Source organism: Aeromicrobium sp. REDSEA-S38_B2 (assembly GCF_001628525.1).
GTDB classification, from domain to species: Bacteria; Actinomycetota; Actinomycetes; order Propionibacteriales; family Nocardioidaceae; genus Aeromicrobium; species Aeromicrobium erythreum.
The window spans coordinates 1-54,520 of sequence record NZ_LUNH01000019.1; the positions used below are offsets into that span (position 1 = coordinate 1).

The following is a 54,520-nucleotide window of genomic DNA, read 5'->3' on the forward strand; positions in this document are numbered from 1 at the left end:
GCCCCAACCCCACCCGACCGCCCACCCGACCGCCCACCCGACCCCGGAGCCGACCGCCACCTCCCTGACGCGGACTCCGACGGCGCGGCGACGCCTGCTCGTGCTCGCCGTCGTCGCGCTCCTGCTGTCGTCGTGCGGGCTCCGGCCGGGCGGGCACGACGACGCAGGCGACGACGTCGCGACGCCCCCGCTCGGCGAGGCGACGGTGCTCGACGACCCGCGCTCGTGGGAGGGGGCGGTGCACGCGGCACTGCCCGACGAGCCGGTCGACCCGGTGGCGGACTCCCCCACCCAGACCCTGCCGGTCACCCTCACCGACGCCCAGGGCACGCGCGTCACGGTCACCGACACGAGCCGCGTGCTCGCCCTCGACATCTACGGCACGCTCTCCCGCACGGTCTACGAGCTCGGCCTGGGCGACTCGCTCGTCGGACGCGACATCTCCACCCAGTTCGACGAGGCCGAGGACCTGCCGCTCGTCACCAGCAACGGGCACGACCTCAACGCCGAGGCGATCCTGGAGCTCGACCCGACGCTGATCATCACCGACACCTCGCTCGGACCGTGGGACGTCGTGCTGCAGATGCGTGACGCGGGGATCCCCGTGGTCGTCGTCGACAGCACCCGAAGCGTCGACAACGTCGGGAGCCTCACCCAGGAGGTGGCGCGGGCGCTCGGCGTCCCCGACGTCGGGCGCCGGCTGGCGGACCGCCTGGAGGAGCAGACCCGCTCGACCTTGGCCGAGATCGCCGCCGTGGCGCCGAAGCGGGTGCAGGACAAGCCCCGCATGGTCTTCCTCTACGTGCGCGGCCAGGCCGGCGTCTACTACATGTTCGGCGAGGGCTCGGGCGCCGACACCCTCATCACGGCGCTCGGCGGCTACGACGTGGCCGGCGAGATCGGCTGGAACGGCATGAAGCCCGTCACCGACGAGGGCATCATCGACGCGCAGCCCGACGTCGTCCTCATGATGACCAAGGGCCTGGAGTCCGTCGACGGCGTCGACGGACTCCTCGAGCGCCTGCCCGCGCTCGCGCAGACGCCGGCCGGCCAGAAGCGTCGGATCGTCGACATGTCCGACGCCCAGATCCTCGGCTACGGGCCGCGGACTGCCGCCGTGCTGGAGGCGCTCGCGGTGGCCGTCTACGCACCCGGCTCCGCCGCACCCTCGGCCGGGGAGCGCCGATGACCGCCGTCGCCGGGCGGCACCGGCTCCCCGACGTCGGGCCGGCCGACGAGGTGCCCGCGCCGTCGCTGCCCCCGGTGCGCCGCGGCCGTGCCGGGCTGCTGCTCGGCGCGCTCGGCGTGGGTGTCGTCGTGTCGACGCTGGTCTCCGCCGGGCAGGGACAGCTCGACGTCCCGGCCGACCAGGTGCTCGGGTCGGTGCTGCACCGCGTGGGCCTCGACGTCCTGCCCCTGCCGACGCACCCCCAGGGCGACAACACCCTCTGGCAGGTCCGCTTCCCGCGGGTCGCGCTGGCGCTGCTCGTGGGCGCGGCGCTGGCGACCGCCGGGGCACTGATGCAGGGCGTCTTCGGCAACCCGCTCGCGGAGCCCGGCGTGGTCGGCGTGTCCGTGGGTGCCGCCCTCGCCGCCGCGTTCGTCATCGTCTTCCAGGTGACCCTGCTCGGCGCGTGGACCGTGCCGGCGTTCGCGTTCGTGGGCGGCCTGGTCACCACCCTCACGGTCTACGCACTGTCACGGGCCGACGGACGCACCGAGGTGGTCACGCTCGTGCTCACGGGCATCGCCGTCAACGCGGTGTGCAGCGCGGGCCTGGCGCTCATGCTGTTCCTCGGCGACACGTCGGCGCGCGAGGAGATCGTGTTCTGGCAGCTCGGCAGCCTCAACGGCACCCGCTGGGCGCACGTGGCCGTGGTGGCCCCCTGCGTCGGGATCGGCCTGGTGGGCGCGCTGGCGCTCTCGCGGCGCCTCGACGTGCTGGCCCTCGGCGACCGCGCCGCCCGCCACGTCGGCGTCGACGTCGAGCGCGTGCGCGTGGCGGCGATCGTGCTGGTCGCCCTGCTCACCGCGGCCGCCGTCTCCTTCGCCGGCATCATCGCCTTCGTCGGCCTGGTCGTGCCCCACCTGGTCCGGATGGTCGTCGGTCCCGGCCACCGGGTGCTCGTGCCTGCCAGCGCGCTCGGCGGGGCGCTCCTGCTGCTCTGGGCCGATCTCTTCGCCCGTACCGCCGTCGCCTACGCCGACCTGCCGATCGGCATGCTGACCTCGCTGGTCGGCGGGCCGTTCTTCTTCTGGCTGCTGCGCCGCACGCGCCGGACCGCGGGAGGCTGGGCGTGAACGCCCCCCTGGTCGCCTCCGGCATCGGCGTGGAGCTGGGTGGCACGCCGGTCCTGCACGACGTCGACCTCGAGGTGCGCCTGGGCGAGCTGCTCGTGCTCGTCGGACCCAACGGTGCCGGCAAGTCCACGCTCCTCGGCGTCCTCTCCGGCGACCAGGTCCCCCAGCGGGGCACGGTGACGCTCGACGGCCGCCGCGACGGCGACGGCGGGCACCGACAGCACGGTGGTGGCGAAGACGGCGTCGCGCGCCAGCACCGTGGAGCGGTCGTAGCGCACGGCGATGACGAAGATGTTCTGCGCGGCGGGCAGCGCCGCGAGCACGGTGACGGCGAGCAGCGGGGCTCCCTCCATGCCGAGCGCGAAGCGGCCGACCGTGTACGCCACGACGGGCTGGACCACGAGCTTCAGCGTCACGATCAGTGCGAGCACCGGTGCGCTGCCACCGCTGCCCGGGCGGGGTCCGAGCCGCAGCGAGACGCCGTAGGCGATCAGCATGGCGGGCACCGCCATGGCCCCGACGAGGCCGAGCGGCTCGTCGACGAGCCGCGGGCGACGTCGAGCACCGCGAGGGCGATCGGCTGCAGCACCAGCATCTGCAGCAGCAGGGTCGGCGCGACGAGCGCGGCGTCGCCGAGCACGTAGGCCGCGATCGGCAGGCCGAGGTTGCCGGCGTTGACGTACGCCGAGCAGAGCGCACCGACGACCGTGTCGGCGAGATCCTGGCGCAGCACCAGCCGCGCCACTACGACGTAGAGCAGGACCACCGTGACCACGGCGCAGCCGGTGGCGACGAGGTTGCGCGACAGCACCGCCGAGACGTCGGCGTCCTGCAGCACCGTGATCATCAGGGCCGGGCTCGCGACGTAGAACGCGAGCCGCGACAGCACGACCTGGGCGCTGAGGTCGAAGACCCGCAGGTGCGCCAGCAGGGCACCGAGCGCGATCAGGGCGCCGATGGTGGTGAACCCCTCCAGGACGCCGCTCATCGCGCTCATCGTCGCAGAGCGCCACCACGCCCTCCCCCGCGCCCTCCTCCCGCGTTCTGTGGACTTCGTGACGGTCTCTGCGCGGAGAACCGTCGCCATCTCCACAGAACGCGGGGTGGCGCGTCCCGGGACGACGAGGGGCCCCGTCCAGGCGGACGGGGCCCCTCGCGACGCGTGGCGTCTACCTCTGGGTCAGCATCTGCAGCCGGTGGGCGTCCTGCACCGCCTGCATCTCGCGGCGCTGTCGGACGGTCTCCAGCAGGACCTGACGGTCGGTGTCGGACATCTCGTCCCAGGCGCGCTTGCGGCGGGCACGGGAGCGTTCGGGCTTCCTGGCCATCGCGTTCACCCCCTCTCCGGATGTCAAGGTGACGTCGTGTCCGTCTCGGTCGCCCCGGGTCCGGGTCGTGGCGATCTGGGTGGTCGTCGGGGTGTCTGCGGGCAAGGTGTCGATGTCGTCGTGCTGGTTCATTGCGCGCCTCCTCTCTGTGAGTCGGGTGGGTGGGATCGAGGACAGGGTGGGATCGAAGGGACGGGAGTCGTGGGCGGACACGAGAAGAGCCGCTCAGGACACGGGGTCCGGAGCGGCTCGGGGGCCGGGCAGCTGGTGCCGGCTAACGAGGGACTGCTCCGAGGACGTGGGGGCCGAAGGACGCGACGGCGGACGCGCGATCGAAGGCGATCGGGGTCGTGGTCTGGGTCATGCGGCTCACCTCCTCGGGCGGTCGGGTGAGAGCAACGTAGCGCACCGCGACGCCGGGGCGCCACCCCCGCGTCGGCGCGTCGAGGAGACCGGCACGGACGACCGGCTCACGGACCGACGTCGAGCGCCTCGTCGATCTCGTCGCGGGTGGCGCCGCAGACGTACAGCAGGTCGGCGGCGATCGAGCGGACCTGGGCGGTGATGGCGGCCGTGTTGAGGGTCATCGTGGCGGGCAGGGCCTCGACCGCGATGCGGACCGCGGCGACGAGCCGCTCGCGCGCACCGGCGAAGTCGTCGAGCGTCGAGAGGTCGTCGGCGACGAGGTCGACCGCCTCGGCGAGCTCCTCGACCGACAGCCAGAGCGCGTCGGGGCCCGTCTCGCCGTGGCGCAGCATGGCGCTGGCGCGGCGGGCCAGCACGCGGGCGTCCCGGATGGCGTTGTCGAAGTCGCGCACCGCCCCGACGTAGAGGGCCAGGTGGTCGCGCTGGCGCCACCGCAGCGGCGACATGCGCGCGATCTCGCTGACGTTGGCGGCGGTCGCGTCGAGCGACTCGATGCTGCTCTGCAGGCCGCGCGCCCGCGTGAGCGCGTCGTCGGCGACCGTCGAGTCCGCCTCACGCAGCGCCCGGCCGGTGCCGCGGAGGACCGACGCGAGCTGCCGCAGGAGCCGCTGCACCTCGGCGTCGATGTCGCGCACGGGGTTGCGCGGGATCAGCAGCACCATGGCCATGCCGCACAGGCCTCCGACGAGCGCGTCGAGGAACCGGGTCAGGGCGGGGTTGCCCGCACCCGGCACGGGCACGACGGCGGCCAGCAGGACGGCCGAGCTGGCCGCCTGGGTGAGCGCGAGCCCGCGGATGCCGGTGAGGGTGGCCGCGGCGACGGTCAGGAGCACGACGAGGGCCATCTGCGCCGGACCGCGTCCGATGGTGAGGATGATCAGCTCGCCCACCAGCACGCCCAGCGCGACACCGACGACGACCTCGAAGAGCGTGCGTCCCCGCAGTCCACCGCCAGCGGTGATGACGACGACCGCGGCGATGGGCGCGAAGAACGCCTGCTGGTGGCCGAACACCTGGGTGGCCACCAGGAAGGCGAGCGACGACGCAGCCCCGAGGCGCAGCATGAGCCGCCAGCGACGACGCAGCAGACGCAGGCGGTCGGCGAACGTCTCCTCGCTGCGCAGCAGCCGGATGCGGCGCAACGGCACCTCACGTCCGGTCCCGCTCATCCGTCCTCCGCTCCCTGGGCGCGGCCCGTGGCCGCCACCGTCCACCGCACCCTCACAGGTACAGGCCGGTCTGGCCCTCCTCGATGCGCTCGGAGGCGACGGCGTGCAGGTCGCGCTCGCGCAGCAGCACGAAGCTCTCGCCGCGCACCTCCACCTCGGCGCGCTCCTCGGGGTCGAAGAGGACGCGGTCGCCGACCTCGACCGCGCGCACGTGCGCACCCGTCGCCTCGACCTTGGCCCACGAGAGGCGCTTGCCCATGGCGGCGGTCGCCGGGATCAGGATGCCTCCGCCGGAGCGCCGCTCCCCCGCCTCGTCGTCGAGGGAGACGAGCAGCCGGTCGTGCAGCATCCGGATCGCGAGCTTGCCGCGCTCGGCCATGGTCAGCCCAGCACCTTGCGCAGGACGACGACGGCGGCCACCGTGCCCACGACGCCGAGGACGACCGGCACGACGTTCTCGTAGCGCAGGCTGCCGTCGGGCGCGACGAAGCGGCCCTTCACGTCCTCGAGGGTCCGGCGGGCGATGTTCTTGGGGTTCGTCCGGTCGACCAGGGCGTCGACGGTGTGGGCCAGGCGCTCGCGGATCTGCTCGATCTCGTCGACCAGCTCGTCGCTCTGTGACGTCACAAGGTGCCTCTCGTCGGGTCGGACTGACCTTGCAAGGATAGGACCCATGACGACGCGACTGCAGCCCGGTGACACCGCACCCGACTTCACCCTCCCGGACGACACCGGCGCGGAGGTGACGCTCTCGGACCTGCGCGGCCAGAAGGTGATCGTGTACTTCTACCCCGCGGCCATGACGCCCGGCTGCACGAAGCAGGCGTGCGACTTCTCCGACTCGATCGACCGGCTGCAGGCCGAGGGCTACACGGTGCTCGGCATCAGCCCGGACAAGCCGGAGAAGCTGCAGAAGTTCCGTGAGCGCGACGGCCTCACCATCACGCTGCTCTCCGACGCCGACAAGGCGGTCATGACGGCGTGGGGCGCGTTCGGGGAGAAGAAGCTGTACGGCAAGGTCGTCGAGGGCGTCATCCGCTCGACGGTCGTCGTCGGCGAGGACGGCACGGTCGAGCTGGCGCAGTACAACGTGAAGGCGACGGGGCACGTGGCGAAGCTGCGCCGCGACCTGGGCCTCGACGCCGCCTGACCCGCACCCGCCCGCCCGCCACACCGCCGAGCTGCTGATTCCCATCAGTCCATGGGAGTCAGCAGCTCACCACGGTTGTGCCCCGCTCACCTGCGGAAGCATCCGCAGGTGAGCGACGGGCAACCATGGTGAGTGCGGGACGCGCCGCCCACTAGACTCGGGCCGCACCCGCCGGTGTGGTGGAACTGGTAGACACGCAGGATTTAGGTTCCTGTGCCCCTGGGCGTGCAGGTTCGAGTCCTGTCACCGGCACCGGGGCACTCACGTGGGCGACACACCCGGCCGGAGCGCGTCGTGCGGCGAGCCACCGGACCGGCACACTGTGCGCATGGTCCTCGTCATCGGTGAGTCCCTCGTCGACATCGTCGAACGGTCCGACGGCTCCCGGTCCGAGCACCCCGGCGGCAGTCCCGCGAACGTCGCGGTCGGGCTCGGTCGGCTGGGCGTCACCCCGGTGCTGGCCACGAGCCTGGCCACCGACGACCTCGGCGCGCTGGTGCGGATGCACCTCGCCGAGTCCGGCGTGCGCCTCATGCCAGGCCTCAAGCAGCTCGAGCGCACCTCCACGGCCGTGGCGACGCTCGCCGACGACGGCAGCGCGACCTACGAGTTCGACATCGTCTGGGACCCGGGTCGGATCTGGGCCGAGGAGGTGCCCGACATCATCCACACGGGGTCGATCGCCGCCTTCCTCGACCCGGGCGCCGACGAGGTGGAGGACGCCCTGCGCCGCCTCGCCCCGATGTGCACGGTGACCTTCGACCCCAACGTGCGGCCGAGCCTGCTGCCCAGCCGGGCGGAGGCGCTCGACCGGATGGAGTCGCTGCTGCCGCTGTGCGACGTCGTGAAGGTCAGCGACGAGGACCTCGCCTGGCTCGAGCCGCACAGCGACCCGGCCGACACGGCGCGCAGCTGGCTGGCCGCCGGACCCGCCGCCGTCGTGATGACGATGGGCCCGCGAGGCGCCCGCACGTACACGCACCGCGGCTCGATCGCCTCGCGCGCCCTGGCCGATCACGTCGTCGACACCGTCGGCGCCGGAGACGCCTTCATGTCGGGCCTCATCGCAGCGCTGAAGGACGACGGGCTCGACGGCGTCGTCGGCAGCACGCGCCTGCACGCGGCCGACCTGTCGCTGTGGCGCGAGGTCACCGACCTGGCGTCACGCTGCTCGGCGTTCGTGGTGGCCCGGGCGGGCGCCCAGCCGCCGTGGGAGCACGAGCTCTGAGCCCGCCTGCCCCGACGCCGTCAGGGCAGCAGCCGCGGCAGCCCCGCGGAGATCTTCTGGGTCAGCACCTTCGCGACCACGCCCGCCACGCCGGGGACCGGCGCGTCGAAGTGGATGGTGTAGTCGAGCAGCGTGCCGCCGTCCGCGGTCGGCGTGAGCACCTGGATGCCGCGGTGGCCCCGGAGCGGGCTGCCCTGCGTGATCTCGTACTCGATGCGCTCGTCGGGCTCGGACACGACCACGGTCTCGACGAACGCGGGCAGCGGGCCGATCTTCAGCGTCCGCGCCGACCCGACACCGTTGCGCGACGTCTCACCGTCACGCAGGCGCGTGATGCTCGCGCCGAACAGCCGGCCGAGGTTCTCGTGCTCGCCGAGCGCGGCGAACACGTCGGCGGGCGCGGAGCGGAACGTGTGGGTCACGTGGACCCTGGGCTGGCCGAGGGGGTGCGGTCCGGGCATGCCCGACATCCTAGAGTGACGGCGTCATGTTCCGTGTCCTGTTCCACGAGCCGCGCATCCCGGGCAACACCGGGAACACGATCCGGCTCGCCGCCGCCACCGGGGCGGAGCTGCACCTCGTCGAGCCGCTCGGCTTCGACCTCTCGGAGCCGAAGCTGCGACGCGCGGGCCTGGACTACCACGACCTCGCCACGCTGCACGTGCACGCCGACCTCGAGGCGGCGCTGACCGCGCTCGGCGACGCGCGGGTCTTCGCCTTCACCACCGGAGCCACCCGCGCCTACACCGACGTCGCGTACGAGCCCGGCGACGTCCTGCTGTTCGGCGCCGAGCCGACCGGTCTGCCCGACGCCGTGCAGCAGCACCCCCGTGTGACCGACCAGCTGCGCCTGCCGATGCTGCCCGCCCGACGCTCGATGAACCTCGCGAACTGCGCCGCCATCGTCGTCTACGAGGCCTGGCGCCAGCACGGCTTCGCCGGCGGTCACTGAGCCGTCCGTCACTCCGTCCCCTGACTCGACGTGGGCGACGTAGGCTGGGGACGACGAGCGACGACGGGAGGACAGAGCGAGACGATGGCACGACGTACCCTCCACCGACACGTCCTCGTCAGCGCCCTCGTGCTCGGTCTGCTCGCCAGCCTCGCGATCACCCTGGGTCACCAGGGTGCGGTCGGCAGCGAGCCCACGGTCGCCGACCAGCGGGCCGTCCTCGGCGAGCCCGTCGCCGCGCGCAACCCGTTCCCCCGCGGCATCGTCGTGGTCGGTGACTCCATCACGGCCCGCTACGACGACGAGCCCGGCAGCCGGCACCAGGGCTGGTGGAGCTTCGTGGCCCGGCACTACGACACGCCCGTGCGCACGTACGCGCAGTCCGGCTCGGGCTACCTGCGACCGGGCATGGGCTGCACCGGCGACACCTTCGTCCAGCGCCGCGCCGCGTTCCGTGGTCCGGCGCCGTCGGTGTTCATCGTCGAGGGCGGCCGCAACGACTGGGCGTCGTGCGCGGAGGGACGTCTGGTCCCCTCCTCCGACGCGGCCGTGCAGCAGGCCGTCACGCGCTACCTGCGCCTCGTCAAGCGCCAGATGCCCGAGAGCACCCGGATCCTGGTGCTGGGTCCCCCGTGGGGCCCGACCGAGCCGTGGCAGCAGCGTCGCGTGACGTCGATCGTGCACGCCGCCGCGCTCCGCGAGGGTCTGGAGTACGTGCCCACGCGGGGTGCGCTCGACCGGCACGGTCGCACGATCGACGGCGTCCACCCCACGCTGTCCGGCAGCCTCGCCCTGGCCGACGTGGTCGTCGGCGCCCTCGACCAGCCCGCTCCCGGGTCGACCGGGCTCGCCCCGGTCGAGCGGGAGTCGACGGCCCGGGCGGCGACCGACACCACGCCCTAGCCGCCCAGGGCGCTAGCCGCCCAGGGCTCGGGCCACCAGCGGCGCGACCTGCGTCAGGGCGCGACCGCGGTGGCTGATGGCGTCCTTCTCCAACGGCGCGAGCTCCGCCGTCGACACGTCGTACCCGTCGGCCGCGAACAGCGGGTCGTAGCCGAAGCCGCCCTCGCCCTGCTCGGCCGCGAGGATGCGGCCCGGCATCTCGCCGCGGACGATGTGCTCCTGCCCGTCGGGCGCGCAGAACGCCACCACGGCCACGAAGGTCGCCGTGCGACGCTCCGGAGGGACGTCGGACAGCTGGCTCAGCAGCAGCCGGTTGTTGGCCCTGTCACCGCCTTCACTGCGCGGCACCCCCGACCAGCGCGCCGACAGCACACCGGGCATGCCGTTCAGCGCGTCGACGCACAGTCCCGAGTCGTCGGCCAGCGACGGCAGTCCCGTGGCCTCCAGGCACGCCCGCGCCTTGATCAGCGCGTTGCCCTCGAACGTCGGCTCCGTCTCGGCCGGCTCGGGGTAGTCGGCGACGTCGGACAGCCCGAGCACCTGCACGTCCGGCACGAGCGGCGCGAGGATGCGCTGCAGCTCCGCGAGCTTCTTGGCGTTGTTCGACGCCAGCACGACGACGCGGGTCACGCCTGCAGGGCTTCCTGCTGCAGACGCGTCAGGTCGGCGCAGCCCTTCTCGGCCAGCGCGAGCAGCGCGTCGAGCTCGGAGCGGACGAAAGGGGCGCCCTCCGCGGTGCCCTGGATCTCGATGAACGAGCCCTCCCCCGTCATGACGACGTTCATGTCCGTCTCGGCGCGGACGTCCTCGACGTAGGGCAGGTCGAGCATCGGGGTGCCGTCGATGATGCCGACGCTGACCGCGGCGATCGACTGCACGAGCGGCTCGCCCGCGAGCGCACCCTTCTCGCGCAGGTGGGCGACCGCGTCGGCGAGGGCCACGTAGGCGCCCGTGATGGCGGCCGTCCGCGTGCCGCCGTCAGCCTGCAGCACGTCGCAGTCGATGGTGATCGTGTTCTCGCCCAGGGCCTTGTAGTCGACCGCGGCACGCAACGACCGCCCGACGAGGCGCGAGATCTCGTGCGTGCGCCCGCCGATGCGACCCTTGACCGACTCGCGCTGCGAACGGTCGTGGGTGGCCTGCGGCAGCATCGCGTACTCGGCCGTGACCCAGCCGAGGCCGGAGCCCTTGCGCCAGCGCGGCACGCCCTCGGTGGCCGACGCGGCGCACAGCACCTTCGTCCGGCCGAACTCCACCAGGCAGGACCCCTGGGCGTGGTCGAGCCAGTGACGGGTGATCGTGATCGGACGCAGCTCGTCGACGGCGCGGCCGTCCTCGCGGGTGGTCATGGTCGCGACCCTACCGACGTCCGTCAGACGTCGTAGACCTGCCCGGCCTCCACGAGCACGAACTCTCCGGCGAACGTCGAGCGCGTGTCGGCGGCGACCTCGTCGCGGTCGGTCCAGGCGGGCACGTGGGTGACGAGCAGACGCCCGACGCCCGCGCGCGTGGCGTAGTCGCCGGCCTCGGCCCCGGTCAGGTGCAGGTTCGGCGGGTTCGTCCCCGACTCCACGAACGACGCCTCGCACAGGAAGAGGTCGGCGCCCAGCGCGACGTCGTCGAGGGCCTCCGTGGGCGCGGTGTCGCCGGAGTAGGCGAGCACGGAGCCGCCGGCCTCGAGCCGCATGCCGTACGCCTCGACGGGGTGGTCCATGAGGCGTGGCGTGACCGTGAACGGCCCCACCTGCACGGTCTCGCCGTCGACCCACGTGCGGAAGTCGAACTGGTCGGCCATCTGCAGTCCCTCGGTGCGCCCGTAGCTGCTCGCGAGGAACGGACCGGCGCCCTGGGGCGCGTAGACGGGGATCGTCGGCAGGGTGCCTTGCGGGTGGTACTTGCTCACCACGTAGAAGCCCGAGAGGTCGAAGCAGTGGTCGGCGTGCAGGTGCGACAGCAGCACCGCGTCGACGTCGCGCAGGTCGAGGTGGCGCTGCAGCGGGCCCAGGGCGCCGCTGCCGAGGTCGAGCAGCAGCCTGAAGCCCTCGTGCTCGACGAGGTAGCAGCTGGAGGCGGACTCGGGCCCCGGGTAGGAGCCCGCGCAGCCGACGATGGTGAGCCTCACGCGACCACCTGCGCGAACTGGCCGACCGAGCCGACCTCGGGACCGAGGAAGCGTCGGCCCAGCACGCCGAACTCGTCAGGCCGGCCGGTGGTGAGGAAGCGGTGCTCGGGCGCACCCGCGGCGGGGTCGCGGAGCAGGTCGTCCTGGACCAGGCGGGCGTACACGTCCTTCGCCGTCTCCTCCGCACTCGAGACCAAGGTGACCTCCTCGCCCATCGCCAGGGCGATCGCCCCGGTCAGGAGAGGGTAGTGCGTGCAGCCGAGCACGAGCGTGTCGACACCCGCCTCGCGCAGCGGCGCGAGGTACTCCTCCGCGGCGGCGGTGACCTCGGGACCGCTCGTGACGCCGCGTTCCACGAGGTCGACGAAGTCGGGGCACGCCTGCGTGAGGAGCTCGATGCCGGGGTTCGCGGCGAAGGCGTCGTCGTAGGCACGGGACGCCGCGGTCGCGCGGGTGCAGATGACCCCGACCTTCCCGTTGCGGGTGGCGCGCGCCGCGCGACGAGTGGCCGGCACGATCACCTCGACCACGGGCACGTCGTAGCGCTCGCGGGCGTCGCGCAGGACGGCGGCGCTCGCGGAGTTGCAGGCGATGACCAGCATCTTCACGCCGTGCGCGACGAGGTGGTCGAGGCACTCGAGCGCGAACTCGCGGACCGCGGGGATGGGCTGCGGGCCGTACGGCTGACGGGCGGTGTCGCCGAGGTACAGCACGGCCTCGTGGGGCAGCTGGTCGATCACCGCTCGAGCGACCGTCAGGCCGCCGAAGCCTGAGTCGAAGATCCCGATCGGTGCGTCCGCCACGAGGCGCAAGCCTACGGACCGTCCGGCGACACGGCCAGTCCCGGGACCGTCATGATCGTCACCCCGGGTGCAGGACGCGCTCGAGGAAGCGCTGCGTGCGCTCGTGCTGGGGCGCGTCGACGACGTCGCGCGCGGGTCCGCGCTCGACGACGTGCCCACCGTCGACGAAGACGACGGTGTCGGCCACGTCGGCCGCGAACCGGATCTCGTGCGTGACGACCACCATCGTCCACCCCTGCGAGGCGAGGTCGCGCACGACGGCGAGCACCTCGCCGACCAGCTCGGGGTCGAGCGCCGACGTCGGCTCGTCGAGCAGCACCACGCGGGGTCGCAGCGCCAGCGCGCGGGCGATGCCGACGCGCTGCTGCTGGCCGCCCGAGAGCTGCGACGGGTAGGCGTCCTCGCGTCCGGCCAGACCCACCTGCTCGAGCAGCGCGCGGGCGCGTGCGGCGGCCTCGTCCGGGTCCTCGCCCTGCACCTGCACGGGCCCCTCGACGAGGTTGCCGAGCACGGTGCGGTGCGGGAAGAGCTCGTGGGACTGGAAGACCATGCCGCTCTGCGCGCGCAGCCGCTCGCAAGCGCGACGTCCCTCCTTGCCGCGCGGCAGCGACCCGAAGTCGACCGACACGTCGCCGATGGACACGGTGCCGGCGTCGGGCACGGTGAGCGCGTTGAGGGAGCGCAGCAGCGTCGTCTTGCCCGAGCCGGAGGGCCCGATGATGGCTGTGGTGGTGCCCTCGGGCACGTCGAGGTCGACACCGTCGAGCACGACGTTGTCGCCGAAGGTCTTGCGCAGGCCGCTGGCCTGCAGGAGCGACGGCGTGGTCATGGCGTCACGTACCTGTTCAGTCGGGTCTCGAGGCGTCCCTGCGCCACCGAGAGCACGGTGCAGACGATCCAGTAGTACAGGCCGCCGAGCAGGTACAGCGGCAGGTAGTCGAACGACGCGGACGCCTGCTGGTTGAGGACGCGCGTGACGTCGGTGAGGAGCACGACCGACACGAGCGAGGTGTCCTTGACCAGCGAGATCAGCGTGTTCGACAGCGGCGGCACGGCGATCCGCGCAGCCTGCGGAAGGACGACCCTGCGCAGGGCGAGACGGCCCGACATGCCGATGGTCGCGGCGGCCTCGTGCTGCCCGCGCGGCACGGCCAGCAGCGCGCCCCGGACCGTCTCGGCGCCGTAGCCGGCCACGTTGACGCTGAGGGCCAGCACCGCGGCCGGGAAGGACGGGAGGTCCAGCCCGAGCTGCGGCAGGCCGTAGAAGACTACGAAGAGCTGGAGCAGCAGCGGCGTGCCGCGGACCGCGGAGATGAAGAAGCGGGCCGGCCAGGCGAGCCACCGGGAGGACGACGCCCGGGCCAGGGCGATGAGCACAGCCGCCGCGAGGCCGATCGCGAAGCTGATCGCGGTGAGCGGGATGGTGATCTTCACCAGGGCGACGAACGCCGGCCACGCGGCCTCGCGGACGCTCGTCAGCCACGACGCCTCGTCGCGACCGCCGACCTGCGCCTCTCCCCCGTCCTCGACGGAGACGTCGGCGCCGAAGTAGTCCTCGCTGATCCGCTGCAGGGTGCCGTCGGCGCGCAGCGCGTCGAGCGCGCGGTCGGCCTCGCGCACCAGGTCGGCGTCGTCCTGGCGGAACGCGAGCGACTGGCGGCTGACCTCGTCGCCCGCGTCGCCGACGATCTCGACCTGGTCGTTGCCCGACGTGGCGAGGTAGTCGAGGACGGCGATGTTGTCGTTGACGATCGCGTCGACCCGGCCGCGGGCGACCAGGTCGGCGGCCTGGGAGAACTGATCGACGTTCTCGACCTTCGCACCGGCGTCCTTGGCCACCTGCGACCAGTTGCTCGTGGCCGACTGCGCCGTGGTGAGACCCTTCAGGTCGGCCAACGTGCGGATGTCGGAGCCCTTGCGCGCGACGATGACGCCCCGCGAGTAGGCGTACGGCTCGGAGAACGCGTACCGCGCCTCGCGCTCGGGGTTGATGGTGATCTGGTTGGCGATCACGTCGATGCGGCTGGCGTCGAGCGAGCCGAAGAGGGCGTCGAACTGGGACTGCACGAACCGCAGCCGCCAGCCGGCCTCCTTCGCCACGGCCTTCATGACGTCGACGTCGTAGCCCGTGAGCCGGCCGTCCTCGTTGAACGAGAAGGGCGGGTAGGTGCCCTCGGTGCCGACCACGACCTCGCGGCCGGCGCCGTCCCCGTCGGCTGCCTGCGCCGGCGCCACCAGGAGCAGCGGCGACAGCACGGCCAGCACGAGGCCGCCCAGCAGCCCCAGCACACGTCGGCTCACGCCGGACCCCCTTCGTCGTCGCTCGACCCTAGTCCGGCTGACCGACGTCGGCACCCCGGTCCCACACACGGACGCCTCCCCAGACGGTGACGTCTCCACCGCATCGGGGTCGGCGGTGGGTTCGCCACCGTCCCAGCGCCCACACGGTGGAGAACTCACCGCCGAGACGGACGTCGCAGCTTGCGGTGGAGAAGTCACCGCTGGCGGGAGGGGGCGTCAGAGGGGCAGCTTGGGCTGCGGCGGGGCGTGGGTGGGGTCGACGCCGTCGAAGAGGCTGCTCACCGACTCGCCGGCGTGGATCCGGGCGATGGCCCGCGCGAACAACGGCGCGACGGACCGCACGCGCAGGGCGGGCCAGTCGGCCGGCGGCGGGACGGTGTCGGTGGTGACGACCTCGGCGATGCCCGGGTGGTCGCGCAGCCGCTCCACGGCCTTGCCGGTGAACAGCCCGTGGGTGCACGCCACGGAGATCTCCGTGACGCCCTGGCGCTCCAGCATCGAGACGAGCTCGACGATGGAGCCCCCGGTGGCGATCTCGTCGTCGAGCACGATGGCCCGCTTGCCGGCGACGTCGCCGACGATCGCGTCGATGACGACCTTGTCGTCGGCCTTGCGCTGCTTGCTGCCGGCCGCGACCGGCAGGCCGAGGAGCCGCGCGAACTGCGACGCGGTCTTCGCGTTGCCGAAGTCGGGCGAGACGACCACGGCGTTCGACAGGTCGGAGTCGCGGTAGTGGTCGGCGAGCTCCCCGATGGCGGTCAGGTGGTCGAGCGGCATCGAGAAGAAGCCGTGCACCTGCGGTGCGTGCAGGGTCATGGTGACCACGCGGTTCACGCCGGCGGTGGCCATCATGTCGGCCACGAGCTTGCCGCCGATCGAGATGCGCGACGCATCCTTCTTGTCCGAGCGCGCGTACGCGTAGTGCGGTACGACGACGGTGATGGACGCGGCCGACGCACCGCGCGCGGCGTCGACCATGAGCAGCAGCTCCATGAGGTGGTCCTGCGTCGGCGGCACCAGCGGCTGCACGATGTACACGTCACGTTGGCGACAGTTGGCGAGCAGCTGCGACTGCAGGCAGTCGTTGCTGAACCGCACGGTCTCCGACGGCGAGAGGCTCGTGCCGAGCTCGCTGCAGATGGCCTCGGCCAGGGCTCGGTGGGCGCTTCCGGAGAAGACCACGATGTCGCGCACACGGTGAGGCTAGCGGAGGTGGCGCCGCCCCGGAACCGCGAACGGCGAGGTCAGGCCCACAGCTGGCCGTCGAGCGCGTCCTCGGCGTCGTCGAGGGTGCCCTCGTAGGCGCCGGTGGACAGGTACTTCCAGCCGCCGTCGCAGACGATGAAGACGATGTCGGCGCGCTCGCCGGCCTTCTGGCTCTTCGCCGCCTGGGCGAGCGCCGCGTGCAGGATGGCGCCGGTGGAGATGCCCGCGAAGATGCCCTCGTGCTCGATCAGCTCGCGCACGCGCCGCACGGCGTCGCGCGGGCCGACGCTGAACCGCGCGTCGATGAGGTCGGCGTCGTACAGCTCGGGCACGAAGCCCTCGTCGAGGTTGCGCAGGCCGTAGACGAGCTCGCCGTAGCGCGGCTCGGCGGCGACGATCCGCACGTCGGGCTTGGCCTCGCGGAAGAAGCGACCCGTGCCCATGAGCGTGCCGGTGGTGCCCAGCCCGGCGACGAAGTGCGTCACCTCGGGCAGGTCGGCCAGGATCTCAGGCCCGGTGCCGCGGTAGTGCGCCTCGGCGTTGGCGGGGTTGCCGTACTGGTAGAGCATCACCCAGTCGGGGTGCTCCTCGGCGAGCCCCTTCGCGACCCGCACGGCCTCGTTGGAGCCGCCCGCGGCGGGCGAGGGGATGATCTCGGCGCCCCACATCCGCAGGAGCTGGCGACGCTCCTCGGACGTGTTCTCCGGCATGACGCAGATCATCCGGTAGCCGCGCATCTTGGCGACCATCGCCATGGAGATGCCGGTGTTGCCGCTGGTCGGCTCCAGGATCGTGCAGCCGGGCGTCAGCCGACCGTCGGCCTCGGCCGCCTCGATCATGGCGAGCGCGGCGCGGTCCTTGATGGAGCCGGTGGGGTTCTGGTCCTCCAGCTTCGCCCACAGCCGGACCTCCGGCGACGGCGACAGCGACGGCAGCCCGACGAGGGGCGTGCCGCCGACGGAGTCGACGAGCGAGTCGAAGCGGGTCACCGGCTCAGGAACCCGGCAGGGGTGCCGGGCCCTGGGCGGCAGGAGACACCGCGGCGACGTCGACGGAGCCACCCGCGACGGCGGGCAGGATCACGACGGTGTCGCCGTCGGAGACAGCGGTCTCGAGCCCGCCGGTGAAGCGGATGTCCTCGTCGTTGACGTAGACGTTCACGAAGCGGCGGACGCTGCCGTCCTCGACCAGCCGCTCCTTGATGCCGGTGTGGGCGGCCTCGAGGTTCTCGACGAGCTCGGCGACGGTGGCGCCCTCGCTCTGCACGGCGCGCTCGCCGTCGGTGTAGGTGCGCAGGATGGTCGGGATCCGTACCTCGATGGCCATCGGTGTCGTCGCTCTCTTCCGGGGTTCGGGGGGTGGTGTGCTCAGGTGTCGTAACGCTCGACGACGGTGACTTCTTCCTCGGTCACCTCGCCGTCGACGATCCGGTAGGACCGGAAGTCGACGTCGGTGCCCTCGACCTCGCCGCCGTCGCGGGTCGAGACGAGCACGTAGTGGGCGTTCGGCTCCGACGCGAGGTTCACGTCGGTGCGCGACGGGTAGGCCTCGGTGGCCGTGTGGGAGTGGTAGATGACCACGGGCTCCTCGTCGCGGTCGTCCATGTCGCGGTAGAGCCGCAGCAGGTCGCCGGAGTCGAACTCGTAGAAGGTGGGCGACATCGCGGCGTTGACCATGGGCACGTGCCGCGCGGGACGGTCGGAGCCGATCGGCCCGGCGACGACGCCGCACGCCTCGTCCGGGTGGTCGCGGCGCGCGTGGGCGATGATCGCGTCACGGGTCGCGCGGTCGATGGTCAGCACGGCGGCGAGTCTAGCGAGGTGGCGCAGGGACGCCGGGCGACGTCTGGGTCGCGAGACGGACGAGCCCGCCGACCGACCCGCTACGCTTTTGGTATGCCAAAGACCCGCCGCGAGGGTGCGCTCGACGCCGACCGCGCTGCCGACGTGCTCCGCGACCTCATCGTGGCCGGTGACCTCGTGCCGGGTCAACGTCTCGTCGAGCGCCGGCTCGCCGACTGGATCGGCGTCTCGCGCGTCCCGGTGCGCCAGGCGTTGCACCAGCTGGTCGTCGAGGGGTTCGCCACCGAACGGGCCACGGGAGGCGTGGCGGTGAGCGACCTCTCCCCCGACCAGGTGAGCGAGCTGCTGGAGGTGGCGCACGCGCTCGACGCCGTGGCCGTGCGGCGCCTGCTCGCCACGGGCACCGACCTGTCGTCGCTGCGCACGCTGCTGATGCGCGCCGGGTCGGCGATCGACGGCGGACGCGAGGCCGACGCGGTACGGCTGAACGCCGAGTTCCACCTGCGCCTGCTCGACCTCGCGCCAGCACCGACCGTGCGCCGCACCGCCCGACCGCTGCGCCGCGTCCTCGGCTGGGCGCTGCAGCAGCACGCGGACCCCGCACCCGTGCACGCGGAGCACGTCGCGCTCGTCGACGCGATCGAGCAGGGCGACGCCGACCGCGTGGAGGCGGTCCTGGCGCAGCACGTCCGCACGAGCCGCGCGGCGCTCGCGGAGCGGACGTGAGGGCGCGCGGAACCGTCGCCGTGCTCGCGACGCTCGTCGTCACCTCCTGCTCCGGGCCTGCGGACCCCGCCCCGGGTCCCGGGTCCGGACGCCCGGCCAGCCCCGAGGAGACCGCCGTGACCCGTAGCCCGTCCTCCCCGTCCCCGTCCGCGTCGGCCTCGCCGCGCCCCAGCCTCGACGCCGCCACGCAGCAGCGGGTCGACCGTCGCCTGCTCGCCGCGGCGGGCGACGGCGACGCGCGGAGTGCTGCCCGCGCCCTGCGCGACGGAGCCGACGTCGAGGCACGCGACGCACGACGCCGCACCCCGCTGCTGCTCGCCGCGGCGGCGGACCACGTCGAGGTCGCGGAGCTGCTGGTGCACGTCGGCGCCGACCCCGACGCGGTGGACGACCGCTCCGACACGCCGTGGCTGGTCACGGGGGTCACCGGCAGCGTCGCGATGGGGCGCCTGCTGCTCGACGCGGGCGCCGACCTGACCCTGCGCAACCGCTTCGGGGGTCTCTCGCCGATCCCCGCGAGCGAGCGCGGGCACGTCGCGTACGTCCGCTGGGTGACCACGACCGACGTCGACCTCGACCACGTGAACGACCTCGGCTGGACGGCGCTCCTGGAGGCCGTGGTGCTCGGCGACGGCGGCCCCCGCCACCGGGCCGTCGTCCAGGCGCTGCTCGACGCCGGTGCCGACCCGACGATCCGCGACCGGCAGGGGCGCACCGCGCTCCAGCTCGCCGAGGCCCGCGGGCTGAGCGCCATGGCCGCGGTCCTGCGTCGCGGCTGAGAGGTCCGGAACACGTTCCGAGTTCCGGTGACGGGAGCTCTCCGCGCGCCCTAGCGTGCGCTGCATGCCACGGTCGCTCTCGCTACCTGTCCTCCTGACACTCCTGGTGCCGGTCGCGGGCTGCTCGGGCGGTGACACGACAGCCGATATCGAGCAGATGGTCCGGTACGACCTCTGGGACCGTCTGGCCCCACGAGGCACGGAGGTCTCGAGCATCGACGCGTCGTGCGAGCCCCTTCCGTCCTGGGTCGGCGTCGGCGACACCATGCGCTGCGACGCTCGCGTCCACCGGCGGGGCGGGAACGAGTCCGACGTCCCGGTCCGCGTCGAGTTCCGGGTCGACGGCGTGTTCTCGGTGCCGTTGGTCGACGTCGGCTGAGCGCCTCGTCGCGCTGCTCAGTCGAGTGCGCCGACCAGGGTCTCCTGCACGTAGCCGAGCCAGTCGTAGACGTCGACCATCGTGCTCACGGCGGGGTCGTCGCTCTCGGACAGCGCGAGCTGGTCGTCCTCGGAGTCGATGCCGAGGCGGACGGCGATCGAGAGCCGGATGTCGGTCAGGCTGCGCAGCCACGCCTGCACGTCGGCGGGGTCGAGCTCGACCTCCACGACGGTGTCCATCTCCCCCTCGTCGTCGAGGCCGCCGGCCTCGAGCGACGCGATGAGACGCTCGGCGTTCTCGACCTTGACGCTCGTGAGCGAGCGCTCGGTGAAGCGGCGGAACTCGGCCGACTCCTCCTCGTCGTCGCCGTAGGCGTCGGGCAGGAGCCGGCGCAGCACCGGGTCCTCCGGCGGCAGCGACGGGCCACCCATGCCGAGCTGGAGGGCGAGCGGGTCGGGGTCGGACTCGCTGGCACCGTTGCGGTCGCGCAGCAGCTCGACCACCTGTCCGGCCAGGTTGGCCAGCACGTGCGCCTCGTCGGGCTCGAACACGGCCACGACCCCGCCGCGTCGGCGGCGCTTGAAGGGACGCATCAGACGGAGTCCGACTTCTGCAGGGTCGCCCACAGGCCGTACTCGTGCATGGCCTGCACGTGCCGTTCCATCTGCTCGCGACTCCCACTCGACACGACCGCCCGCCCCTCGTGGTGCACCGCCAGCATCAGCTCGGTCGCCTTCTCCTCGGTGTAGCCGAAGTACGTGCGGAACACGTACGACACGTACGACATCAGGTTGACCGGGTCGTTCCAGACGATCGTGACCCACGGGTCCTGGAGCGCGAGGCCGAGCTCGGACGCGGGCTCGTCGAGCTCGATCGGGGCCGGGGTGGTCACGCGTCCCATTGTGTCCCAGGGTCGACGCGGACCGAAACGCGCCCGCGTGGGGGTGCCGCGTCCGAGCGCGGCCCTACGCTGGCGAGGTGACCACGGCACTCCTCACCGACCACTACGAGCTCACGATGCTGCAGGCGGCGCTCGCCGACGGCACCGCGCACCGGCACTCCGTGTTCGAGCTGTTCGCGCGCCGGCTGCCGACCGGTCGGCGCTACGGCGTCGTGGCGGGCACCGGGCGCCTGCTCGACGCCCTCGAGGACTTCCGCTTCGACCCCGACACCGTCGCCTGGCTGCGCGAGCGGGGCGTCGTCGACGACACGACGTGCGACTGGCTCGCCGACTACCGGTTCACCGGCGACGTGTGGGGCTACCCCGAGGGCGAGCTCTACTTCCCCGCGTCGCCGGTGCTCGTCGTCGAGGGGACCTTCGCCGAGGCGGTCGTCCTGGAGACGCTGTTCCTGTCGGTGCTCAACCACGACTCCGCCATCGCGTCGGCCGCTGCCCGCATGGTCGGCGCGGCCGACGGACGGCCCTGCATCGAGATGGGCTCGCGCCGCACCCACGAGCGCGCCGCCGTCGCCGCCGCACGCGCCGCCTACGTGGCCGGGTTCGCCACGACGTCCAACCTCGAGGCCGGGCGCACGCACGGGATCCCGACGGCGGGCACCAGCGCCCACTCGTTCACGCTGCTGCACGACACCGAGCGCGACGCGTTCACGGCGCAGGTGGCATCGCTCGGGACCGGCACCACGCTGCTCGTCGACACCTACGACATCGAGGAGGCGGTCCGCACGGGGATCGACGTCGCCGGACCAGGGCTCGGCGCCGTCCGGATCGACTCCGGCGACCTGCCGTCCCTGGCGCGGCGGGTGCGCGAGCAGCTCGACGGCCTCGGCGCCACGGCGACGCGCATCGTCGTCACCAGCGACCTCGACGAGCACGCCATCGCCGGGCTCGCCGCCGCACCGGTCGACGGCTACGGCGTGGGCACGTCGCTCGTCACCGGGTCCGGCGCCCCCACGTCGGGGTTCGTCTACAAGCTGGTCGCGCGCGCCGACGACGGCGACGCCCTCGTCCCGGTGGCCAAGAAGAGTGCCGACAAGGCCAGCGTCGGCGGCCGCAAGTGGGCCCTGCGACGGCGCTCGGCGACGGGCACGGCGCAGGCCGAGGTGGTCGGCATCGGCGCACCGCCGCACGACGACGGCGACGACCGCTCGCTGCTCGTGCCGTTCGTCGAGGGCGGCACGCGGGTGCACCACGACACGCTCGACGACGCGCGCGCACGCCATGCCGCGGCGATCGCCGAGCTGCCCGCCGCCGCGCACAAGCTCTCCGCCGGTGAGCCCGTGCTCGAGACGATCTTCGAGCGCTGAACCGACCCCACCCCCACCCGTCGGGAGGATCCATGACCACGACCCACGACCCGTCCACCGCGCTCGTCGTCGTCGACGTGCAGAACGACTTCTGCGAGGGCGGCTCGCTCGCCGTCGCCGGAGGCGCCGACCTCGCCCACCGGGTGGCGACGCTGCTCGCGTCCGGCGCCTACACGACCGTCGTCGCCACGCGCGACCACCACGTCGACCCCGGACCGCACTTCTCCAGCACCCCCGACTACGTCGACTCCTGGCCGCCGCACTGCGTCGTCGGCACGCCGGGGGCGGAGCTGCACGAGCCGCTGCGTGACGACCAGTTCGACGCGGTCTTCCTCAAGGGCGAGTACGAGGCGGCCTACTCCGGCTTCGAGGGCCTGACCTCCGACGGGGTGTCGATGGCGGCGTGGCTGCACGAGCGCGGCGTCACGACGCTCGACGTCGTCGGCATCGCCACCGACCACTGCGTGCGGGCCACCGCGCTCGACGGCGCCCGCGAGGGCTTCGCGGTGCGGGTGATCGAGGGGATGACCGCCGCGGTCGACCCGTCGGGGCTGCCTGCGCTGCGCGAGGAGCTGCGCGCGGCGCAGGTCGAGGTCAGGGAGCGCTGACCGCGGACGCCGTGGGCGTCTGCGTGGGCTGGTCCGGGGCCGGCGGGAGCACGAACAGCAGCGCCCCGAGGGCGATCACCGGGATCGAGGCGAGCAGGTCGCGACGGGTGAGCGTGTGCTTCATGGCGCCAGCGTGACCCCGGCAGCGCAACGGCACCGGTCGCCGACGTGAACGTCAGGTGACCGGTGCCGGACGAGCGGCTTAGAGCAGCTCCTTGGCCAGCAGCTCGAGCGTCTCCTCGCGTGCAGGAGAGCGTCGGGGGTCCGCCCCGCGACGGGCCGACCCCACCGGGTGCAGCATGACCTCGTCGACCTCGAAGTGCTCCGCGAGCTCACGCACCTGCCGAGCAGCGGTCTCCGGGTCGCCCAGCACCGGCCGCGTCGTGCCGGCGTCGACCATGGCCTGCTGCTGCGGTGCGAGCACCGCCTCCTGCGCGTCCTCGACGAGGTCGATCGCGGTGAGCGGCTGGCCGGTGCGCAGACGCGCCATGTTCTGCAGGTTCGGCAGCGCCATGGCCAGCGCCTCCTCGGTCGTCGGGGCCACCGAGGCGTTCACCGTGAGGAACGTCGTCGGGCGGTCCAGCAGGTCCGACGGGCGGAAGTGCGAGCGGTAGTGGGCCAGCGCCTCCTCGGTGCCCTGACCCGAGAAGTGGTGCGCGAACACGTACGGGAGCCCCTTGGCCGCGGCCAGCTGCGCGGAGTACATCGACGAGCCCAGCAGCCACAGCCGGGCTGACGACGTCGCGGCCGGCGTCGCCTTCAGCACGTACTGCTGCTGCGGGATCGGCACCCGCACACCGCGACCGTCCATGAGGGCCACGACGTCGTCGAGGTACTGGGGGAAGTTCTCGACGTCGGTGTCGTCGCGGCCGGCAGCACCGCGCAGCGCCCACGACGTGACGGGGTCGGAGCCGGGCGCGCGCCCGATGCCGAGGTCGATCCGGCCCGGGAACGCGGCCTCCAGAAGGGCGAACTGCTCGGCGACGGCGAGCGGCGCGTGGTTCGGGAGCATGACGCCGCCCGAGCCCAGACGGATCCGCTCCGTCGCGCCGGCCAGCACGCCGATCATCACGGGCGGGCTCGACGCCGCGACGGCCGGCATGTTGTGGTGCTCCGCGACCCAGTAGCGCTCGAAGCCCAGCCGGTCGGCGGTCTGGGCGAGCGAGACGGCGGCCGCGACGGCGTCCGCGGTCGACTGGTCGGTGCGGACGGGGACGAGGTCGAGGACGGACAGGCGCATACGGGGGTCAACACCGGCGGGCGACGAACCCTTCCCCGCAGCCGGTGGTGAGGGGGTTGCCGGTCCTGGTGGCGCCGGCCCGTCCGGGCCTCCCCCGGGACGGGGCCCGGACGGACCCCGACGAAGGGTGACGTCACCCCTTCAACCGTCCGGCCGGGTCGAAGGTCACGGCCCCGGTGCGGCGAACCCTAGGCGGTCGAGGCGGTGACGTCGTCGGACCGGCTGCCGGAGGGGAAGGTCCCGAGGCGCTCGACCATGAACCCGCCCGGGTAGCTGCGGATGCGGTGCGAGCGCCGAGGGTCGTACGGACGCCGGCGCGGCGGGAGGAGGCGGACCACCCGGCTGCGGGCACGGATGGCGCGGCGCGCCGCCCGCTGCACCCAGCGCGGGGGCGCCGGGTAGTCGAACGCCCGACGCAGGTGGTCGTCCAGCAGCGCGATCGCGAACGTGCGCATCGCCGGGCGCAGCGGCCGCGGGTAGAACGTCGTGAAGAGGTCGAGCGTGGCGTCGGCGACCGCCCGCGACCCCGGGTCGAACGCGAAGTGCGCCGCCTCGTAGCGGTCCATGTGCCGCTCGAACCCGGCGTAGTCGTCGGGGATCCCGCGGATGCCCATGAGCCGTCCGAGCCGTCGGTAGTATTCGACCGCCGCCCGCAGCTCGGTCTCGGTCAGCCGACGCCATCCCAGCTCGTCGATCCACCGCACCGGCGCCACCACGAAGGTGCACAGGACGTAGAGCATGTCGTCGTTGGAGATGTCGTAGCTGCCATGCATCTGGTTCATGCGCCGGATCGCGGCGCGGCCGTCGGGGTTCTCCATGCCGTCGTCGAGCACGGTCTCGAGCACGATGACGGTGTCGTCGTGCCGCTTCTGGGTGCTGCCCGTGAACTCGTCGGTCCGGTGCAGGAGGCTGCCGATCGACGGCACCGCGTAGGTGCGGAAGAGGGCGAAGCTGAGGGCCTGCTGCAGGTCCCACGGGAACTCGTGGTGCCCCGTGATGCGCGAGATCTCCTCGTAGTCGACGGCCGGGTCGAGGGTCTCGACGTGCCGCACCCAGTGGTCGCGCGGAAGGAGTCCGGGAACGCGCATCACGCGGTCACCTCCTGCGCCGCCTGGGCCCGCAGCTCGCGCTTGAGGATCTTGCCCGCGCCCGACATCGGCAGGGCGTCGACGAGGGTGAACGAGCGGGGCACCTTGTAGCCCGCGATCAGACCGCGGGCGTGGGTCTGCAGCTCGTCGGGGTCCGGGGCCGTGCCCGGCGCTGCAACGACGTAGGCGTGCACCTTCTCGCCGTACCGCTCGTCGGGCAGGCCGATGACCGCCACCTGCGCCACCGACGGGTGCTTGCTGAGCGCGCTCTCGACCTCGGCCGAGTACACGTTCTCCCCGCCCGTGACGATCATGTCCTTGATCCGGTCGACGACGTAGACGAACCCGTCCTCGTCGACGTAGCCGCCGTCGCCCGTGTGCATCCAGCCGCCACGCAGGGCCGCCCGCGTCTCCTCCGGCTTGTTCCAGTAGCCCTGCATGACGTGTCCCCCGCGCACGCAGATCTCCCCCACCGTGCCGGTCGGGACCGGCCGGTCGTCGGCGTCGAGGATCCGTACCTCCGAGTGCAGCGCGGCGCGACCACCCGACGAGAGTCGACGGCCCTCGTGCTCGTCGGGCAGCAGCAGGGTGGCGACCGGTGACAGCTCGGTCATGCCGTAGGCCTGCGTGAGACGTACGCCGGGCAGGGTGGCGAGCGTGCGCTCGAGGACGCCGGTGGAGATGACCGAGCCGCCGTACAGCAGACGCTGCAGCGACGAGAGGTCGTGGTCGCCGACGGCGGGGTGGTCGACGAGGATCTGGATCATCGTCGGCACGAGGAGCATGTCGGTGACGCCGTGCCGCTCGATCGCGTCGAGCACGGCGGTCGGCTCGAAGAACGGCACCGTCACGTGGGTGCCGCCCTGCAGCACCTGCGACGTCCACGCGGCGAGGTCGGCCAGGTGGAACATCGGTGCCGCGTGCAGCAGGACCGAGCCGCGCCGCACGAGCTCGCCGGAGGCCATCGCGCCCATGGCCGACGTGACGAGGTTGGCATGGGAGAGCATGACGCCCTTCGGGAAGCCGGTCGTGCCGCCCGTGTAGAAGATGCCGGCGAGGTCGTCGCCCGAGCGACGCGCGTCGTCGACGGGCTCGTGCGCGGCGAGCAGCTCCTCGTACGACAGCAGGCCCCCGGGGAGCACGCCGTCGCCGCAGTGGACGACCGCCACGAGCGACTCGACCTGATCGGTGAGCGTCGGCACGAGCGGCGCGAACGCGTCGTCGACGAGCAGCACGGTGGTGCCGGAGTCGCGCAGGGAGTAGACGATCTCGGCGGGGCTCCAGCGGATGTTGACGGGGTTCACGACCGCGCCGGCCCACGGGATCGCCAGCAGGTACTCGGCGTAGCGGTCGCTGTTGAGCGACAGGATCGCCACGCGGTCGCCCTCGCGGACCCCGAGATCGTGCAGCGCGGCGGCGAGCCGGGCGACGCGGTCGGCGTGCTCGCGGAAGGTGCGGCGGCGGTCGCCGCAGACGGTGGCGACGGCGTCGGGGCTGGTCTGGACGGCGCGGTGGAGGCCTTGGGTGAGCTGCACATCGACTCCTCGGGACGCGATAGGGCGTGCGCCAGGTCACTCTTGTTGGCGCACCGCCAACAATGGCACTCCGCCGCGGCGTCGTCAACGGGCAGGCGGCGATGGGGCTGCGCGGCGGCGCGGGGTCGTGGCAGGCTTCGGCGGGTGACGACGAGCCCCGACGGTCCCCGCTTCCAGCGCCTCGACGCGGACCGCCGCCGCGCCGAGATCCTCGCGGCCGCCACCGCGGCGTTCGCGGCCCGCCCCTACCCCGCCGTCTCCCTCGCCGACGTCGCGCAGGACGCCGGCGTCGCGCGCGGACTCATCAACCACTACTTCGGCACGAAGCGCGACCTGTACCTCGAGGTCGTCCGCGAGGCGTCGACCGTGCCGTCGGTGGCCGTCGAGGAGCTGCCGGACGGGACGGTCGAGGAGCGCATCGACGCCGCCGTCGCCTGGTACCTCGACGCGCTGCAGGAGTCGGGCACGACGTGGATCGCGGCCGCCGACCCGTTCGTCATGGGCCGCGACCCCGAGCTCGAGGCGATCCTGACCGAGGCCGAGAACACCACCGTCGACCGCGTGCTCGACGCCGTCCACCTCGGCGACGACCCCGCGCACCGCGACCTGCTCCGCGCCCTCGTGCGCACCTACGGCCACCTCGCCCGGTCCGCCGCCCGCGAGTGGCTCCTGCACGACGTCCTCACCCGCCCACAGGTCCACACCCTCCTGCGCCGCACCCTGCTCGCGATCGTCGACGACGTCGTGCCGGAGATGTTGCGAGGCTGATGGCTTCCGCTCTACTCGCCCTGCGGGTGCGTCGGAGTGGGTTCTCGCTCGGCCTGCGGCTGCGTCGGTGCGGCTTCTCGTCGACCTGGGGCTCCGTCGGTGCGGCTTCTCGTCGACCTGCGGCCGCGTCGGCGTGACTTTTCGCTCGAGTGGGGCTGCGCCGGCGCGGCTTGTCGTGAACCTGCGCTCCGCAAGGGCCTCGACCGGGCGGCTGGGCGGGCGGCGGCTCGGGTTCTCGGGGCTGTCGCTCTCGTTCAACGCAAGATTCCGCGTTCGCGCTGGCCATCGGTGGATCTGCAACCTTCTGAGCGGTCTACAGGTGGTAGATCCACCGCTGAGAGCGCCAGACATGGCAGCAGGTGCACCCACGATTCTTCCTTCACGCGTTCGAGGTCGAACGCTTCTGCGTCGGTGACGGGATCCCGTAGCAAACGCAGAAGTCTTGGGCTTGAACCCACCAACGCAGATTCTTAAGTCCCACGCGGGCCACAGCCCGAGTGCCCAACCCAACGCTGCTGCCAGCCGCCCGGTCGAGGCCCTTTCGGAGACCACCCCCAGCGAAAGCCGAGGCAGCGCACCAGCAAGCCCAGCCCCCCTGCGGCAGCGCACCACCCGAGTCAAGACCCACGACGGGAGCGCACCAGCAAGGTCACGCCAACCGCAGCCCCATAGGTCAGAGCACGTCGCGCAGGAACCTCGCCGTCGCGTCGACGGCCTGGGTGGCGGCGGGGCTGACGCCAGGAAGACTGACGAAGCCGTGGAGCGCGTCGGGGAACTCCTGGAGGACGACGTGGACGCCCTGCTCGCCGAGGGTCTCGGCGTAGCGGCGGCCGTTGTCGGAGAGGGGGTCGTGGCCGGCGACGAGGACGAGGGTCGACGGCAGTCCGGCGTGCGACGCGGCGCGGATGGGCGAGGCGCGCCAGTCGAGGGTGCCGTGCTGGTCGCGCAGGTAGAGGCGGACGAAAGCGCGCATGTTCGCCGACGACAGCACGGGCGCGTCGGCGAACTCGTCCTCGCTCGGCCAGCGGTCGTACATCTCGACACCCGGGTAGATGAGGACCTCGGCCTTCAGCCTGGGCGCCCCGGCGTCGCGCGCGAGCAGCGCGGTCGTCGCGGCCAGCCCGCCGCCGGCGCTGTCGCCCATGACGGCCACCCGGTCGGGGTCGACGTCGAGCTCCTCCGCGTGCTCGACGACCCACTGCAGCGCCGCCCACGCGTCGTCGACGGCCGCCGGGAACGGGTCCTCAGGCGCGAGTCGGTAGTCGAAGGAGAGGACCACGGCGCCGGTCCGGGCAGCCACCCGGCTCGCGAACCAGGCCGACTGCTCGGGATTGCCCTGCACCCAGCCGCCGCCGTGCAGGTTCAGCACGACCGGCGGTGCCGAGCCGGGGCTCGCGGCGCCCGTGGGTCGGTGCTGCAGGAAGCGCCGGGCGCGACCGTCGACCTGCACGTGGTGCTCGGTGGTGCGCACCGACGGGTCGGCCGTGCCGAACAGCCAGCGTCCGATCGCGGTGCGCTGCAGCCCGAGGCGCTCGCGACGCGCCTTGTCGAGGTCGTCGACCTCCTCGATGGGCGTGGAGCCGAGACGGACGAGCACGCCGAACACACGGGTCCTGAGAGGAAGCGACATGCGCCCCACGCTAGTGCCGCTCAGCCCGACGCGCGCAGGGCCCACCGGCGCAGCAGGTCGATCCGACGCTGCAGCTGCTCGACGGTGGCCTGCGCCGCAGCCGGCCCTCCGGTCTCGGTGCGCAGCTGCGCGTGGGTGACGCCGTGCGGCTGGCCCGTGCGGTGGTGCCAGGCGCCGACGAGCCCGTTGAGCTCGCGCCGTAGCTCGCTGCGCCGCTCGTGCGCGACGTCCTCCGCGGTGCGGGTGACGGCGCGGGGGGCGGCCGCCGACGCCTTCGACCGCTTGGCGCGCAGCAGCTCGGCCACCTGGTCGGCCTCGAGCAGGCCGGGGATGCCGAGGAAGTCGAGGTCGTCGTCGTCGAGGGAGTCCGAGATCTGCGCGGCGTACTCGCCGCCGTCGAAGAGGACCCGGTCGAAGTCGGCCTCGCTGCCGAGCGCCTGGTAGGTGCCCTGCTCCAGCTCGGCCGACGCCGACTCCCCCGCCTGCGCCCGAGCGAGCATCTCGGCCTCCGCGGCGAACAGGTCGTCCTCGTCCTTCACCGGCCGGCCGACGACGTGGTCGCGCTCGACCTCAAGGTCGGCGGCGAGGGCCAGCAGACCGGCGACGCTGGGCAGGAACACCGACGCGGTCTCGCCGCGACGTCGGGCGCGCACGAAGCGGCCCACGGCCTGCGCGAAGAACAGCGGCGTGGCGATCGTGGTGGCGTAGACGCCGACGGCGAGCCGCGGCACGTCGACCCCCTCGCTCACCATCCGCACGGCGACCATCCACGGCGACATCGACGCGGAGAACTCGGCGATGCGTCCGCTCGCGCCGGCCTCGTCGGACAGCACGACGGTGGGCCGCTCCCCCGTCAGGTCGGTGAGCAGGCGCGCGTAGGCACGGGCGGAGTCCTGGTCGGAGGCGATGACGAGACCACCCGCGTCGGGGATGTCGCGCCGGACCTCCAGGAGCCGTCGGTGCGCGGCCCGCAGCACGGTGGGCATCCACGACCCCTCCGGGTCGAGGGCGGTGCGCAGGGCCTGGGCGGTGGCGTCCTTCGTGAGCGGCTCGCCGAGCCGCGCGGCCACCTCGTCGCCGGCGCGGGTGCGCCAGTGCATCTGGCCGGAGTAGGCCATGAACAGCACGGGCCGCACGACGCCGTCGCGCAGCGCCCGCCCGTAGTTGTAGGAGTAGTCGGCGACGCTCTGCTTGGTTCCGTCGCGCTGCGGCTCGTAGGTGACGAACGGGATGGGGCTGTCGTCGGAGCGGAACGGGGTGCCGGTGAGCGAGAGCCGACGCACCGCGCCCTCGCACGCCTCCTGCACGGCGTCGCCCCACGACAGCGAGTCGCCGGCGTGGTGCACCTCGTCGAGGATCACCAGCGTCTTGCGGGCGTCGATGCGCACGCGGTGGCCGTTCGGGTTCACCGACAGGCCGGCGTAGGTGACGCAGTAGCCGTCGAAGCCCGGGGGCAGCGCGCCCGAGAGCGCCGGCTCGAGCCGGATCCCGAGGCCCGACGCGGCGAGCGCCCACTGCGTCTTGAGGTGGTCGGTCGGGGTGACGACGACGACGCGCTCGACCACACCGCGGTGCATCAGGTCGGCCGCGATCGTCAGGGCGAACGTGGTCTTGCCGGCGCCGGGCGTCGCGACGGTGAGGAAGTCGCGCGGCTCCCTGCGCGAGTACAGCTCGAACGCGTCGCGTTGCCAGGCCCGGAGGCGCTGGCTAGGCATCCGAGCCGGAGCCGCCCTCGTCGCCGGGCTGCATGCCCTCCCAGATCTCCTTGCACTCCGGGCAGACCGGGAAGCGCTGCGGGTCGCGGCTGGGCGTCCAGACCTTGCCGCAGAGCGCGACGCACGGGGTGCCCATGACCATCGCCTCGGTCAGCGTGTCCTTCGGGACGTAGTGGCTGAAGCGCTCGTGGTCACCGTCCTCGAGGCGCTCGTCCCCGCGCAGGTCGGTGCGCTCGTCCTGGACCGTCTGGGTGCCGCTGCCGAAGAATCCCACGTGGCTCATCGTAACGTCTGCAGGCGACCGGTCGAGCGCCCCCGGACCCGGCTGGTGGACGTGCGGCTCAGTTGAGGCCGGGATCCTCGGGATAGGTGGAGAGCAGGCGCACGTCGTCGTCCTGGCGCAGCAGCACGTCGCGCCACAGCCGCTCGGGCACGGGCGACAGCAGGTCGTCGTCGCGTGCCTCGACGACGAGCCACGACCCCTCCTCGAGCTCACCCTCGAGCTGCTCGGGCCCCCACCCGGCGTACCCCGCGAACACGCGCAGGCCGCGCAGCGCGCCGTCCTGCGGCGGCGGCCCGTCGAGGTCGACGAGGCCGAAGGGGCCGGTCATCGACCGCCAGCCCGGCACGGGGACGGCCGACGAGCCGAGCACACCCACCGCCAGGGCGGCGTCGGTGGCGACCGGTCCGCCCTGGAACAGGCAGTCGGGCGCGTCGACCACGGCCGCCCACGCCGGCAGGACGTCCTCGACGTCAGCCTCGAGCGGATGGTTGAGGACCACGCCCAGGGCGCCGTCCTCGTCGTGGTCGAGCAGCAGGACGACGCTGCGCGCGAACGGGCCGGCAGCGATCTCCGGGGTGGCGACGAGGAGTCGACCGGCGAGCGTCTCCATGCCCCCTATGATGCCCGCATGTCAGTGACGGAGGGGCCAGCCGGGCCGGACGACGCCGACGGGGACGTCGAGTTCACCGTCGACGAGCTCGCCGCGCGGGCGAACATGACCGTCCGGAACGTGCGGGCGTACGCGGCGCGAGGACTGATCGAGCCGCCTCGTCTCGAGGGCCGCACCGGCTACTACCACCGCGGACACCTCCAGCGGCTGCAGCTCGTGCGCGACCTGCTCGACCGTGGGTACACGCTGGCGGCCGTCGAGAAGGCGGTGCTGTCGAGCCCGGCGTCGGCCACCGCCCCGGCGCTGGACCTGCTGCACCTGCTCGACGAGCCCTGGAACGACGTCGAGCCCGAGCTGATGAGCCGCGACGCGCTGGCCGCGCTCGCGAACGTCGGCCGCGACGACGGCCTGATCGAGGCCCTGGTCGAGTTCGGGCTGGCGGCCTGGGTCGAGGACGACCACGAGTCGGTGCTGCTGGTGCAGCCGGCGATCGTGCGCAACGGCGCCGCCGCCGTCGCCCTCGGCCTGCCCCCGAAGGACATCATCGAGCTGTTCCCGCTGCTGCAGCGCAACCTGCGCGAGATCGCGGACTCCTTCGTCGAGAACGCCGTGAAGGCGATCGCCCAGCCGTTCCTGAACCGCGGACTGCCGCCCGAGGAGGCGCCGGAGGTCCTCGGGGCCGTCGAGAAGCTCCTGCCCGTGGCGAGCCAGGTCACGTACGCGATGTTCCGCAAGGAGCTGGCCGCGGCCATCGACGCCGAGATCGGCCAGCAGCTCGCCGAGGTGGGCCTGCGCGGTCGCGCCACTCCTGCGGCCACCGACGGCTGACGACGGCCGACCCGCGCGCCCCGCAGGAAGGGGATCACCCCGCCCGCGCCGGGAGGGAGGGAGAAGGCGCGGACGGGGTGACGTCAGGGGGACCGCTCAGGCGGCGAGCGCGTTGCGCAGCCGGGCGATGAAGGCACTCGCCCGACCCTCGCCGTCGCGCGACGGCAGCGTGTCGACCGGTGCGTGGACGGCGCGGTCGCGGGCCTCGGCCACGATCCGCTCGCCCTGGCCGAGGAGGTCGGGGTGCCAGCTGGAGACCCCGGCGGAGACGGCCAGCAGGGCCTGCTCCTTGGCGAAGGCCTTCGCGAGCTCAGGGCGGTCGCGGTGGGCGTCGAGCAGGGCCCGGGCCCCAGGCATGGCGGCAGCGGCGGCGACCCAGGCCTCGACGGCCACCGTCGCCGGGGCGTCGCCCTCGAGCACGGTGCGGTCGAGCTGGCCGCTGAGCCGCTGGTACCAGGCCATCTGGACGTCGAAGAGGAGGGAGAGCTCGTCGCCGAACGCCTCGCGGGCGCCGGGGGTGGCATCGAGCAGCTGGTCGGCGGTGTCCTCGCGGCGGCGGTCGGCCAGCTGCAGGACCTCGCGGAGGGCGGACTTGCGACGGTTGTAGGCATCCCAGGTCATGGAGGTGCTCCTTTCGGGGGACCGTCGTTCGAGGGAACATACCCTCGGTACGTACTTCGAGTATGTTGCGTCTGCGCAGGTCAGGCAACTTGGCGTGCTGTGAGGCTCACCACCACGCGTGCGTAGGATGGGCGCCATGACCAGTCCCGCGAAGGTGCAGAAGAAGGTGCTCCGCGCCGCCCGCAGCACGACCCGCCGGACGGGCTACTCCTCGAGCACCAAGCGCGCGCTCCTGGACAACGCGACGCAGCTGTTCGCCGCGCACGGCTACGCGGGCACGTCGCTCGACGAGGTCGTCGCGGCCGCCCGCGTCACGAAGGGTGCGCTCTACCACCACTTCCCGAGCAAGCTCGCGCTGTTCGAGAGCGTCTTCGACCGGCTGCAGGAGAAGGCCACCCGCGAGATCGAGAAGCGCATCGACGCCGCCGACGACCCGTGGGAGCGCGCCCAGATCGGCCTCGAGGGCTTCCTCGAGGTGTGCCGGGAGCCGCAGTTCCGCCGCATCTGCCTGCAGGAGGGGCCGGTCGCGCTCGGGCACGAGCGCTGGGCCGTCGCCGAGCGGGCCGCCTCCTACGGCATCGTCAAGCGCACGGTCGACGCACTGCTCGACGACCTCGGCGGGGCGAACGAGCTGAGCGAGGCCTACGCCGCCATCTTCTTCGGCGCCATCCGCTCGAGCTCGGAGTACGTCGCCGACGCCGACGACGCGGAGCAGGCCTCGGCCGAGGTGCTCGCCTCGATCAGCGGCATCCTCGCGGGCATGCGACTGCTGCCGTCGCTCACCGACCCGCACGCCGAGGCCTGACTCCTCCCGGTCGGCCTCTCGATCAGCCCCTCCCGGTCACCGCAGGGAGAGCGCGCCCGCGCCCTGCGGGACGAGCTCGATCCACGTCTTGCCGGGGTCGATGGTGAGCGGCTTGCCGTCCTTCGTCGTGAACGACAGCGTCGAGCGGTTCACCTTCTTGCGCCACGTGGTCTCGACCGCCCCGTCGGCGGTCAGGACCACGGCACGACCGGAGCCCTTCATCCGCGTCTCGGGCACGGGGTTGCCCGCGGGGTCGAGGTAGCCGGCGTCGCCGACCTTGGCGAACATCACGACGAGGGTGTCGGCGCGGAACTCGCGGGAGGCGTGGCCGTTCGTGCGCACCCAGTGGCCCCTCGAGAGCTTCCACTGCGTCGTGGAGGAGCCCGAGAAGCGCACCGAGGCCCGCGTGACCCGACGCGGCTTCGTCCCGGCCGACGACGAGGCCGACGGCGACGCCTCGGTACCACTGGCGGGCGTCCAGTCGAGGTAGGGGCCCGGGATGTCGCTGGCCTTGGCCCGCTTGAGCCGCTGCAGGTCCACGAGCCGGTTGTAGGGGCGCACCTTGGCGGGGTCGCTGCTGAACCCCGGTGCGCCCTCGTCCTCGGAGAACACCTTGAGACCAGCCTTCTTGACCAGGCCGTACGTGCCGGACGCGCCGCCCGAGGCGACGATCTGCCCGCCGACCGGCGAGGCGATGCCGATGTCGGTCGCGCGCATGGACCGCACGTGGCCGACCTTGCGCGGCAGCGTCGAGTAGTACAGCGCCGCGAGGCGGGTCAGGCCGCCCTCGACGAGCTCCTCGACGACGAGGTCGGCCTGGTCGAGCCCGACCTGCGGCGCGCCCGCGTCGGTGTTCTCGATCTTGACGAGGAACACCGGGTTCTCCGGCCGACCGTCGCGCAGGACCTCGCCGGTGAGCGGTGACGTCTCGACGATGGTCCCGCCGGCACCCTTCGACGGCTCGGGAGTCGCCTCCGTGTCCTGGCCCGAGGAGCACCCGGAGAGCACGAGCCCGAGGGCCAGGGCGGGGGCGACGACAGGGGCCAGGACGGCGAGGCGGTGCTTCGTCATGACCTCCACCTTGCCTGACGCGCGGCGCCCGACGTCGGACCCTGCGCCGGACGACGCGCAGGTGTCGGCACCGGCTGACACGATGGGGCCGTGCCCGAACCCACGCCCTCCGACGACCGCGCCGACGCGCCGTCGAGCCGGCTGGTCGACGACCCGCTGAGCACGGTCGCACCGGCCACGCGGGAGTGGTTCGAGGGCGCGTTCAGCGCACCCACCCCCGCGCAGGCCGAGGCCTGGGCCGCGATCGCGGAGCGCCGCCACGTGCTCGTGGTGGCGCCCACCGGCTCGGGCAAGACCCTCGCGGCCTTCCTGTCCGCGATCGACCGGCTGCTGCACGAGCCGACGCCGGAGAAGGAGCGTCGCACCCGGGTCCTCTACATCTCCCCGCTCAAGGCGCTCGCGGTCGACGTCGAGCGCAACCTGCGGTCGCCGCTGGTCGGCATCACGCAGGTGGCGGCGCGCCGCGGCGACACGTTCTCCGACGTGCGGGTCGGCGTCCGCTCGGGCGACACGTCGGCACGCGACCGGCGGGCGCTCGTCACCAGCCCGCCCGACATCCTCATCACCACCCCCGAGTCGCTGTTCCTCATGCTCACCTCGGCGGCCCGCGACACGCTGCGCGGCGTCGACACCGTCATCGTCGACGAGATCCACGCGGTCGCGGGCACCAAGCGCGGTGCGCACCTGGCGCTGTCGATGGAGCGTCTCGACGACCTGCTCGACGAGCCGGCGCGACGCGTGGGGCTGAGCGCCACGGTCAGCCCGCACGACGAGGTGGCCCGCTTCCTGGGCGGGCGCGCCCCCGTCCACGTCGTGGCTCCCCCGTCGCCGTCGCGCCTCGAGCTCGACGTCGTGGTCCCCCTGGACGACATGACCGAGCTGTCCCGGCCGCCGTCGGCGCGCGGTGCGCAGGAGGCCGAGGTCGTGCGCGACGAGGGGTCGGCCGCGCGGTCCATCAGCGACCCGCTCGCCGACGACAACGGCGGCAGCATCTGGCCCTTCATCGAGCACGACGTCGTCGAGCGGATCCTCCAGGTGCGCTCCACGATCGTCTTCTGCAACTCCCGCGGGCAGGCGGAGCGGCTCACCGCGCACCTGAACGAGCAGTGGGCCGACCGCGAGGCCCGCGCGGAGCCCGAGACGACGAGCACGCTGCCGCCGAGCCGGGTGTCCGGCGTGAGCGGCACGGCGTCGGGACGCGGCGACGCACAGGAGGTCGGTGCGCTCGCCCGCGCCCACCACGGGTCGGTCAGCAAGGAGCAGCGCGCGCTCATCGAGGACGACCTCAAGTCGGGCCGGCTGCGCTGCGTCGTCGCCACGTCGAGCCTCGAGCTCGGCATCGACATGGGCGCCGTCGACCTCGTGGTGCAGATGTCGACGCCGCCGTCGGTCGCGAGCGGGCTGCAGCGCGTCGGACGCGCCGGCCACCAGGTCGGCGAGGTCTCGCGCGGTCTCGTGTACCCGACCACCCGCCACGACCTCGTGGGCGCGGCGGTCACGGCCGAACGGATGCGCGCCGGCGCCGAGGCCACGCTCGACCTCCTGGCCGGGCGGTACCCGTCGGACCGGTTCGCCGAGCTGCGACCCCGGCTCGTCTGGGACCGCGACGCCGGCACCATCGTGGGTCGGCCGGGCGCGCAGCGGCTGGCTGTCACGAGCGGCGGCACCATCCCCGACCGCGGCCTGTTCGCCGTGGTGCTGGCCGACGGCGTCGACGAGGGACCGTCCAAGCGGGTCGGCGAGCTCGACGAGGAGATGGTCTACGAGTCCCGCGTCGGCGACGTGTTCGCGCTCGGAGCCACCAGCTGGCGCATCCAGGAGATCACCCACGACCGCGTCATCGTGACCCCGGCGTTCGGCGAGCCCGCCCGGCTGCCGTTCTGGCGGGGCGACGCCGCAGGCCGCCCGGCCGAGCTGGGCGAGGCGATCGGCGCCTTCCTGCGTCGGGTCACCGAGGGCCACGCCCCCGAGCACCTCGACGAGCGGGCCCGGTTCAACCTCATGGCCTTCCTCGACGAGCAGCGCGAGGCCATGAGCACGCTGCCGACCGACCGCACGCTGGTCGTCGAGCGCTTCCACGACGAGCTCGGCGACTGGCGGGTCGTGCTGCACTCCCCCTACGGCCGTCGCGTGCACGCGCCGTGGGCGCTGGTCGTCGCGGCGCGCGTGCTGGAGCGGTACGGCGTCGACGGCTCGGTCGTGGCCACCGACGACGGCATCGTCGCGCGCATCCCCGACACCTCGTCGCCCTGGGCCGCCGACGACCCCGATCCGGAGGCCGCCGGCGTGCCGGGTGCCGACCTGTTCACGCTCGACGTCGACGACCTCGAGCGTGTCGTCACGGCCGAGGTCGGCGGGTCGGCGCTGTTCGCGTCGCGATTCCGCGAGTGTGCGGCGCGTGCCCTCCTGCTCCCCCGCCGCAACCCCGGGGCCCGGGCCCCGCTGTGGCAGCAGCGTCAGCGCGCGGCCCAGCTGCTCGACGTCGCGCGCGAGCACGCCGACTTCCCGATCCTGCTCGAGACGGCGCGTGAGTGCCTGCAGGACGTGTACGACCTCCCCGCGCTCACCACCCTGGCCGAGCGGGTGGCGCAGCAGGACGTGCGCATCGTCGAGGTCGAGACGTCCACGGCGTCGCCGTTCGCCCGCACGCTGCTGTTCGGCTACGTGGCCACGTTCCTCTACGAGGGCGACACGCCGCTCGCCGAGCGCCGTGCGGCCGCGCTCTCGCTCGACCCCACGCTGCTCTCGGAGCTTCTGGGCCGCGCCGAGCTGCGCGAGCTGCTCGACCCGGAGGTGCTGGAACGCACCGAGGCCGAGCTGCAGCGACTCGCCGAGGACCGTCGTCTGCGCGGCGTCGAGGGCGCCGCCGACCTGCTGCGACTGCTGGGTCCGCTCACCACCGACGAGGTCGACGCGCGCCTCGTCGACGACGCCGTGCCGGCGCTCAAGGAGCTGCAGGACGCCCGTCGCGTCGTGGAGCTGCCGGTGGCCGGCGAGCCTCGCTGGGTGGTCGTCGAGGACGCGGGCCGCCTGCGCGACGCGCTCGGGGTGGTGGTGCCGCTCGGCATCCCGGACGCCCTCCTGCAGCCGGTAGCCGATCCCCTGGGCGACCTCCTCTCGCGCTACGCCCGTACCCACGGCCCGTTCACGGCCGACGAGGCGGCGGCCCGGTTCGGCCTCGGCCGCGCCGTGGTGCTCGACGTGCTGCGTCGGCTCACCCGCGACGACCGGCTCGTCGAGGGCGAGTTCCGGCCGGGTGCCGTGGGCACCGAGCACGTCGACACCGACGTCCTGCGCCGGCTGCGCAGCCGCTCCCTCGCCGCCGCACGACAGCAGATCGAGCCGGTCGAGCCGCGCACCTTCGCCCGCTTCCTGCCCTCGTGGCAGGAGGTCGGTGGGTCGCTGCGTGGTCTCGACGGCGTCCTCGCGGTGGTCGACCAGCTCGCCGGTGTGCCGCTTCCCGCGTCGGCCTGGGAGTCGCTGGTGCTGCCGTCGAGGGTCCGCGACTACAGCCCGGCCCAGCTCGACGAGCTGCTCGGCGCGGGCGAGGTCGTCTGGACCGGAGCGGGCACGCTCGCCGGCAGCGACGGCTGGGTGCAGCTGCACCCGGCCGACCTCGTGCTGCCCGCACGCCGCGACCCGGTCGAGCCGGACGAGCTCGGCCTGCGCCTGCTGTCGCTCCTCGAGGACGGCGGCGCCTACCTGTTCCGCCAGCTCACCCAGGGTCTGGCCACCGACGACGGCAGGCCGGTCTCCGACGACGCGGTCGTGGAGGCACTGTGGCAGCTGGTCTGGTCGGGTCGGGTCGCCGGCGACTCCTACGCCCCGGTCCGCGCCCGGCTGGGCGGCCGCGGCGCGCACCGCTCACGCGGCGGCTCCACCCCGCGCGCGCGGCTGCACGCCCGTCGCGGCATGGCGGCCTCACCCCGGGCCGCGCGCCTCGGCCCACCGGTCGCGTCGGGGCGGTGGTTCGCAGTGGAACGTCCCGGCGACGACCCCGCCGAGCAGGCCGCGCTGCAGGTGGCGCGCACCGAGGCGCTCGTCGCGCGGCACGGCGTGGTCACCCGCGGTGCGGTGGTGGCCGAGCAGACGCCCGGCGGGTTCGCCGGCGCCTACCGCGTGCTGCGCGAGCTGGAGCAGAACGGCTCGGTGCTGCGCGGGTACTACGTCGACTCCCTCGGAGCGGCCCAGTTCGCGTCGTCGGCGACGGTCGACCGCATGCGCTCGTTCGAGCGCCCCGACGACGAGCCGGCCGACGTCGACGCGGTCGTGCTCGCCGCCACCGACCCCGCCCAGCCGTTCGGTGCCGCGCTCCCCTGGCCTGACGTCGTCGACCCGGCCGACGACCTGAAGCACCGTCCGGCCCGCAAGGCCGGTGCACTGGTGGCCGTGCACGACGGTCGCGCGGTGCTCTACCTCGAGCGCGGCGGTCGCTCGTGCCTGGCGTTCACCGACGACGTCGACGTCCTCACCCGCGCCGCGCGGGCCGTCGCGGGCCTTGGTCGGTCGGGGCGCATCCCGCGGCTCACGGTCGAGTCGGTCAACGGCCGCCCGGCCGGGACCACGCCCACCGGCGAGGCGCTGCTCGCGGCAGGCTTCGACCGGCACCCGAAGGGCCTGCGGCTCGACCTGCGGCGCGGCAGCGACACCGCCCGTCGCCCCGCCTCCTCCGGTCGGTCCAGCCATGCCTGAAGGAGACACCGTCTGGCGGACGGCGCACCACCTGCGCGAGGTGCTGGAGGGCCGGGAGCTGGTGCGCTCGGACGTGCGGGTGCCGCAGTGGGCGACGCTCGACCTGTCCGGCCGCACGGTCGATGAGGTGCTGAGCCGCGGCAAGCACCTGCTGATCCGCGTCGGTGACGCGTCGATCCACTCGCACCTGAAGATGGAGGGTGCGTGGCACGTGCTGCGCCGGGGCAGCCGGTGGCGTCGTCCGGCGCACACGGCGCGCATCGTGCTCGAGACCGAGCAGCACCAGGCGATCGGCTTCCAGCTGGGCCTGCTCGAGATCCTCAAGCGCGAGAACGACGACGACGCGCTGGCCTACCTGGGGCCCGACCTCCTCGGCCCCGACTGGGACCTCGCGGAGGCGACGCGTCGGGTCGAGTCCGACCCGGACCGGCCGATCTTCGTGGCGCTGCTCGACCAGCGGAACCTGGCCGGGCTGGGCAACGAGTACGTCAACGAGCTGCTGTTCCTGTCGGGCCTGCTGCCGACGCGTCGGGTGGGCGACGTGCCCGACGTCGGGCGCGTGGTCGCGCGCGGGCACCGCCTGCTCGACGTCAACAAGGCGCGGGTGGAGCGGACGTTCACGGGCAGCACCCGTCAGGGCGAGGAGCGCTGGGTCTACCGGCGCGAGCACGCCCGCTGCCGACGCTGCGGCACCCCGCTGCGCGACGGCGAGCTCGGCGACCAGCCGGGCCGCGAGCGGATCACCTTCTGGTGTCCGCACTGCCAGACGTGAGGTCGCCCGCGGTGCGCAGCAGCAGGACCGCCAGCCAGACCCAGGCGACGACGAACGCGACGCGCTGCCAGAGACCGGGTGCGGGCAGCGTGCCCTGGTCGGCCAGCGAGTAGGCCAGCGACGCCCACAGGGACACCACTGCGGCCACGAAGGCGCCCTTCGCCCGCGGCGCGGTCGTCTCGTCGCGCCGCCAGCGCGCGGCCTGGACGATCATCGCCGCAGGGAGCGCGGTGGACGCGACGAGCAGCGCGAGGTCTCCGACTGCCGCCGAGGCAGGCGTCACTACGTTGATGGACCGCTCGCCGATCGCCGTCGCGTAGGTCGGGGTCGTGAAGGCGAACACGACGAGGGCGGCGCCGTGCACGCCGAGCAGCAGAGGCACGGTCCGACGCCGCTGCTCAGGGTCGAGCGCGCGGCCGACGAGCCGCGACGACAGCACGACGAGCAGTCCCGCCGCCGCGAAGACGCATCGCACGACCAGCCCGAGGTCGCCCAGCAGCATCCAGTGGATCGGCTCCTCGACGAGCCGTGTCAGGTCCACCAGGACCAGCACGAGCGAGAGGAGCAGCAGCGCGCCGCCGGCGGCCCGCAGGGTCAGCTGGTCGATGCGCACCGGCCCACCCTAGTCGTCCCCCACCCGGCTTCCCCCACACCGCTGAGCGTGACGTTCGCGGGGTGGGAACGGCCGATCCGGCCCGCAAACGTCACGCTCAGGGGGTGGGAGGAAGGGTCAGGAGGCCTTCGTCCAGATCATCTGCTCGTCGAGGTCGGTGCGGCGGTTGTCCCAGGCGTCGAGGAACCAGTTCTGCCGCACCGTCCACGGACGCTCCTTGCCCTGCTGGGGCAGGACGCCGACGGCACGCTGGACGTAGCCGGACTGCAGGTCGAGCGCGGGCGCGCCCTGCCCGCCCACGGCGTCGGGGTCGGGCATGCCGGCGACGTAGCCGTGGCGACGCATGTGCTCGAGCAGCCGGGCGACGTACTGCCACGACAGGTCGGCGCGCAGCGTCCAGGAGGCGTTCGTGTAGCCGATGCACCAGGCCAGGTTCGGCACGCCGCTGATCATGAGGCCCTTGTAGACGAAGCGCTCGTTCGGGTCGACCTTCTCGCCGTCGACGTCGATCGCGACCTTGCCCAGCGCGACGACCTTCAGGCCCGTGGCCGTCACGACGACGTCGGCGTCGAGGCGCTCGCCCGACACGAGACGGATGCCGGTCTCGTCGAAGGAGTCGATCCGGTCGGTCACGATCGACGCCTGGCCGCGACGCAGCGTGCGCCACAGGTCGCCGTTCGGGACGACGCAGAGCCGCTGGTCCCAGGGGTCGTAGCTCGGGGTGAGGTGCTGCGGGTCGAAGCCCTCGGGCACGGCACCCTGGGCGCGGTTCAGCAGGATCTTGCGGGCCGCCGACGGGAAGCGGCGGCAGAACTCGTAGAAGCCGATCGCCGTGGCGGCGTTCTTGAGCCGCGTCACCCGGTGGGCCGGGCCCGCGGGCAGCACCTTGCGCAGGCCCGCGGAGATCGCGTCCTCCTGCGGCAGCGAGGTGATGTAGGTGGGCGAGCGCTGCAGCATGGTCACGTGACCGGCGCGCTCGGCCATCGACGGCACGAGCGTGATCGCGGTGGCGCCGGAGCCGATGACAACGACCTTCTTGCCCGCGTAGTCGAGGTCCTCGGGCCAGAACTGCGGGTGCACGACGGTCCCGCCGAAGTCCTCCAGCCCAGGGAAGTCGGGCGTGTAGCCCTCGTCGTAGTCGTAGTAGCCGCTGCACATGAACAGGAAGGAGCAGGTCTGCTCGACGAGCTCGCCGTCGACCTCGCTCGTGACGGTCCAGCGCGCGTCGTCGGACGACCAGCTGGCGCCGACCACGCGGTGGCCGTAGCGGATGCGCTCGGCGATGCCGTGCTCGTCGGCGGTGCTGCGGATGTACTCGCGGATGTCGGCGCCGTCGGCGATGGCCTTGCGGTGGGTCCAGGGCCGGAACGGGTAGCTGAGCGTGTACATGTCGGAGTCCGAGCGGACGCCCGGGTAGCGGAAGAGGTCCCACGTGCCGCCCATCGCGTCGCGCGCCTCGAGGACCGCGTAGCTCGACCCTGGACTCATCGTGCTCAGCCGGTAGGCGGCCCCGATGCCGGACAGACCGGCCCCGACGATGACGACGTCGACGTGCTCCATGCATGAACCTCTTTCAGATACCGACGGTATCTGAAACCGTACGCGGGGTACGGGAGCGCGTCAAGACGCTCTGTCCCGACGACCAGCCCTCCACTACGATCGGCGGCGTGAGCGACGTGCTGCAGGACGACCGTGACCGGACCCCCGACACGAGGGAGGCCGGCGACGCCGACGTCCACGACCCGAGGTGGTTCATGCTGGTCGCCGGCGTGGTCGGACTGCTGGCGGCGATCACCCTGACCATCGAGAAGGTCCGATACCTGACCGACCTCGCGGAGACGGGCAAGGGCACGACGAACTGCGACCTCAACGCGTTCGTCAGCTGCGGTGGCGTCATCAACACCCCTGAGGCGTCCGCGTTCGGCTTCCCGAACCCCATCATCGGCATCGTCGGTTTCACGGTCGTCGTGACGCTCGCCGTCCTCCTGCTCGCCGGTGTCCGCCTCCCCGCCTTCGTGTGGGCAGGGCTGCAGGTGGGCGTGCTCTTCGGCATCGGCTTCGTGACCTGGCTGCAGTACCAGAGCATCTACGACATCGGGAAGCTGTGCCCGTGGTGCATGGTCGTGTGGACGTTCATGATCCCGCTGTTCGTGGTGGTCACCGCACGCAACCTGCGCGCCTTCGCGCCGCGCTCCGCGGTCACGCGGTTCCTCAGCAACTGGACGCTGCTCGTGATCGTGCTCTGGTACGTGGCCGTGCTGTCGGCCATCTGGTTCCGCTTCGGCGAGAACCTCTGGGCCTGACGGTCAGGACGAACCGGCCGCGGCGCCGGCGAGCTCGTCGAGCACCTCGGCCAGACGCACGTCGCGGCCGCTGACGCCGTTCACGTCGTGGCTGACGAGCCGCACGTCGACCCGGTCGTAGACGTTGGTCCACTCGGGGTGGTGGTCCATCTCGTCGATGCGCGGGGCTGCCGCGGCCATGAAGCCGATGGCGTCGGCGAAGCTCTCGAAGTGGTACGTGCGGGTCAGGCCCGACGCGTCACCCTCCCATCCGGGCAGGTGCTCGAGCGCCTGGGTGACGCGGGCGGGGTCGAAGGGCTCGTCCATGTCCCGACCGTACGCGTCAGGCAGCGGCCGCGCGAGCCCGTCGGGTGATGGCGTCGACCAGCACCTGCGGGGCGTGGTCGGGGATCCAGTGGCTGACGCCCTCGAGCACCACGAGCTCGTACGGCGCGTCCACGTGACGCGGCGTCAGGTCGACGCCGGCGCGACCGAGCGCGACGTCGCCGGTGCTCCACACCAAGGTCGTCGGCACGCGCACCGTGCCCTGCAGACCCTTGGCCGAGAACGGCAGCGCTCGGTAGAAGCCGAGGCCGCCCGTCAACGCCCCGCCGTCGATCATCTCGGTCTGGAAGCGCGCGAGCAGGTCGCGGTCCATGCCGGCGTGGCGCAGCACCCGCTCGCGCACGCCACGCGCCCGCGCGAGCACGAGCTCGGGCACCACCGGCAGCTGGAAGAAGCCCATGTACCACGACTTCAGCAGCTGGGTGCTGCGTGCCATCGAGGCCACGAAGGCCGCGGGGTGGGGCACCGACACGGCGGTCCAGGAGAGCAGCCGGTCGGGGTGGCGCGCGGCCACGACCCAGCCGATCGCAGAGCCCCAGTCGTGCCCGACGAGGTGCACCGGCTCCCCCACGACCGCGAGGAGGGCCGCGACGTCCTCGGCCAGCAGCTCGGTCGCGTAGGCCCGGCGACCCGACGGGCGGGCGCCCGGGGAGTAGCCGCGCAGGTCGGGCGCGATCGTGCGGTAGCCGTCGCCGTGGAGCAGCTCGCTGACCTTGTCCCACGACGTCGACGTCTGCGGGAAGCCGTGCAGCAGCACGACCGGCGGGCCGTCGAGCGGCCCAGTGTCGCGCACGTCGAACGTGAGACCGTCGTGGGAGAACGTGTGGATCCGACGTCGCCTGGCCATGTCGGTGACCATACCGGCGGTACGGGCTGCACCGCACCTCGCACGGCTGCGGCCGGCGCCCAGCACTCCCTGACGTCGCGCACAGGTCCGTGACAGGAACGCTCGTCATCGTCGACGAGGACACACCTCAACGGAAGAGAGTCACCTGATGAACACCTCCACCGCAGCCCGACTCGGCATCGCCGGCCTCGTGGCCGGAGCCGGCCTGGCCGTCGGCGGCGTGGCGCTCGCGTCCGCGGACACCGCCTCGACCGGCAGCGGCACCAGCAGCAGCGCCCGCCCCGCCGGACCGCACGGCGGCCCCGACGCGCAGGCCGCCGTGATCGCGAAGCAGCTCGGGCTGGAGCAGTCGGTCGTCGAGAAGGCGCTGGCCGCCGTCCGCGACGACCTGCGGCCCGCCAAGCCGAAGGACGGGGAGAAGCCGACCCCGCCCACCGAGGCCGAGCGCGAGCAGCGTGACGCCAAGCTGGCGGCCGCCCTGGCGAAGGAGCTCGGCGTCTCGGAGTCGAAGGTCGAGTCGGCGCTCGCCGCCGCCGAGAAGCAGGCCGAGTCCGACCGCACCGAGCGCCGCACCGAGGAGCGCAGCGCGCTGTCGGAGCGGCTCGACGACGCCGTCGACGAGGGCACGATCAGTCCCTCGGACAAGGCGTCGGTCCTGAAGGCCTTCGACGCCGACCTGCTCGGACCGGCCGGTGGCCCCGGTGGCCCCGGCGGTCCCGGTCGCGGCGGACCCGCCGCACCCGACACCCAGGACGACTCCTCGTCCTGAGCGCCTCCCCCAACGCCCCCGTCCGCACCCGCGGGCGGGGGCGTCGTCATGCGCGCGCATGTTCTCGTGCGTGTTTGACAATGATTCTCATTCTTGCCTAAGGTGCTCGCACCTGGCCGCCACCACGCGGCCGCCGTGCCGCCCGGTCAGTGGCGGTGAGAGAGCACCACGACCGCACCCGCGGTCGTCCGACCCATCCACGTCCGGTCGGCAGCTGCCCCCGGACGGATCGAAGGAGAAGCATGTCCTCTGCACGTCTCATCACCGCCGTCCTCGCCGGTGGAGCCGCCTCCGTGGCGTTCAGCCTCCCCGCCCACGCCGAGACGGCCATCCCGGCCGGCCACAACGACGTGGTCGAGCTCGAGTGCACCGACGCCGGCGGCGCCGCGAGCTACGAGCTCGGCAGCCACCTCGGCGGCCAGCACGTGGCCCCGGCCGACATCGGCGACCACCGCGCGACCTTCCCGGCGTCCAGCGCCGGCGTCAGCCACACCGGCGGCGCCTGGGTCGTCGACGCCGACCTCGACTCCTCCCTGCCCGACCTCGGCTTCAGCTACGAGGTCGCCGCCGGTGCCGAGAGCGTCTGCGCCGACTCCGTGACCATCACGCTCGACTCGGGCGTGACGTTCGGCGGCTCGTCGACCGTGACCCTCACGCAGGCCGCCGACCACGTCCACGGTGCGTGGCGCTTGCCCGCGGCCAGCGCCACCGCGACCAGCTACGCGGTGAGCCTCGACGTCGAGACCGGTGACGGCGCCTTCGCCGAGACCCTCTCGCCGCTGAACATCACGGCCGGCTCCTGACACCCCGCCTCGGGGCGGCACACGCTGCCGCCCCGAGGCACCCCTCCCCTGCGAAGGTCCCCATGCGCTCGTCCCTCCGACTTCCTGCGACCGCCCTCGTCACGGCCCTCACGGCCTGCCTGGTCGGGCTCACCCTGTCCGCCGTGCCGACCGTCGCCGCCGACGGCTCGGTCGCCACCGGCAAGCACGTGCTCCGCACCGTGAAGACCGCGGACGGAGGCATCGCGCTCGACTGGGTCACGCCGCCGACCGCACCGACGTTCCGCATCAGCGACGCGACGTCCTACGAGCTGCCGGACACCCCGGCGCACCGCACGCTCGGCACGCCTGGTGAGCGCGCCTGGATCAGCGGGTCCACCACCGACGACAGCGTGGCGCCGTCCGTCGCGCTCTCCTACACCGCGCGCGCGGCGGGCGACCCGACGCTGACCTACCGCATCGACGACGTCGTCGGCCCGGCCGGCGGCACCTACCAGACCTACCGCTACGACTACAGCCAGCCGTGGAGCGGGCTGGCCCGACCGCTCCTGACCCACGACGAGTTCGCGTTCGTGACGCCGATGGGCACCGGACGTGGCGCCGACGGTGCCGAGCAGTCACGCGAGGGCGTGCTGAGGACGGCGAAGAACACGACCGGCGGACTCGTGGGCCACTGGGTGCACCGCTTCACCCGACCCGGCCTCTACTGCGTGTCGCTCTCGGTCGAGGGCACGTTGTCGACCATGACGGCCCGTGCCCGCAGCGCGCCCGTGACGCTGCGCTTCGCCGTCGGCGACGCCGTGCCCGACGACGCGGCGTGCGGGACGTCGGCCAGCGGCCCCACCCCTGAGCCGACGCCGGACCCGACCGACGAGCCCACCCCCGAGCCCACGCCCGAACCGACCCCTGAGCCGACCGCCGAGCCCACGCCCGAACCGACCCCTGAGCCGACTCCGGAGCCCGAGGACCCGACGTACGTCATGCGCAGCGGGCACGCCGACGTGGTCGCGCCGAGGATCGTCGGCGACACCGACCGTCGCCTCGTGCTCGACGCCTCGGTCGACGGTCACGGCCGCGTGCCCTACCGCGACCTGGTCGTCGTCCACCCCGACCTGCTCCGCACCACCGTGCCGTCCGGCGACGACTGGGCCTTCCTCGGGACGTCCGGGCAGCCGCTGTGGAACAGCCCGCAGTCGTCGGGCTCCGTCGAGGGCGGGACGAAGGCGTTCCCCTGGATCGGCAGCAGCTCCGAGGACGACGCCCTCGTCGCCAACGGTCGGCGCACCGACATGGCGATCGAGCAGGTCGCCGGCCCCGACGGAGGGCGTCCGCCCGGCGACCTCTCGATCTGGACCGGCTCCTCCAGCCCGTACGTGCTGGTGAGCACGCGGGGCGGCGTGCTGCCCTCCGGCACCCCCGCGGTGCTCTCTGCAGCCAGCGTCCGCAACCACGCGCACTACAACTGGTCGTTCAGCGCCCCGGGCGTGTACTGCCTGGCCGTGTCGGCGCAGACCGAGATCGCCGGCGACCTCCAGGTCCGTCGCGACTGGCTGACCATGGTGGTCGGCGACACCGTCGACGCCGACCGCGTCACCCCGTGCGCCCGACGTCTGCCGCCGCCCACCGAGCCGGCCCCCGGACCGACGGAGCTGACGTCGGGCCCCGGCCCGCACGTCGTGACCGACGACGGCCATGTGTCGCTGCACCCGACCACGAACGCCGGCATCGCGGCCGCCTCGTGGAACACGGCACGCCAGCGACCCGTCGCCTACACCCGGCTCGACGACACGGTCGTGCACCTGCGCAACCCCACGGTGCGCAGCTACCTCGACTCCCTGCAGCTGCTCTCGACCCGCACCCTGCGGCTCGACACGCTCGGGGTGCCCGCCTCCGACGGCGGCGAGACGCTCGAACTGCTGCGCATGCGCGGCCCGGGGCCCCTGCACCTCGACGACGCACGGTCCGACGACACCTCCCGCTCGTCGCGCACGCTGCGACCCCGCGAGGAGACGGTGCAGGGCGTGCGGGTGCAGGCCTCGCTGCCCGGCCGGTACTGCGTCGACCTGCGCTGGACGAACGGTCGCGGCGAGCGCCGCGACGCGACCCTGACCCTCGTCGTCGACGGTCCCGTGCGGCCCTCCGACCCCGACAGCCCGTGGTGGCGGGCGGCCGAGCACGGTGCGCTGGGCACGACGTGCGCCGCGGGCGCCGAGCCGGAGGGACCGTCCGACCCCGAGCCGGAGCCCACGCCGTCCCCGACGACGCCGGGACCGACCCCGAGCCCCACGCCGACGAGCAGCCCGACGCCGCCGGTCGACGAGAAGGACCCGGTCTACGACGCGCCGAACGGCTGGCGCAACGACGCCGGCGCGACGATCATCGACGAGGGCCACGTCGACCTCGCATCGCGGGTGCTCCGCGGCGCGCTGACCACCCACGTGAAGGACAGCGCGACCGGTCGCGACGTCGCCTGGCGTCCGTTCGCGTCGACGGTGCTGCACGTCGGCCGGCAGGCAGCGCAGCGCATCCCCGCGGGCGCGAACCTCGCGTTCCTCGGCCGGGCCGGCGACCCCGTGTGGCTGGCGCCCGAGACCCAGGACGAGTCGATCGTGTGGCCGGGGTGGTCCACCGAGGCCATCCCGGATGGCACGCTGCGCGGCGGCGTGCGCTGGCGTCTGCTGCGCGCGAGCGGTCCGGGCGAGATGGCGCTGTTCACGTCAGTGCCCAACGGCTTCGGCACGGTCGACGTCCGCTTCAACACGCGTGACGGCATCACCTCCGCCGACGCGTTCACGATCCCGCCGCGCACGCACGCGCACGGCACGTGGGCGTTCAGTGCGGAGGGCGTGTACTGCCTCGACTCCGAGCGCACGGCGACGTCGGCGTCGGGACGCACCCTGCGGCACCGGTTCACGCTCGCGGTCGCCGTCGGACGCACCGACCTGCGCACCGTCGACCCGAAGGCCTGCTTCCGCACCGAGGGCCGACCGGGCACGGCGGACACCCGACCGGTGCCCGACGCGTCGCTGACCGACGCCACGACCGGCGGCGTCCGGGTGCTCAACGGCCGCGACGGACTCGTCCGCGGGTCGCAGGCGCTCGTCTCGGTTCCCGGCGTCGACGCGGGCGAGTGGGTGTCGGTGTGGCTGCACAGCCGACCGCGCTGGCTCGGGTGGGCCCAGGTCGACGCGTCCGGTGCCCTGCGCGTGCGGATGCCCGCCGATGCCCGCACCGGCGACCACCGGCTCGTCGTCAAGCGGCGCTCCGGCGAGCTCGTCGGGTGGGACCACGTGACGCTCACGGCCGCGCCCCGCGTGCCGACGGCACCTCGGCCGGGGGGCTCGGGCGGCGGATCGGGCGGGTCCGGCGACGGCGGATCGGGTGCAGGCGGGGCCGGAGCGCGCGCCGCGCTCGCCGCCGGTCAGACCTGCGTGCCGCAGCGGGCGACGGTGATCTCGTCCGGGCACGTCGACTACGCCACGCGTCTCGTCGGAGGCCGGCTCCGGTCGCTCGTCGGGACCGACGGCTCCGGCGCGAAGGTCTACCGCGACCCGAAGGACGTCGTGCTCTGGGTCAAGCCCGGCAGCAAGGTCCGGCTCCCCGCCGGGCTGGGTGCCGTCGGCCGTGCGGGCAGCTCGATCTACCAGGTGCCCCAGACCCAGGTGCCGGACCTCGTCTGGCTCGGCTGGAACACCGAGAGCCTCGACACGAGCCAGGTCCGCGGGTCCGTCCGCTGGCGCCTCGAGTCGGTCCAGGGTCCCGGCAGCCTACGGGTCTACACCGCCGGCACGTTCGGCGGGGTGGAGCGCATGGTGTTCGACGGCCCCGGCACGACGAGCATCCCGCTCGGCGTCCACGCCCACGCCAACTGGGCCTTCAGCAAGCCGGGCTTCTACCGCGTCGCCTTCACCCAGCAGGCCACCCGCGCCGATGGGAAGGTCGTCTCCGACCGCTCGACGCTGACCTTCGCGGTGGGCGACGTGAACCCGGCGGCGGCCGCGTCCGGCGGCGGGTGCGGTGCGCTGCCCCAGTCCGACGTCGCGAGCCAGGACCGCACGCTCGAGGAGTCGGCCGAGGCAGCCGCGCAGGACAGGGCGGAGGCGGCCGCGGTCGCCAGAGGCCTGGTGCCGGAGTCCGACGACGGGGCCGCCGACCGCGTGCTCGCCGCGCTCGAGAAGGGGCCGGTCAGGCTCCTGCTCGGGGTCCTCGGCGGGCTGCTGCTCGCGACGGCGGCCGGCGCGCTCTGGTGGCGTCGACGCTTCCACGGGACGGCCACGTGAGACGGACCTCCCGGCTCGCGACGCTCGCGCTCGCGGGCTCGCTGGCGGTCACCTCCTGCGCTCCCCCGCCGCGGTTGTCCGACCAGGACGGTCGGGTGCAGGTGGTGACCACCACGGGCCTGCTGCGCGACCTCGTGCAGCAGGTCGGCGGCAACCGGGTGAACGTCGTCTCGATCGTCCCCGACGGCGCCGACCCGCACTCCTTCGAACCGACCCTGCGGTCGGCGCGCGACGCCGCCTACGCCGACGCCGCGTTCAGCAACTACGCGCTGCTGGAGGAGCACGCCGTCGTCAAGGTGCTCGACGCCAACATCGATGCCGGCGCGCCGAACGTCGCCCTCGCCGAGGGGGCGACGAAGTACGCCGCGGAGGTCATCCCGCTCGTGGAGAACCTCCGCCTCGACACGCCGTGGCTCGGCCTGCGATCGATCGGCGACGGCGCGGCCTTCGGCGCCGACCGGGCGTCGCAGGTGCGGCTGTCGGCGACGGCCGCGACGGGACCGGGCGACGCCTGGGCCTACCTGACCGGCACGTTCGGCGACACGACGGTGACCTTCGGGTCGGCCGACGGCTTCGACGACGACGACACCGCCGTGCTGCCGCTCGACGCACACACCCACATGTCGTGGGCGTTCACCGAGCCGGGCGTGTACCGGCTGCGGTTCGAGGCGGCGCTGCAGGTCGACGACGACGCTCAGGAGGTGCCGCGCGGCGCCGGGACCCTCACGTTCGCCGTCGGCGTCGACCCGGCACGCGCCGGCGTGGACGACGCGGTGGTCGTCGACGGAGGTCACGCCGACCTCGCCGCCGACGTCGACACCGGCCGTCTCGTGGTGCGCTACGACCCGGACGGCGGCGGCGACCACAGCCAGCGCACCCTCCCGCTCGAGGACGTCGTCGTCGAGGTCCCGACCAAGGCGCTCTCGGAGGTGCCGGCCGAGCGCAGCCTGCGGTTCCTCGGCCGCCCGGGCACGGGGGTCTACCAGCTGCCGCAGGCCGTCCTCGGCAAGCACGTGCACGGCGAGATCGACCCCCACCTGTGGCACGACGTCCGCAACGTCATGGCGTACGTGCAGCTCGTCCGCGACACCCTCGTCGACGTCGACCCCGCCGGTGCGTCCGTGTACCGCGCCCGCACCAGGGACTACCTGCGCGAGCTCGACCGCCTCGACGCCACGATGCGCCGCGCGGTCGGCAGCATCCCGACGTCGCGGCGTCACCTGGTGACCTCCCACGACGCGTTCGGCTACCTCGCGAAGGCCTACGGCCTCAAGGTGTCGGGCTTCGTGACCCCGCACCCCGGCATCGAGCCGTCGCTCGCCGACCGTCGCCGGCTCGCGCGCACCATCGCCGACCTCGACGTGCCGGCCGTGTTCCTCGAGCCGAACCTGCGAGCCCGCTCCAGCACGCTCGTCGACGTCGCGCGTGAGCAGCACGTGAAGGTCTGCCCCCTCTACGGCGACGCGTTCGACGCCACGGTGCGCAGCTACGCCCAGCTCGTCCGCCACAACGCCCGCTCCCTCGTCCAGTGCCTCGCACCCCAGGAGAACCCGTGATGCCCTCCACCCGCCCCGTCGGCGGCCCGCGCCCGTCGCGCTCCACGTCCAGGAGGAGCCCGTGGCGGCTGGTCGCCCTGGCCGCCGTCCTGGTGGCGCTCGTCCCGTCGGGCGCGACCGCCGAGGACGACCCCGACCTGCGCCAGACCGTGCGCGGCGACGACCCCGTCGTCACCGACGTGAAGGTGCTCGAGAGCGGCCACGTCGACCTCGGGCCCACCTACGTCGACGGCACGTGGCGCTTCCTCGTCCACGACGACACCGCGAAAGCCGACCCGTCGAAGCAGAGCACCTGGCGCCTGCCCGAGAAGACGGTGTTCGCCGTGCCGGACGCCGTCCGCCTGCCCGCTCCCGACGACCCGACGTACACGTTCCTCGGCGCGAAGCCGGGCAGCACCGTGTGGGCGCTGCCGCAGACCCAGGCGGCCGGCGCCCCGTGGGTCGGGTGGAACACCCAGGAGCCACGGGTCATGGAGACGATCGACCGAGGCATGACGTTGCGTCTCGAGGGCGTCCAGGGCCCCGGCCGCCTGGTGACGTACCTGCAGTCCGGGTCGTTCGAGGAGCCCGAGGTGCTGTGGACGTCGGCGAAGGACGCCCGGCAGGACTTCTTCGTCGACGTGAACACGCACACCCACGCGAACTGGGTGTTCACGGAGCCGGGCGTCTACCTCGTGCGCGTCAGCGCGATCGCCGACCTCGTCGACGGCGGCACCGCCACCGACACGCAGGTGCTGCGGTTCGCGGTCGGCGACGGCACGAGTCCGCAGGAGGCGCTCTCCGCCACGTGGCGCGGCAGCACCCAGACCCCGGGCTCGACCGACGTCGCCGCTGCACCCACGACGGGCGACGACGACGGCACCCTGGTGACGGCGCTCGTCGCGGCCATCGCCGTGCTCGCGGTCCTGCTGCTCGTCGGCGCCGTCGTCGCCGTCGTCCGCCTGCGCGCCCAGCGTCGCCGCGCGCTCGGCGGGACGGACGTCGCATGACCGCCCTCGGCACCTCGCCGGACGTCACAGGGTCGTCGGCACGCAGCCGGCCCGCGCCGACCGTGGAGCGTGGGCTGCGCGTCTCCGGCCTCGCCGTCGACCTCGCCGGTCGGGCCGTGCTGCGCGACGTGGCGCTGCGGGTCGAGCCGGGACAGGTCGTGGGGCTCGTCGGGCCGAACGGGGCCGGCAAGACCACGCTCATGCGCGCGGTGCTCGGCGTGGTCCCCCGCCGGGGCGGCGAGGTCGTCGTCGACGGTCGCCCGGTGCGGCCGGGGCGCTCCGGCATCGGCCACGTGCCCCAGCGGGTCGACGTCGCCTGGGACTTCCCGGTGAGCGTCGCCGACATGGTCGCGTCGGGCCTCACCGGCACCCGCTGGACGGGCTGGCGTCCCGGTGCGGCGAGCTGGCGCGCCGTGGCCGACGCGCTCGAGCGCACCCACGTGCGCGACCTCGCCGACCGGCCCGTGGCCGAGCTGTCGGGAGGTCAGCGCCAGCGGGTCCTGCTGGCCCGTGCGCTGGTGCTGCAGTCGTCGGTGCTGCTCCTCGACGAGCCCCTCACCGGGCTCGACGTGCCGGCCCAGGACCTCATCACCTCCCTCGTCCGCGAGCTCGCCGACGACGGGCTGGCCGTGCTGATGTCGACGCACGACCTCGTCGGCGCCGTCGACCAGTGCGACCGGTTCGTGCTCGTGAACGGGACCGTGCGCGCCGACGGACCGACGCGCGAGGTCGCCGCCGACGTGCAGGCATGGGTCGAGACGTTTCGCACCCGCCCCGACAGCGCGCTCGTGCGCGCGCTCCAGGCGGTGTGACGTGGGGTTCCTCGACTTCCTGGCCGACCTCGTCAACCCGGACCTCGCGTTCCTGCCCCGCGCGCTGGCCGTCGCCGTCGCGTCGGCGCTCGTGTGCGGGGTCGTCGGCTGCCACGTCGTCCTGCGTGGGACGGCCTTCATCGGCGACGCCGTCGCGCACGCGGTGTTCCCGGGCCTCGCGGTCGCGTTCGTGCTGTCGGCGAACCTCGTGCTCGGCGGCGCCGTCGCCGGGGTGCTGACCGCCGTGCTCATCGCCGTCATGGCCCAGAACCGCCGACTCCGGGAGGACTCGGTCATCGGCGTGCTGTTCGTGGCGGCGTTCGCGCTGGGTGTCGTGATCATCGCGCAGGCGCCCGGCTACGCCGGCTCGCTGCAGCAGTTCCTGTTCGGGTCGATCGCCGGCGTCGACGACGGCGACCTGGTGGCCGTCGGCGTCGTGACCGTCGTCGTCCTCGCCGTGTGCGCGTGGCTGCACCCCGAGCTCGTCAGCGTCGGGCTCGACCGCGAGGGCGCCCGTGCCCAGGGGGTGCGGGTGTTCTGGGTCGACCTCGCGCTGTACGTGCTCATCGCGCTGAGTGTCGTGGTGAGCGTGCAGACGATCGGCAACGTGCTCGTCCTGGCGCTGCTGGTGACCCCGGCCGCCACCGCGCGGCTGCTGACCTCCAGGCTGGGGGTCATGATGGTGCTGGCCCCAGTGATCGGAGCGGTGGGCGCGTTCGTCGGGCTGTACGTCTCGTGGACGTGGGACCTCCCGACCGGCGCCGTCGTCGTGCTGACGCTCACGGCCGTCTTCATCGTGACCTGGCTCGTCGCGCCACGGCACGGGATGCTCGCGTCCTGGACCGGCCGTCGACCGGCTGCGGCGCGGGGCGTCGCGTGAGGGAGCGGCTGCCCGTGCTCTGCGCTGGGCTGGCCGGGCTCCTCGGCGTCGTGCTGCTGGTCGTCGCGGTCGTCCTGCCCGACCCCGGGTCCGACGCCGTCAGGGGTGCTGCGGGCGCACCACCCGACGCGCGGGCGTCGACGTCGCCGGCTCCGCGGGCAGCGTCGCGGGACGCCGAGCCCGACCCGGCTCAGGTGCCCGTGGCCCAGCTGCCCGACGGCGCCTGGATCGAGGCGACGGCCGCGTCGACGGGTGTCGA

The 54,520-nt window shown here is 73.4% G+C and carries 57 protein-coding genes, 1 tRNA gene and 2 pseudogenes (1 of these 60 cut by a window edge); 27 read left to right on the forward strand and 33 right to left on the reverse strand.

Annotated features, from left to right (window positions below):
* The 3 genes and pseudogenes from A6Q81_RS04020 to A6Q81_RS17355 all read left to right on the forward strand — a co-directional run.
* Positions 1 to 1,189: heme/hemin ABC transporter substrate-binding protein (locus A6Q81_RS04020; protein ID WP_353681406.1), on the forward strand; the 1,189-nt coding region annotated here is incomplete at its 5' end.
* Positions 1,186 to 2,301, forward strand: a complete 1,116-nt coding sequence (locus A6Q81_RS04025; protein WP_286689606.1) for a FecCD family ABC transporter permease — start codon at positions 1,186 to 1,188, stop codon at positions 2,299 to 2,301. The genes A6Q81_RS04020 and A6Q81_RS04025, both read left to right, overlap by 4 nt.
* A 95-nt stretch (positions 2,302 to 2,396) precedes the next feature.
* Positions 2,397 to 2,495, forward strand: a pseudogene (locus A6Q81_RS17355) (ATP-binding cassette domain-containing protein); the annotation flags it as partial.
* A gap of 63 nt (positions 2,496 to 2,558) precedes the next feature.
* Here A6Q81_RS17355 and A6Q81_RS04035 read toward each other — a convergent pair.
* The 6 genes and pseudogenes from A6Q81_RS04035 to A6Q81_RS04060 all read right to left on the reverse strand — a co-directional run.
* Positions 2,559 to 2,813 (reverse strand): annotated as a pseudogene (locus A6Q81_RS04035) (AEC family transporter); the annotation flags it as partial.
* The gene (locus tag A6Q81_RS04040; protein WP_286689607.1) at positions 2,792 to 3,289 is read right to left on the reverse strand and encodes an AEC family transporter; all 498 of its coding nucleotides are present in this window, start codon (positions 3,287 to 3,289) and stop codon (positions 2,792 to 2,794) included. The gene A6Q81_RS04040 and the pseudogene A6Q81_RS04035, both read right to left, overlap by 22 nt.
* Positions 3,290 to 3,470: 181 nt before the next feature.
* Positions 3,471 to 3,842, reverse strand: coding sequence for a hypothetical protein (locus A6Q81_RS04045; protein ID WP_286689608.1), 372 nt, complete (start codon positions 3,840 to 3,842; stop codon positions 3,471 to 3,473).
* A gap of 257 nt (positions 3,843 to 4,099) precedes the next feature.
* A complete protein-coding gene (locus tag A6Q81_RS04050) occupies positions 4,100 to 5,224 on the reverse strand; it encodes an FUSC family protein (RefSeq protein WP_286689609.1) in 1,125 nt (374 codons plus the stop codon).
* A 52-nt stretch (positions 5,225 to 5,276) separates the two neighbouring features.
* Positions 5,277 to 5,603 carry a GroES family chaperonin gene (locus A6Q81_RS04055; RefSeq protein WP_067855740.1) on the reverse strand — a complete coding sequence of 109 codons (327 nt, stop codon included), beginning with the start codon at positions 5,601 to 5,603 and terminating at the stop codon, positions 5,277 to 5,279.
* A gap of 2 nt (positions 5,604 to 5,605) precedes the next feature.
* Positions 5,606 to 5,851 carry a DUF3618 domain-containing protein gene (locus A6Q81_RS04060; RefSeq protein WP_067855738.1) on the reverse strand — a complete coding sequence of 82 codons (246 nt, stop codon included), beginning with the start codon at positions 5,849 to 5,851 and terminating at the stop codon, positions 5,606 to 5,608.
* Positions 5,852 to 5,897: 46 nt separating this feature from the next.
* Here A6Q81_RS04060 and bcp point away from each other — a divergent pair, with 46 nt between their 5' ends.
* The 3 genes from bcp to A6Q81_RS04075 all read left to right on the forward strand — a co-directional run bounded on the left by bcp (position 5,898) and on the right by A6Q81_RS04075 (position 7,602).
* Positions 5,898 to 6,374: a thioredoxin-dependent thiol peroxidase gene (gene bcp / locus A6Q81_RS04065; RefSeq protein ID WP_067855735.1), complete on the forward strand. Its 477-nt coding sequence runs from the start codon at positions 5,898 to 5,900 to the stop codon at positions 6,372 to 6,374.
* 170 nt (positions 6,375 to 6,544) lie between these two features.
* Positions 6,545 to 6,626, forward strand: a tRNA-Leu gene (locus A6Q81_RS04070).
* A gap of 76 nt (positions 6,627 to 6,702) precedes the next feature.
* Complete coding sequence (locus A6Q81_RS04075) at positions 6,703 to 7,602, forward strand: carbohydrate kinase family protein (RefSeq protein WP_067855732.1); 900 nt, start codon at positions 6,703 to 6,705, stop codon at positions 7,600 to 7,602.
* A 20-nt stretch (positions 7,603 to 7,622) separates the two neighbouring features.
* Here the strand turns inward: A6Q81_RS04075 and A6Q81_RS04080 are convergent, their stop codons facing one another.
* Positions 7,623 to 8,063, reverse strand: coding sequence for an SRPBCC family protein (locus A6Q81_RS04080; protein WP_286689610.1), 441 nt, complete (start codon positions 8,061 to 8,063; stop codon positions 7,623 to 7,625).
* A gap of 26 nt (positions 8,064 to 8,089) precedes the next feature.
* On the opposite strand from A6Q81_RS04080, the gene A6Q81_RS04085 reads away from it, so the two are divergent.
* Together A6Q81_RS04085 and A6Q81_RS04090 are read left to right on the forward strand one after the other, a co-directional pair.
* Positions 8,090 to 8,554, forward strand: a complete 465-nt coding sequence (locus A6Q81_RS04085) for a tRNA (cytidine(34)-2'-O)-methyltransferase (RefSeq protein WP_286689611.1) — start codon at positions 8,090 to 8,092, stop codon at positions 8,552 to 8,554.
* Positions 8,555 to 8,638: 84 nt separating this feature from the next.
* Positions 8,639 to 9,457 carry an SGNH/GDSL hydrolase family protein gene (locus A6Q81_RS04090; RefSeq protein WP_286689612.1) on the forward strand — a complete coding sequence of 273 codons (819 nt, stop codon included), beginning with the start codon at positions 8,639 to 8,641 and terminating at the stop codon, positions 9,455 to 9,457.
* A 12-nt stretch (positions 9,458 to 9,469) separates the two neighbouring features.
* Here A6Q81_RS04090 and rdgB read toward each other — a convergent pair whose 3' ends face one another.
* The 10 genes from rdgB to A6Q81_RS04140 form a co-directional block, all read right to left on the reverse strand.
* Positions 9,470 to 10,087, reverse strand: a complete 618-nt coding sequence (rdgB, locus tag A6Q81_RS04095) for an RdgB/HAM1 family non-canonical purine NTP pyrophosphatase (protein WP_286689613.1) — start codon at positions 10,085 to 10,087, stop codon at positions 9,470 to 9,472.
* Positions 10,084 to 10,806 carry a ribonuclease PH gene (rph, locus tag A6Q81_RS04100; RefSeq protein WP_067855721.1) on the reverse strand — a complete coding sequence of 241 codons (723 nt, stop codon included), beginning with the start codon at positions 10,804 to 10,806 and terminating at the stop codon, positions 10,084 to 10,086. The genes rdgB and rph overlap by 4 nt, the downstream gene beginning before the upstream one ends.
* A gap of 23 nt (positions 10,807 to 10,829) precedes the next feature.
* Entirely contained in the window at positions 10,830 to 11,579 is a 750-nt protein-coding gene (locus tag A6Q81_RS04105) for an MBL fold metallo-hydrolase (RefSeq protein WP_067855718.1), read from the reverse strand.
* Positions 11,576 to 12,382 carry a glutamate racemase gene (gene murI, locus A6Q81_RS04110; RefSeq protein ID WP_067855715.1) on the reverse strand — a complete coding sequence of 269 codons (807 nt, stop codon included), beginning with the start codon at positions 12,380 to 12,382 and terminating at the stop codon, positions 11,576 to 11,578. The genes A6Q81_RS04105 and murI overlap by 4 nt, the downstream gene beginning before the upstream one ends.
* A gap of 58 nt (positions 12,383 to 12,440) precedes the next feature.
* Complete coding sequence (locus A6Q81_RS04115) at positions 12,441 to 13,211, reverse strand: amino acid ABC transporter ATP-binding protein (protein ID WP_286689614.1); 771 nt, start codon at positions 13,209 to 13,211, stop codon at positions 12,441 to 12,443.
* Positions 13,208 to 14,683, reverse strand: a complete 1,476-nt coding sequence (locus A6Q81_RS04120) for an ABC transporter substrate-binding protein/permease (protein ID WP_286689615.1) — start codon at positions 14,681 to 14,683, stop codon at positions 13,208 to 13,210. Before A6Q81_RS04120 ends, A6Q81_RS04115 begins: the two co-directional genes overlap by 4 nt.
* A 216-nt stretch (positions 14,684 to 14,899) precedes the next feature.
* Positions 14,900 to 15,877: a ribose-phosphate diphosphokinase gene (locus A6Q81_RS04125; RefSeq protein ID WP_067855709.1), complete on the reverse strand. Its 978-nt coding sequence runs from the start codon at positions 15,875 to 15,877 to the stop codon at positions 14,900 to 14,902.
* A 50-nt stretch (positions 15,878 to 15,927) separates the two neighbouring features.
* Positions 15,928 to 16,878, reverse strand: a complete 951-nt coding sequence (locus tag A6Q81_RS04130) for a PLP-dependent cysteine synthase family protein (RefSeq protein ID WP_286689616.1) — start codon at positions 16,876 to 16,878, stop codon at positions 15,928 to 15,930.
* Between the two features lie 4 nt (positions 16,879 to 16,882).
* Positions 16,883 to 17,215 (reverse strand): MoaD/ThiS family protein, encoded by a 333-nt coding sequence (locus A6Q81_RS04135; protein WP_286689617.1) that lies wholly within the window; start codon positions 17,213 to 17,215, stop codon positions 16,883 to 16,885.
* 41 nt (positions 17,216 to 17,256) lie between these two features.
* Positions 17,257 to 17,691: a M67 family metallopeptidase gene (locus A6Q81_RS04140; RefSeq protein ID WP_286689618.1), complete on the reverse strand. Its 435-nt coding sequence runs from the start codon at positions 17,689 to 17,691 to the stop codon at positions 17,257 to 17,259.
* A gap of 93 nt (positions 17,692 to 17,784) precedes the next feature.
* Between A6Q81_RS04140 and A6Q81_RS04145 the strand changes: the two genes are divergently transcribed.
* The 3 genes from A6Q81_RS04145 to A6Q81_RS04155 all read left to right on the forward strand — a co-directional run bounded on the left by A6Q81_RS04145 (position 17,785) and on the right by A6Q81_RS04155 (position 19,575).
* Positions 17,785 to 18,417, forward strand: coding sequence for a GntR family transcriptional regulator (locus A6Q81_RS04145; protein ID WP_286689619.1), 633 nt, complete (start codon positions 17,785 to 17,787; stop codon positions 18,415 to 18,417).
* Positions 18,418 to 18,533: 116 nt separating this feature from the next.
* Positions 18,534 to 19,196, forward strand: a complete 663-nt coding sequence (locus tag A6Q81_RS04150; protein WP_286689620.1) for an ankyrin repeat domain-containing protein — start codon at positions 18,534 to 18,536, stop codon at positions 19,194 to 19,196.
* 64 nt (positions 19,197 to 19,260) lie between these two features.
* On the forward strand, positions 19,261 to 19,575 hold the full coding sequence (locus A6Q81_RS04155) for a hypothetical protein (protein WP_286689621.1): 315 nt from the start codon (positions 19,261 to 19,263) through the stop codon (positions 19,573 to 19,575).
* A 17-nt stretch (positions 19,576 to 19,592) separates the two neighbouring features.
* Here the strand turns inward: A6Q81_RS04155 and A6Q81_RS04160 are convergent, their stop codons facing one another.
* Together A6Q81_RS04160 and clpS are read right to left on the reverse strand one after the other, a co-directional pair.
* Complete coding sequence (locus tag A6Q81_RS04160; RefSeq protein WP_286689622.1) at positions 19,593 to 20,168, reverse strand: DUF2017 domain-containing protein; 576 nt, start codon at positions 20,166 to 20,168, stop codon at positions 19,593 to 19,595.
* A complete protein-coding gene (gene clpS / locus A6Q81_RS04165; protein ID WP_253025611.1) occupies positions 20,168 to 20,476 on the reverse strand; it encodes an ATP-dependent Clp protease adapter ClpS in 309 nt (102 codons plus the stop codon). Before clpS ends, A6Q81_RS04160 begins: the two co-directional genes overlap by 1 nt.
* Positions 20,477 to 20,553: 77 nt before the next feature.
* On the opposite strand from clpS, the gene A6Q81_RS04170 reads away from it, so the two are divergent.
* On the forward strand, positions 20,554 to 21,840 hold the full coding sequence (locus A6Q81_RS04170; protein ID WP_286689623.1) for a nicotinate phosphoribosyltransferase: 1,287 nt from the start codon (positions 20,554 to 20,556) through the stop codon (positions 21,838 to 21,840).
* 32 nt (positions 21,841 to 21,872) lie between these two features.
* Positions 21,873 to 22,448, forward strand: a complete 576-nt coding sequence (locus tag A6Q81_RS04175; protein ID WP_067855684.1) for an isochorismatase family protein — start codon at positions 21,873 to 21,875, stop codon at positions 22,446 to 22,448.
* On the opposite strand, the gene A6Q81_RS04180 is transcribed toward A6Q81_RS04175, so the two are convergent.
* The 4 genes from A6Q81_RS04180 to A6Q81_RS04195 form a co-directional block, all read right to left on the reverse strand.
* On the reverse strand, positions 22,435 to 22,572 hold the full coding sequence (locus A6Q81_RS04180) for a hypothetical protein (protein ID WP_158509182.1): 138 nt from the start codon (positions 22,570 to 22,572) through the stop codon (positions 22,435 to 22,437). The genes A6Q81_RS04175 and A6Q81_RS04180 overlap by 14 nt on opposite strands.
* 78 nt (positions 22,573 to 22,650) lie before the next feature.
* Positions 22,651 to 23,688 carry an LLM class flavin-dependent oxidoreductase gene (locus tag A6Q81_RS04185; protein ID WP_067855682.1) on the reverse strand — a complete coding sequence of 346 codons (1,038 nt, stop codon included), beginning with the start codon at positions 23,686 to 23,688 and terminating at the stop codon, positions 22,651 to 22,653.
* Between the two features lie 188 nt (positions 23,689 to 23,876).
* A complete protein-coding gene (locus A6Q81_RS04190; RefSeq protein WP_286689624.1) occupies positions 23,877 to 24,776 on the reverse strand; it encodes an oxygenase MpaB family protein in 900 nt (299 codons plus the stop codon).
* The gene (locus A6Q81_RS04195) at positions 24,776 to 26,311 is read right to left on the reverse strand and encodes an acyl-CoA synthetase (RefSeq protein ID WP_286689625.1); all 1,536 of its coding nucleotides are present in this window, start codon (positions 26,309 to 26,311) and stop codon (positions 24,776 to 24,778) included. Before A6Q81_RS04195 ends, A6Q81_RS04190 begins: the two co-directional genes overlap by 1 nt.
* 144 nt (positions 26,312 to 26,455) lie before the next feature.
* Here A6Q81_RS04195 and A6Q81_RS04200 point away from each other — a divergent pair, with 144 nt between their 5' ends.
* Positions 26,456 to 27,079 carry a TetR/AcrR family transcriptional regulator gene (locus tag A6Q81_RS04200; protein ID WP_286689626.1) on the forward strand — a complete coding sequence of 208 codons (624 nt, stop codon included), beginning with the start codon at positions 26,456 to 26,458 and terminating at the stop codon, positions 27,077 to 27,079.
* A 673-nt stretch (positions 27,080 to 27,752) separates the two neighbouring features.
* On the opposite strand, the gene A6Q81_RS04205 is transcribed toward A6Q81_RS04200, so the two are convergent.
* The 4 genes from A6Q81_RS04205 to A6Q81_RS04220 are packed head-to-tail and all read right to left on the reverse strand — an operon-like array spanning position 27,753 to position 31,317.
* Entirely contained in the window at positions 27,753 to 28,709 is a 957-nt protein-coding gene (locus A6Q81_RS04205) for an alpha/beta hydrolase (protein ID WP_286689627.1), read from the reverse strand.
* Positions 28,710 to 28,729: 20 nt separating this feature from the next.
* Positions 28,730 to 30,424, reverse strand: a complete 1,695-nt coding sequence (locus A6Q81_RS04210) for a DEAD/DEAH box helicase (protein WP_067855672.1) — start codon at positions 30,422 to 30,424, stop codon at positions 28,730 to 28,732.
* Entirely contained in the window at positions 30,417 to 30,707 is a 291-nt protein-coding gene (locus A6Q81_RS04215; RefSeq protein ID WP_067855668.1) for a DUF3039 domain-containing protein, read from the reverse strand. The genes A6Q81_RS04210 and A6Q81_RS04215 overlap by 8 nt, the downstream gene beginning before the upstream one ends.
* 58 nt (positions 30,708 to 30,765) lie before the next feature.
* Positions 30,766 to 31,317 carry a YqgE/AlgH family protein gene (locus A6Q81_RS04220; RefSeq protein ID WP_067855665.1) on the reverse strand — a complete coding sequence of 184 codons (552 nt, stop codon included), beginning with the start codon at positions 31,315 to 31,317 and terminating at the stop codon, positions 30,766 to 30,768.
* Between the two features lie 18 nt (positions 31,318 to 31,335).
* Here A6Q81_RS04220 and A6Q81_RS04225 point away from each other — a divergent pair, with 18 nt between their 5' ends.
* Positions 31,336 to 32,145: a MerR family transcriptional regulator gene (locus A6Q81_RS04225; protein WP_083516282.1), complete on the forward strand. Its 810-nt coding sequence runs from the start codon at positions 31,336 to 31,338 to the stop codon at positions 32,143 to 32,145.
* A gap of 96 nt (positions 32,146 to 32,241) precedes the next feature.
* Here A6Q81_RS04225 and A6Q81_RS04230 read toward each other — a convergent pair whose 3' ends face one another.
* Positions 32,242 to 32,766: a hypothetical protein gene (locus tag A6Q81_RS04230; protein ID WP_067855659.1), complete on the reverse strand. Its 525-nt coding sequence runs from the start codon at positions 32,764 to 32,766 to the stop codon at positions 32,242 to 32,244.
* 136 nt (positions 32,767 to 32,902) lie between these two features.
* Between A6Q81_RS04230 and A6Q81_RS04235 the strand changes: the two genes are divergently transcribed.
* Entirely contained in the window at positions 32,903 to 33,571 is a 669-nt protein-coding gene (locus A6Q81_RS04235) for a TetR/AcrR family transcriptional regulator (RefSeq protein ID WP_067855657.1), read from the forward strand.
* A 36-nt stretch (positions 33,572 to 33,607) separates the two neighbouring features.
* Here the strand turns inward: A6Q81_RS04235 and A6Q81_RS04240 are convergent, their stop codons facing one another.
* Complete coding sequence (locus tag A6Q81_RS04240) at positions 33,608 to 34,642, reverse strand: DUF3048 domain-containing protein (RefSeq protein WP_286689628.1); 1,035 nt, start codon at positions 34,640 to 34,642, stop codon at positions 33,608 to 33,610.
* A 141-nt stretch (positions 34,643 to 34,783) separates the two neighbouring features.
* Between A6Q81_RS04240 and A6Q81_RS04245 the strand changes: the two genes are divergently transcribed.
* Complete coding sequence (locus tag A6Q81_RS04245; protein WP_502692803.1) at positions 34,784 to 39,334, forward strand: Lhr family ATP-dependent helicase; 4,551 nt, start codon at positions 34,784 to 34,786, stop codon at positions 39,332 to 39,334.
* Positions 39,327 to 40,106 (forward strand): DNA-formamidopyrimidine glycosylase family protein, encoded by a 780-nt coding sequence (locus tag A6Q81_RS04250; RefSeq protein ID WP_286689630.1) that lies wholly within the window; start codon positions 39,327 to 39,329, stop codon positions 40,104 to 40,106. Before A6Q81_RS04245 ends, A6Q81_RS04250 begins: the two co-directional genes overlap by 8 nt.
* Here A6Q81_RS04250 and A6Q81_RS04255 read toward each other — a convergent pair.
* Both A6Q81_RS04255 and A6Q81_RS04260 read right to left on the reverse strand, forming a co-directional pair.
* Complete coding sequence (locus tag A6Q81_RS04255; protein ID WP_286689631.1) at positions 40,075 to 40,719, reverse strand: DUF998 domain-containing protein; 645 nt, start codon at positions 40,717 to 40,719, stop codon at positions 40,075 to 40,077. The genes A6Q81_RS04250 and A6Q81_RS04255 overlap by 32 nt on opposite strands.
* A gap of 117 nt (positions 40,720 to 40,836) precedes the next feature.
* Positions 40,837 to 42,279: a flavin-containing monooxygenase gene (locus tag A6Q81_RS04260; protein ID WP_286689632.1), complete on the reverse strand. Its 1,443-nt coding sequence runs from the start codon at positions 42,277 to 42,279 to the stop codon at positions 40,837 to 40,839.
* A 107-nt stretch (positions 42,280 to 42,386) separates the two neighbouring features.
* Here A6Q81_RS04260 and A6Q81_RS04265 point away from each other — a divergent pair, with 107 nt between their 5' ends.
* The gene (locus A6Q81_RS04265) at positions 42,387 to 43,022 is read left to right on the forward strand and encodes a vitamin K epoxide reductase family protein (RefSeq protein WP_286689633.1); all 636 of its coding nucleotides are present in this window, start codon (positions 42,387 to 42,389) and stop codon (positions 43,020 to 43,022) included.
* 3 nt (positions 43,023 to 43,025) lie between these two features.
* Here A6Q81_RS04265 and A6Q81_RS04270 read toward each other — a convergent pair whose 3' ends face one another.
* Together A6Q81_RS04270 and A6Q81_RS04275 are read right to left on the reverse strand one after the other, a co-directional pair.
* Positions 43,026 to 43,328 (reverse strand): 4a-hydroxytetrahydrobiopterin dehydratase, encoded by a 303-nt coding sequence (locus tag A6Q81_RS04270; RefSeq protein WP_286689634.1) that lies wholly within the window; start codon positions 43,326 to 43,328, stop codon positions 43,026 to 43,028.
* A 16-nt stretch (positions 43,329 to 43,344) separates the two neighbouring features.
* Positions 43,345 to 44,193: an alpha/beta fold hydrolase gene (locus A6Q81_RS04275; protein ID WP_286689635.1), complete on the reverse strand. Its 849-nt coding sequence runs from the start codon at positions 44,191 to 44,193 to the stop codon at positions 43,345 to 43,347.
* Positions 44,194 to 44,341: 148 nt separating this feature from the next.
* Here A6Q81_RS04275 and A6Q81_RS04280 point away from each other — a divergent pair, with 148 nt between their 5' ends.
* From A6Q81_RS04280 to A6Q81_RS04315, 8 genes are all read left to right on the forward strand, one after another.
* Positions 44,342 to 44,962 carry a hypothetical protein gene (locus tag A6Q81_RS04280; protein WP_286689636.1) on the forward strand — a complete coding sequence of 207 codons (621 nt, stop codon included), beginning with the start codon at positions 44,342 to 44,344 and terminating at the stop codon, positions 44,960 to 44,962.
* Positions 44,963 to 45,204: 242 nt separating this feature from the next.
* A complete protein-coding gene (locus A6Q81_RS04285) occupies positions 45,205 to 45,765 on the forward strand; it encodes a hypothetical protein (protein WP_286689637.1) in 561 nt (186 codons plus the stop codon).
* A 62-nt stretch (positions 45,766 to 45,827) separates the two neighbouring features.
* Complete coding sequence (locus tag A6Q81_RS04290; protein ID WP_286689638.1) at positions 45,828 to 50,024, forward strand: TIGR03773 family transporter-associated surface protein; 4,197 nt, start codon at positions 45,828 to 45,830, stop codon at positions 50,022 to 50,024.
* Positions 50,021 to 51,580, forward strand: coding sequence for an anchored repeat ABC transporter, substrate-binding protein (locus A6Q81_RS04295; RefSeq protein WP_286689639.1), 1,560 nt, complete (start codon positions 50,021 to 50,023; stop codon positions 51,578 to 51,580). The genes A6Q81_RS04290 and A6Q81_RS04295 overlap by 4 nt, the downstream gene beginning before the upstream one ends.
* Positions 51,580 to 52,569 (forward strand): choice-of-anchor M domain-containing protein, encoded by a 990-nt coding sequence (locus tag A6Q81_RS04300; protein WP_286689640.1) that lies wholly within the window; start codon positions 51,580 to 51,582, stop codon positions 52,567 to 52,569. Before A6Q81_RS04295 ends, A6Q81_RS04300 begins: the two co-directional genes overlap by 1 nt.
* Positions 52,566 to 53,381, forward strand: a complete 816-nt coding sequence (locus tag A6Q81_RS04305) for an anchored repeat-type ABC transporter ATP-binding subunit (protein ID WP_286689641.1) — start codon at positions 52,566 to 52,568, stop codon at positions 53,379 to 53,381. The genes A6Q81_RS04300 and A6Q81_RS04305 overlap by 4 nt, the downstream gene beginning before the upstream one ends.
* 1 nt (position 53,382) lies before the next feature.
* Positions 53,383 to 54,261 (forward strand): anchored repeat-type ABC transporter permease subunit, encoded by an 879-nt coding sequence (locus A6Q81_RS04310; RefSeq protein ID WP_286689642.1) that lies wholly within the window; start codon positions 53,383 to 53,385, stop codon positions 54,259 to 54,261.
* Positions 54,258 to 54,520: the beginning of a lytic transglycosylase domain-containing protein gene (locus A6Q81_RS04315; protein WP_286689643.1), read on the forward strand. It continues 511 nt past the right edge of the window; only the first 263 of its 774 coding nucleotides appear in the window; the start codon lies at positions 54,258 to 54,260; its stop codon lies off the right edge, out of view. Before A6Q81_RS04310 ends, A6Q81_RS04315 begins: the two co-directional genes overlap by 4 nt.

Bases quoted from the DNA above. Each gene is read 5' to 3' on its own strand.
- A6Q81_RS04155 (WP_286689621.1), top strand. From the start codon at position 19,261: ATGCCACGGTCGCTCTCGCTACCTGTCCTCCTGACACTCCTGGTGCCG.
- A6Q81_RS04300 (WP_286689640.1), top strand. From the start codon at position 51,580: ATGCCCTCCACCCGCCCCGTCGGCGGCCCGCGCCCGTCGCGCTCCACG.
- A6Q81_RS04175 (WP_067855684.1), top strand. From the start codon at position 21,873: ATGACCACGACCCACGACCCGTCCACCGCGCTCGTCGTCGTCGACGTG.
- A6Q81_RS04040 (WP_286689607.1), bottom strand. From the start codon at position 3,289: ATGAGCGGCGTCCTGGAGGGGTTCACCACCATCGGCGCCCTGATCGCG.
- A6Q81_RS04025 (WP_286689606.1), top strand. From the start codon at position 1,186: ATGACCGCCGTCGCCGGGCGGCACCGGCTCCCCGACGTCGGGCCGGCC.
- A6Q81_RS04285 (WP_286689637.1), top strand. From the start codon at position 45,205: ATGTCCTCTGCACGTCTCATCACCGCCGTCCTCGCCGGTGGAGCCGCC.
- A6Q81_RS04090 (WP_286689612.1), top strand. From the start codon at position 8,639: ATGGCACGACGTACCCTCCACCGACACGTCCTCGTCAGCGCCCTCGTG.
- rph (WP_067855721.1), bottom strand. From the start codon at position 10,806: ATGACCACCCGCGAGGACGGCCGCGCCGTCGACGAGCTGCGTCCGATC.
- A6Q81_RS04190 (WP_286689624.1), bottom strand. From the start codon at position 24,776: ATGCGCGTTCCCGGACTCCTTCCGCGCGACCACTGGGTGCGGCACGTC.
- A6Q81_RS04225 (WP_083516282.1), top strand. From the start codon at position 31,336: ATGTCAGTGACGGAGGGGCCAGCCGGGCCGGACGACGCCGACGGGGAC.
- A6Q81_RS04115 (WP_286689614.1), bottom strand. From the start codon at position 13,211: ATGACCACGCCGTCGCTCCTGCAGGCCAGCGGCCTGCGCAAGACCTTC.
- A6Q81_RS04260 (WP_286689632.1), bottom strand. From the start codon at position 42,279: ATGGAGCACGTCGACGTCGTCATCGTCGGGGCCGGTCTGTCCGGCATC.
- A6Q81_RS04215 (WP_067855668.1), bottom strand. From the start codon at position 30,707: ATGAGCCACGTGGGATTCTTCGGCAGCGGCACCCAGACGGTCCAGGAC.
- A6Q81_RS04220 (WP_067855665.1), bottom strand. From the start codon at position 31,317: ATGGAGACGCTCGCCGGTCGACTCCTCGTCGCCACCCCGGAGATCGCT.
- A6Q81_RS04085 (WP_286689611.1), top strand. From the start codon at position 8,090: ATGTTCCGTGTCCTGTTCCACGAGCCGCGCATCCCGGGCAACACCGGG.
- A6Q81_RS04160 (WP_286689622.1), bottom strand. From the start codon at position 20,168: ATGCGTCCCTTCAAGCGCCGCCGACGCGGCGGGGTCGTGGCCGTGTTC.
- A6Q81_RS04230 (WP_067855659.1), bottom strand. From the start codon at position 32,766: ATGACCTGGGATGCCTACAACCGTCGCAAGTCCGCCCTCCGCGAGGTC.
- A6Q81_RS04290 (WP_286689638.1), top strand. From the start codon at position 45,828: ATGCGCTCGTCCCTCCGACTTCCTGCGACCGCCCTCGTCACGGCCCTC.
- bcp (WP_067855735.1), top strand. From the start codon at position 5,898: ATGACGACGCGACTGCAGCCCGGTGACACCGCACCCGACTTCACCCTC.
- A6Q81_RS04305 (WP_286689641.1), top strand. From the start codon at position 52,566: ATGACCGCCCTCGGCACCTCGCCGGACGTCACAGGGTCGTCGGCACGC.
- A6Q81_RS04050 (WP_286689609.1), bottom strand. From the start codon at position 5,224: ATGAGCGGGACCGGACGTGAGGTGCCGTTGCGCCGCATCCGGCTGCTG.
- A6Q81_RS04210 (WP_067855672.1), bottom strand. From the start codon at position 30,424: ATGCCTAGCCAGCGCCTCCGGGCCTGGCAACGCGACGCGTTCGAGCTG.
- A6Q81_RS04145 (WP_286689619.1), top strand. From the start codon at position 17,785: ATGCCAAAGACCCGCCGCGAGGGTGCGCTCGACGCCGACCGCGCTGCC.
- A6Q81_RS04135 (WP_286689617.1), bottom strand. From the start codon at position 17,215: ATGGCCATCGAGGTACGGATCCCGACCATCCTGCGCACCTACACCGAC.
- A6Q81_RS04275 (WP_286689635.1), bottom strand. From the start codon at position 44,193: ATGGCCAGGCGACGTCGGATCCACACGTTCTCCCACGACGGTCTCACG.
- A6Q81_RS04080 (WP_286689610.1), bottom strand. From the start codon at position 8,063: ATGCCCGGACCGCACCCCCTCGGCCAGCCCAGGGTCCACGTGACCCAC.
- A6Q81_RS04280 (WP_286689636.1), top strand. From the start codon at position 44,342: ATGAACACCTCCACCGCAGCCCGACTCGGCATCGCCGGCCTCGTGGCC.
- A6Q81_RS04055 (WP_067855740.1), bottom strand. From the start codon at position 5,603: ATGGCCGAGCGCGGCAAGCTCGCGATCCGGATGCTGCACGACCGGCTG.
- A6Q81_RS04075 (WP_067855732.1), top strand. From the start codon at position 6,703: ATGGTCCTCGTCATCGGTGAGTCCCTCGTCGACATCGTCGAACGGTCC.
- A6Q81_RS04235 (WP_067855657.1), top strand. From the start codon at position 32,903: ATGACCAGTCCCGCGAAGGTGCAGAAGAAGGTGCTCCGCGCCGCCCGC.
- A6Q81_RS04240 (WP_286689628.1), bottom strand. From the start codon at position 34,642: ATGACGAAGCACCGCCTCGCCGTCCTGGCCCCTGTCGTCGCCCCCGCC.
- A6Q81_RS04270 (WP_286689634.1), bottom strand. From the start codon at position 43,328: ATGGACGAGCCCTTCGACCCCGCCCGCGTCACCCAGGCGCTCGAGCAC.
- A6Q81_RS04185 (WP_067855682.1), bottom strand. From the start codon at position 23,688: ATGCGCCTGTCCGTCCTCGACCTCGTCCCCGTCCGCACCGACCAGTCG.
- A6Q81_RS04205 (WP_286689627.1), bottom strand. From the start codon at position 28,709: ATGTCGCTTCCTCTCAGGACCCGTGTGTTCGGCGTGCTCGTCCGTCTC.
- clpS (WP_253025611.1), bottom strand. From the start codon at position 20,476: ATGGGACGCGTGACCACCCCGGCCCCGATCGAGCTCGACGAGCCCGCG.
- A6Q81_RS04180 (WP_158509182.1), bottom strand. From the start codon at position 22,572: ATGAAGCACACGCTCACCCGTCGCGACCTGCTCGCCTCGATCCCGGTG.
- A6Q81_RS04250 (WP_286689630.1), top strand. From the start codon at position 39,327: ATGCCTGAAGGAGACACCGTCTGGCGGACGGCGCACCACCTGCGCGAG.